The sequence below is a fragment of the Sphingobium sp. EM0848 genome (assembly GCF_013375555.1).
Classification (GTDB): Bacteria; Pseudomonadota; Alphaproteobacteria; order Sphingomonadales; family Sphingomonadaceae; genus Sphingobium.
This window is the reverse complement of record NZ_JABXWB010000005.1, coordinates 1735568-1791270: the sequence shown is the minus strand read 5'-3', so window position 1 is coordinate 1791270 and position 55703 is coordinate 1735568. Positions and strand designations below refer to the sequence as shown.

Sequence of the window (55703 nt, the reverse complement as noted above, 5' to 3'; positions counted from 1 at the left end):
TATTCGTCACATGGATCAGCTCGATCTGAACATCGTCCTGATAGGATAGCCCGACATCCATTGTCACTTGCGTTGGTGCGCTGCGATACTGGCCTTCCAAGGTGACGCTGCGAAACAGGGGCCAGGGGCCAACGCCGGAATGGGCGATCCATCGGCCGATGCTGGCGTCCAGATCCTCCACTAGAAAACCGATTTGATCGATCGCACCGAATTTGGCCAGTCGTATGTTTGCCCCACAAGTGAAGGGAAGGGCGGATTGATCCGCCCTTCCCGTTTCCTTTATTCCGCAGCCTCAAGCGCAGTCACGTCGTTCGCTGCTGCAGTCGGTACGAGATATTCGCCCGGACGCGCGCCAGTATAGGTGCTCCCGTCAAATGTCTTGACGCCGTTCACCAAAGTCAGCCGCATAGGCGCGGGCGGCCGGGTGAAGCGCCAGGTGGTGCCGCCATCGCCATCGGGGACGTCGAAGCGCTTTTCCATGTTGCGATAGGCAACTTCCTCCAGGTCGAACACCGCAATGTCCGCCCGGCGGCCGACCTTGATCTCTCCGGTGTCATGCAGGCCGAAGAAGTTGGCGAGCTTCCCGGTCTTGACATGGATCGCCTGTTCCAGCGTCAAGCGCCCTTCCTTCACATATTGTGTGAAGAGCAGGATGTTCTCGCCACCGCCGCACAGCATTTGCAAATGCGCCCCGGCGTCGGAGATATTGCCGACGGTCTTGGGATCGAGCATCAAGTCAACGGTCAGTTCCTCATCCTTGGGGAAGGGGGCCATGTGCACGGTCGATTTGGTGCCGTTCTCCAATATCCACTGCGCCATCGCATCCGAGCGATGCAGGCCGCGCGCGTCCGCAAATTCCTTCAGCGTACCGCCAATTGGCCCCACGCCATTTTCGCTGTCGAGCAGGAAAAGGTCCTGTGGATTGTTCATCGGTGAATGCGGCCAGGCCTTGTTGTCCCAGCTTTCCCGCGCCCGTGCCCGCCAGTCCGGATCGGCCAACAGTCGCGCCTTTTCTTCATGCGTTTCGGCCAGCACCACTTCATGCCAGACATAATCATTGGACTGGGCGAAGATCAGCGACTTGACGAGGCTCAATGTGCTGGTCGGCGATACATGGGCATAGCCCGGCCAGATGTCGACGCCTTCCGCCTTCAACCGCGCCATCGTCTCCTGCAGCTTCGGCAGAATATCCTTCTGGAAGTGCAGCGTCGGGATGCCGCCCGCGACCTGGATGCGAATGGGGCGCCCCTTCAGCAGACGGCCCAGCCGATCCAGGCTTTCCGGTCCGGTCTTGCGCATGAAGGTGTCGATGATGACCTGATAGGTGGTGCCCGGATAGCGCTCCATCACCGCGAACAGCGCTTCGAACTCGGCATCGTCGGCCAGCAGGGTCGGGATAGCGCGGTCGTCGCCGTCATGGTCGTGCAGATTGTCCGACATGCCCAGCGCGCCCGCCGCCAGCGCATCGTCCAGCAGTTCAGCCATGCGCGCGATTTCCGGCGCGGTGGCGGCGCGATCCCATGCCTCCACGCCCATGGCGGCGAGCCGCAGCGCGATATGGCCGACAAAGGCGGAATAATTGGCGGGCAGGCTGATGTTGCGGGCCATGCTCGCCTTATACTCCGACCATTTTTCCCAGTCCCAGGGAACATTCTGAAGGAAGGGTTTCAGCGGAATATCCTCGAAGAAGGAGAAGATCTTGATCATCTCCAACTGCGCTGCCTTTTCCTTCGACAGCGGCGCTGCGGAAAAGCCGCAATTGCCCAGGATCACCGTGGTCGCGCCATTGCCGGGCAGGGGGTCCAGATCCGGCTGCCACCACATGGTCGCGTCATAATGGGTATGACTCTCGATGAAGCCGGGCGTCACATAGCAGCCGGCGGCGTCTACCACTTCCTCGCCGGGGGCGGGGGTCAGGCTTGCGCCAATCTCCGCGATGCGGCCACCTGCGATGCGCACGTCGGCGGCATAGCTCTTGGCGCCCGTACCGTCGATCACCGTGCCGCCACGGATCAGCATATCGGTCATGTTTCTCTCCTCTTGGGGTTACTGTTCCCTCGATGCTCGAAGTCTGCATCTGTCCCGCAGGAATCCCGGCGGTCGTGCTTGGAGGAAGGCTACTCTTCGGGCGCAGGAGGAGCGATGGCGAACTTCGGGATGGGATCGATAGATGATCCTTTATTTCCGCCTTGAATGATCCCGATGGCGCGGTTCTACGGCCTCCGCAGGAGCAGCGGCGCAAAGAAAAAGCGCGCGCCATCCCTAAAGATGGCGCGCGCCGGAAAAAGGATATGTCAGAGCGAGTTTACAGCTTCAGACGGAAATCCACGCCATAGGTCGCAGGCTCGCCATAGGTATTCCCGGCATAGCCGATCGCACCGAAGTCGATCCCGTAGAGCCGATATTTCTTGTCGAAAATATTCTTGCCCCACAGCGCCAGTTCCGCCTTGGCACCGTTGAGGTCGATATTGGTCAGCGAGATGCGCCCGTTGACCAGCGAGCGCGGTCCGCTGGCGATCTCGTCATTATAGGGCGTTCCCACGGTGGTCGGGTGGAAATAGATCTTGCCGCGATAGTCATAATCGGCACGAGCTGACAAATGTCCGATCGACAGGTCCGCAATGTCCCACTGTGCATAGGCACTGATCGTGGTGGTCGCACCAATCATGAAGCGGGCGCTGTCCTTCACATCGACATATTGTTCGGTGACGGGATCAAGGATCAGGAACTGCTTATATTTGCGGTTGGTATAGCCGACATTGCCGCCCAGCGTGATCGCGTCCACCGGCTTTGCCGTGACTTCCGCCTCAACTCCCCAATAGCGCGCCTTGCCTGCATTGACGGTGATGCTGGATGCGCCGGCGGTGCCGGCCTGGAACTGCTGCAATTGCACGTCCGAATGGCTGGCGTAGAAGCCCGTCAGGTTGACACGCAGGCGCCTGTCGAGCCAGTCCGACTTGATCCCTGCCTCATAGGAGGTCAGCGATTCCGGGTTGAAACCGGAATTGCTCGAACGGGCGTTGAAGCCGCCGGCCTTGTATCCCGATGCGGTACGGGCATAGACCAGCATAGAGGGGGTCGCCTGCCAGTTGAGGCTGAAGGCATAGTTGACCCGCTGGAAGCTGGCGCTCAGGTCACGCACGAAGGGCGAGCGCTGGACCAAATGCTTGTCGTCATGGGTGTAGCGGATGCCACCCGTGGCGCTCAGCGTGTCGGTCAGCTTGTAAGTACCCTGTACGAAGCCTGCCAACGACTTGTTGTAATGGTCATAATCGAGCAGCGTCGACAGGGGGACACCGAAACTGTTCAGCGTGACCTGCGGCGTCAACGGGATGGGTGCAGGGGAAGGCAGGATCAATAGGAAGTTCTGTTCATTATATTCCCGCGAATGCTCGCGGAAATAATATCCACCTACAACATATTCAAATCGGTCACCGACATTGCCAAGAATGTTGATTTCTTCCGAAAATTGATTCTGGCGGCGACGGTTCGTGGTCGAGAACAGATCGATCGGCGTCACACCCAGCGGATTGAAGGTATAGGGAGGTGCCAGCACTGCCGGGCTAACGGTGAAGCCGACCAGACCTGAGTTCCCGTCCAGATCATCGCCTGTATTGCGGTTGGTCCAGCGCCGCAATCCGGTCAGCGAGCGCAGCGTCACGCCGCCCAGGTCCAGTTCCGCCGTGAGGGTGTGGCCGATCACGCGGTCGGTCATCTTGCCCTGGTTGAGCGCGATGCTGTCCAGCCGGTTGGCCGAATAGACCGGCGCGCTGCCGCCCAGAGCCGGCGATGCCTGGAGATAGTCCAGAACATCGGGACGGACGACCGTCAGCTGGAAGGCGGGAGCATAGCTTTCCCGCTTCGAAAAATCGAAGCCATAGTCGAGCTTCAGCGCACCCGTCTTGAAGCTCACGGCGCCGCGGAAGGCGTCGAGCACATAGGCGCCCGGATCGCGCGTGTCCGGCGCATTTACGTCATCGACATAGCCGTTGCGCTGCTTGTGGAGATAGGTGAAGCGGGCTTTCAGGCCGCTGTCCGCGATATTGCCGGTGTCGAGCGAGGTTTTCAGGCTGTAATAGCCGTAATTACCGGCCGATCCGTCGACGCTGGCGTGGAAGTCATCGGCCGGCTTGGCAGTGATCAGGTTGACCGCGCCGCCGATGGTGTTGCGGCCATAGAGCGTGCCCTGCGGCCCGCGCAGCACTTCGATCCGCTCCAGGTCCAGAATGTCGAAGGCGCTGCCCGCCGCACGGCCCAGGATGATGCCATCGACATAGAGGCCGACCGGGCTGTCGGAGGTGAGAACCGGGTCGATATCGCCGATCCCGCGGATGAACAGCTGCATGTTGGTGGAGGATGCGGGCGAGGTGGTGACCGACACGCTTGGCGCCACGGCGGTCAAGTCGGCCGCGGATGAAATGCCCTTGCTGCGGATCATTTCTTCATTCAGCGCGGTGACGGCGATCGGCGTGGATTGCAGGTTTTCAGCACGCTTCTGCGCCGTGACGACGATGTCGGCGAGGCCGCCCTGATTGCCGGTATCGGTGGCCGCGTCCTGCGCCAGCGCGGATTGCGCGGAAAAGATCAGGGCGACCCCGCCCAGCAGATGATAACGCATGCTTTTCAAGTCCAGATCCTTCTTGTTCCCTGATGCGGCATGTCCATTTGCCGCATTATTTATGGGCAGTACTTTCGGGCATATTCCGAGCACTGACCCGGATGCCGTAGTAAAAGACGAAATAGAGTGATCGATCTGATGAAATCAGATTCTTAAGCTGCCCTAAGCCATCGCGCTGCCAAATTGCGCCGCGATTTCCTTCACTGCGGCAGCAATGTCATTGCGGCGATAACCCAGCAGGGCCGTTTCGGCGGCATCGGGTTCATAACGAATCCAGTTGCCGCGCCCCTGCGGGATCGCCACGTCAGGGAGCAGCGGTTGTTCCGCGTCGCGCTCCTCCAATTGCACGTCCCGACCCGCTGCGTTGAAGAACAGCTGGAAATAATCCCGGAACGAAAGATTTTCATCACCCACCAGATAGGCCTTGCCCGGTGCGCCCCGCAACAGCGCGCCGTCCAGCGCTTCCGACAGCGATTGATAGGACATGAAATTGGTGCCGCCCGCCGGTGCATAGGCTTCGATGGGGATCAACCCCTCGGCCCATTGCATATAGGGCTGGAAGATCGCGCTGGGCAGGCCCGGCACGGTGCCTACCATGAAGGGGGCATTGACGCTGATTACGTCGAAACCGGGGCGTCCCTGCGCCCGCGCACCTTCGCACGCGGCGAGGCGCGAACGGATATAGGCATTGCCCGCCAACAGTTCCGGCGCGGCCTGCGGGTAGAAACTGCCCAACTGGATCGCGCGCTTCACCCCCGCCTCACGACAGGCGGCGAAGAGGGCGGGCACAGCCTCATGATTGGCCTTCAGGAGAAAGGCATTGAAATCGCTGTTCTGCGGCACATGGCGCGGATCATTGCCCGCCGCGAAAATCACCCAATCGAAACCCTTCAGGCGGTCAGCGGTAAAATCGCCAGCGACATAATCGCCCTGCACAAATGGCATCTTCGCCATGGGCGTCGCCGGATTGGGTGCGTTACGGCCCGCAATGCTGACTTCATGGCCCTGGGCCGCCATATGGATCGCCGCATGGCCGCCCAAAGCGCCCGTGCCGCCGATGACCAGCAGTTTCATGCCTCAATTTCCTTTCCTAGACGGACGGCGGCGATGCGGTCTTTGCCATGCATCGCCTCGACCATCGGGGTGAGATCGGGGCTCCGGCGCAAATGATTGCCGCCGTCGACCGACAGGCATTCCCCCGTCATCCAGCGGCTGCCGGGTCCAGCGAGAAAACGCACGACTTCGGCGATGTCCTCCGGCTCGCCCAGTCGCCCGAGCGGATATTCGGACAGGAACTGGTCGGTCGATCCCGGCGTCGCGAAGAGTGCGCCCGTGCTCTCAGCGCGGGTGAGGCCGGGCCGCACCGCGTTGATGCGAATACCCGCGCTGCCCAGTTCGTCCGCTGCTGCGCGCACAAGCGCCTCCACCGCACCCTTGGCGATGTGATAGGCGCCGAGATAAGGGAAGGTCAGCGGCGCGGAACTGGACGAGGTGCAGATGATCGACCCGCCCGGTTGCATCAGCGGAACGCCATGCCGGACCACGAAAAAGGCGGTCATCAGGTTGATTTCGACCGTCCGCCGCAATGCGTCGGCATCCAGCATCATCAACGGCGTGAAATCCCCGCTGCCCACTGTCGCGAACAGGATATCCAGCCGTCCGGCCCAGTCATGCGCCTGAATGAGCGCCTGTTTCACCGCAGCTTCATCGGCGCAATCGCCGGTGATGGTGAGAACTTCCGCCTCCGGGACCGCCGCCAATATCGCCGCCCGCGTTGCGGTCAGCCCTTCCTCCCGCCGCGCCATCAGCGCCAGCCGCGCACCGTCCCTGGCCATAGCGATGGCCGACGCCGTGGCAATCGCCCCGGTGGCGCCGGTGATGAAGACGGTTTGTTCTGTCAGCACGCTCATGCCACTACACCCACCTTGACGGGCCGCGTTTCGGTCCAGTCCACAATCAGCCGCCGCCGCGTGAACCGCCATAAGCCCTCTTCGCGCCGCCATTCATCCTGATAGCGGATCGCCCAGACGAGGATCGCGTCTTCACCTTTGAGCAGATGGTCGGCAGTGCAATAGGTTTCGCCCGTCGCCCGGTCTCCGTCGATGGTAACGGTTTGCTGGTGGACGCGATGCAGGGTGCCGCGAAACATAGTGCCCAGTGCGTCCAGCGAAGGCAGGCAATTTTCCCGTCCTTCGCTGGTGAAGCCGGGGCCTTCTATCACGCAATCCTCGGCCAGCACCTGTTGCCACAGCGCCTTGTCGCGCCGGTCGGCGCCGGTCGCGTAAATCTCTGCCGTCTGCCGTAACAGGCTTTGGTCGATCAGCGATTGCAAGGCATCAGGCATCGTCGGTCCTTCCAGAAATCAGAAATTTCAGACCAGTTCGGCGATTGGGGGGAAGGCCGACAGCAGCGCGGCGTCCACTGCCTGCACCTGGCCGTTGATCCCCGCCGAGCGGCGGCCGAGCAGGAACAGCGCGACCTCCGCGATCTGCTGCGCGGTGAGAGCCCCGCGATAGGCCGGATCGGCCAGACTTTCCGGGTCGTCAATCGTCTCGATCCCGCCATTGCCGGTCATCGCGGTCAGCACCATGCCGGGGCAGATGGCATTGATCCGGTTGCCCCGCGCCGCAAAGGCTGCAGCTGAGGAACGGACCAGGCCCACCAGCCCATGTTTCGACACGGAATAGGCTGCCGCCTCGGCAAAGCCGATCACGCCTGCCAGCGATGCCGTCACCACGCAGGCGCCGCCAGGCCGCAACCGCGCCCGTGCCTGCTGCACCCCCATGAAGGTGCCGCGCAGATTGACTCCGATCAGCCGGTCGAAGATGTCGAGCGTCACCTCCTCCAGCGGGACATAGGGCTGGAGAGTGCCCGCGTTCAGAAAAGCTGCGTCGATGCCGCCGAACCGGCTTTCGGCCAGGTCGAACATCGCGCGATTATCCTCTTCCCGCGCGATGTCGGCCCGGATCGCGACGGCATGGCCGCCGCGCCCCGAAATCAGTTCGACCGTGCGTTCCGCCCCGGCGAGGTCGATGTCGGCGACAACGACCTCCGCGCCCTCCATCGCCAGTCGCTGGCAAGCGGCGCGGCCGATGCCCGATCCGCCGCCCGTCACCAGCGCGACCTTGCCGGAAAACAGGCTGCTCATTCCGCCGCCGCCAGCTTCGCGCGGAAATGAGGAATGACCTTGGTGCCGATATTGCGGATCGTCTCCATGATCGCGGCATGTGGAACCGTGCCCATCTGGAAGAGGAACAGCACTTCGTCGGCGCCCGCTTCCTGCAAACGCGTCACATAGCGGATGCAGTCATCGGCATTGCCATAGGCATCCTGTGCGACCGAATAGTTGCTGACATGCTCGTCACCGACAGGGATGTGCTCTTCCGACAGATAGGCGACGATCTGCTCCTTGCCCTTCTCCAGCGCTGCTTCCTGTTCCTCGGCGCTGAGATAGTCGATGCTCGGCTTGGGGCCACCCTGATACCAGTGGGCGATCGCCTCGGCAAAGAAGCGCTGGCCGCGCAGGCCGATCCGACGGGCTTCCTCGCGGTCCTCCAGCACGCAGGCGGCGCAGAAGGCGGCGAGATGTTCGGTGGGCACAAGACCAACCTGATCCTCAGCCTTCCGGTTGCGGAAATTCTCGCGGTAGATGGCATTCTTGCGTGCGATTTCCTCCGGCCCGGAAAAGCCCAGCACCAGCGCGCCAATGCCGCGCCTGCCCGCCAGTTCCAGCGTTGCCTCGCGGGTGCAGGCATAATAAAGCGGCGGATGCGGATTCTGCAGCGGCTTGGGATGGATCGGGCGGCGCGGGATCTGGATATATTTCCCGTCATGCTCGATCTCGTCCTGCGTCATGATCTTGGGGATCAGATACATGGATTCATCGATCATCGGCTGCAGCTCGGCCAGATCATAGCCGAAAGTGCCTGCTTCCTGCTGGGTCCCGCCCTTGCCCATGCCGAAATGGACGCGCCCGCCCGAAAGGATGTCGAGCGTCGCGATGCGCTCGGCCACCTTCACCGGATGGTTCATCGCGGGCGGCAGGCAGACAACGCCATGGCCAATGCCGATGCGCTTCGTCCGGCCTGCCAGATAGGCCAGCATGGTCTCCGGCGCCGACATATGGGCATATTGGGTCAGCGCGGTATGTTCGACGCACCACACATTGTCGAAGCCAACTTCCTCGGCCAGCACCACCTGCTCGACAATCTCATTGAAGCAGCGGACTTCGGATTCCGGTGACGGATCGGCCATCTGCGCTTCATAGATGATGGAAAATTTCATCGTCTCTCCTCGCACTTTTGTCGTTGACGCCGACCTTAGCCGAGGCCCCGCGGGCCTCATCGTCCATTTGGACTAGGTGCGTGAACTAAGTACGAAAAAAAGGCATTGTAAAGGAGAGATTTTGACGGTTTGCGTATTTATATGAATATTTATGTTCGCGATTATCCTCCGAGGCTGACCCCATTGCCGCTGATCATCGGCGTGACGGTCCACTGGCCGTCCGGGGTCCGCATCCACCCCGCCGCAGCCAGCGCGCCGCCGTCAACATGGATGGTGGTGCCCGTCACCCAGGAGGCGAGCGGGCTGGCGAGATAAAGCGCGGCTCCGGCGCAATCATCCGGCCTGCCGAAACGGCCGAGCGGAATCCACTTGTCCATATGCGCCCGGTTCTGCGGGGGGATCATATAGTCCAGCGGCACCTGCGGCGTGTCGGTGGTTTCCGGCGCGACGGCATTGATGCGGATACCGGAGGGCGCCAGTTCCAGCGCCAGGCTCTGGGTGAGCCCCGTGACCGCCGCCTTCGCCGCGCCGTAGACCACGCAATTGGGAATGCCGCGAAACGCCTCGATTGATGTGATGCTGACGATGCTTGATCCCGGCGCGGCGGCCCGCAGGAGAGGCAGCATTGCGCGCGTCACGCGCATGACCTGGCCGAAATTGATTTCGACGATGGCGTCCGTTTCTTCCTCGCTCAGATCCTCAAACGGCTTGGTATGGACGAAGTGGCCGACATTGTTGACCAGCACGTCCAGCTTGCCGTCCCATGCGCGGATCTTCTCCGCCAGCGCGCGGACTTCTGCGGGCTGCGTCACGTCGCAGCGGACGACGAGCGCCTGCGGATGGGCTTCTGCAAAGGCAGTGCATTGCGCTGCGTCGATCTCGGCAATGGCGACGCGGGCGCCTGCTTCGGCAAAGGCCTTGGCGCAGGCCAGGCCAATGCCTGACCCGCCGCCAGTGACAAGCACGCTCTTATTGGTGAAATTCATGCGTCACTCTCCCATGATCGGTTGGTTTCCAACCTGATCCGTCAACGGCCCATCACCCTATCGCTGTGAGGAAATATTCCCTCCATCCACGACGATCTCAGCAGCGGTAATGTAACTCGCCTCCTCCGACAGCAGGAAACGGACCACGCGGCCGATCTCTTCAGGCTCGCCGATCCGTTCCAGCAGGATGCGCTGCTCGAAATGCCCCTTGGGCAGGGCATCGATGGCAGGCGTCATCATCGGCGTCACGATCTGTCCGGGCGAGATCGCGTTGATGCGAATGCCGTCCCGGCCCAGCCGGTCCGCCAGCGAACGCACCAACGACAGCACGCCGCCCTTCGCCGCTGTGTATATGGGGTTGATCGCATTGCCCAGCGTCGCATTGATCGACGCGGTCGCCACCATGGCGGAGCCGGGCTGACGCTTCATATCCTCCAGAAAAGCCTGCAACAGGAGGACGATGGGGCGCAGATGGACGTTCATCCCGTCGTCCCAGCTCTGCAGCGTGATGCCGTCCAGCGAGGCGGTGTCGACGATCCCCGCGCAATGAACGAGGCCACCGATGGAGGGCAAGGCTGCCCGCGTCCGCTCGGCGGCCTGGGTGATCGCCTGCGGATCACGCACATCGACGCCCATGCCGATGCAGAGCGTACCCGTTTCCGCCTGCACCGCCTTGGCGGCATCGGCAGCCCGATCCTCATGCAGATCCCAGATCGCGACGGGCCGCCCGACGCTGGCGAGTGCCCGCGCGGAGGCCAGGCCAATGCCCGATGCGCCTCCAGTGATGACGGCGCCTGTGCCGGGCAGGGCGAGGCGCGGTTTCAGATCCTGACTCAAAGCTTGCTCTCCTATGCTTGTTCTTTTCGGGCGCTCAATCCAGATCGCGCAGTGCGGTACGAAGCACCTTGCCTCCCGCATTGCGCGGCAGGGCATCAATGAAGGCGATCCGGCGGGGCACCTTGTAATTGGCCATATTCTCGCGTGCCCAGCCGATGATGGCGCGTTCGTCCGCCTGCTGGCCGGGGCGCAGCACGACATAGGCCTTTCCGATTTCGCCCATGCGCTCGTCGGGCACGCCGATCACCGCCGCCATTTCAATCGCGGGATGCGCGGCGAGCAGCTTCTCGATCTCGGCGGGATAGCAGTTGAACCCGCCTGAAATGTACATGTCCTTCTTGCGGTCGGTGATCGCCAGATAGCCGCGCGTATCAAGCGTGCCGATATCGCCGGTATGCAGCCAGCCTTCCGCGTCGATGGCCTCTGCCGTGGCCTTGGGATCGTCGAGATAGCCCTTCATCACGGAATGGCCCCGCACCCAGAATTCGCCCGCCTGTCCAACCGGCACATCGCGGCCTTCCTCGTCGACGCAGCGTACTTCCAGGCCCGGCATGGGCAGGCCGCAGCTATGCGCGACCGTTTCCGCATCGTCGCCCTGGCAGGTCATGCTGATCACGCCGCATTCGGTCATGCCATAGCCGTTGACGATGTTCGACATGCCGAGTTCCTGCCGCATCCGCTCGACCAGCGCCGGGGCAACCGGCGCTGCGCCCGTCACCGCAACACGCAGGGACGAGAAGTCGCGCGGTTTGTCCCCCGCCAATTCCTGCAACAGCGTCAGATAGATGGTCGGCGGCCCGGGGATGAAGTTGATGCGGTTCTGTTCGATCTGCCGCACCATTTCGGCGCCGTCGAACATAGCCATCGGCACGATGGTCGCGCCGCGCGTGAAGCATGTCACCCAGCCCGCCTTGTAACCGAAGGTGTGGAAGAAGGGATTGACGATCAGATAATTGTCGCCCTCATGCAGATCGACGCGCACCGACCAGTCGCCGAAAGTCTGCACCACTTGGGCGTGCGTGGCCAGCGCGCCTTTGGGCCGACCAGTCGTACCGGATGTGAAGATGATGTCGCTGATGTCGTCACCGGACAGGCGTGCATAGGCTTCATCGACCGCCGGATCATCGCTCCCCTTGCCCTGCGCCAGGAATGTGTCGAACCCGGTATCGGTGCGGATGATGCCAAGAAGGTCAGGCAAATCCTCGTCCACCAGAAGCGATGGATAGTCGGTATTCAGAAAATCCTGCGGCGCGAAAAGCAGTTTGGCACGGCCGCGGCGCAAGATGTCGGCGGCTTCCTGTCCCTTGAAACGCGTGTTCAGCGGAATGATCGCTGCGCCCACGATTTGAGCGCCCAGCGCGGCAAGAATCCAGGCGCGGCAATTGGGCGCCCAGATGCCGATGCGATCACCATGGCCGATGCCATGGTTGAGCATGGCGGATGCGCAGGCCCGTGCGTCCGCCCAGATCCGGGCGAAGGTCCAGCGCTTCTCGCCTTCGATCAGACCGACGGCATAAGGCCAGCGTTCCGCCGCCGCCTTTGCCGCCGCAGGGATGGTCTCGGGCCATGTTCCCATAGTTTCGGTCATTGGCCGCGCGGCTCCCGTGGCAGTCCGAGACCGCGCTCGGAAATGATGTTGCGTTGAATCTGGTCGGTGCCGGCATAGATGGTGTCGGACCGGCTCATCAGATACATGGTGGTCAGGCTGTCGAACCGTTCCTCATCAAGGCCGATCTCACCCTCCTGCCCCAGCACGTCCATGGCGAGTTCACCCAGCGCCTTGTGCCATTGCGACCAGTAGAGCTTGTAGGTGTAGGCGGCACCCGACAGGTTTTCGCCCTCGTCCGACAGCATGCGCAGGCCATTATAGCGCATGATCTTGAGGCCCGCATGGGCATGGGCGATCCGCTGGCGGATCAGCGTGTCGCTGGCCTTGCCGTTGGCCTTGGCGGCGGCGACGATCTCGTCCAGCTCATTGCGGAAATGCATCTGCTGGGCGAGGGTGGATACGCCGCGCTCGAAGCCCAGCAGCGCCATCGCCACCTTCCAGCCATCACCTTCCGTACCGATGCGGTCGATGGCCAGCGCCTGCGCGCCGTCGAAGAAGACCTCGGCAAATTCCGCCTCGCCGGTCATCTGGCGGATGGGACGCGGCGTGACACCCGGCTGGTCCATCGGCACCATCAGGAAGGACAGGCCCTTGTTGCCCACGCTGCCTGGCTCGGTGCGGGCGACGACGAAGCACCAGTCGGCCACCATGCCCATCGAGGTCCAGATCTTCTGTCCGTCGATGATATAAGTGTCGCCCTCTAGACGGGCCTTGGTCTTCACATTGGCAAGGTCAGAGCCCGCCCCCGGTTCCGAATAGCCCTGGCACCAGATTGCCCGGCCATGAGCGATGTCGGGCAGGAAGCGTGCCTTCTGCTCCTCCGTGCCCAGCGCCAGCAGCGTCGGACCGAGCAGCTCGACGCCCAGATGACCAAGGCGGGGAGGGGCCTTGGCCCGTGCATATTCCTCCGCGAAGATCACCTGCTGCGCAATGGAGGCGCCCCGGCCGCCCCATTGCTCCGGCCAGCCGACGACGCTCCACCGCGCCTCGCCCAGCGCGGCTTCCCAGGCACGGCGTTCCTCGACATGGTCGGTCTGGTTGGTCTGGCCGCGAACGTTCTTGAAGGGACCGCTGAGCTGGCTGTTCAGCCAGTCGGCGGCCTCTTCGCGAAAGGCCTTGAGTTCAGGGGCGAAGGCAAGCTGCATGGATCAGGCGACCTCGAACAGACCGGCCGCGCCCATGCCGCCCGCGACGCACATCGACACGACGACATATTTGACGCCGCGACGCTTGCCCTCGATCAGCGCGTGGCCGACCAGACGCGAACCCGTCATGCCGAAGGGATGGCCGATGGCAATGCCGCCGCCGTTGACATTCAGCTTTTCTGGGTCGATGCCCAGCTTCTGCTGGCAATAGACGGCTTGGCTGGCGAAGGCTTCGTTGATTTCCCACAGGCCGATATCGTCGATCTTCAGGCCCGCACGGTCGAGCAGCTTGGGGATGGCGAAGACCGGGCCGATGCCCATTTCATCCGCGCCGCAGCCCGCGACCTGGAAACCGCGATAGATGCCCAGCACCGGCAGGCCTTCCTTCTGCGCGGTGGCAAGGTCCATGACGACCTGCGCCGAGGCACCATCGGACAGCTGGCTGGCATTGCCCGCCGTCACATGCTTGCCTTCCTGGACGACCTGTCCGTTCTTGAACACGGGCTTGAGGCCGGCCAGCGCCTCGTAGGTGGTGCCGGCACGGATGCCCTCATCCTTGGCCAGCGTCACCTCTTCCTTGCCGGTCTCATTGCCTTCCTTGTCGAACAGCGCCTTGGTGACGGTGATCGGCACGATTTCGGCATCGAAGCGGCCCGCTTCCTGCGCGGCGGCGGCGCGTTGCTGCGACAGCGCGGCGAAACGGTCCTGCGCCTCGCGGCTGACGCCATAGCGTTCGGCAACGATCTCGGCCGTCTCGATCATCACCATATAGGCATAGGGATCCTGCGCCTTGATGAATTCGGAGCGGTTGCGGAAGGTCGGCGCATGCTTGTTGATGGTAAGCGAGATGCTTTCCATGCCCCCGGCGACGGCGACGTCGATCTCGTCACACATGATCCCCCGCGCGGCGAGCGCGATGGCATTGAGGCCGGAGGAGCATTTGCGGTCGAGCGTGAAACCGGCGGTCGTGATGGGCAGCACCGAACCGTGAACGGTCAAACGGCCCAGATTGTAGCTCTGCGTGTTCCAGTGATTGCCGACGCCCAGATACACATCGTCGACGCGTGCCGGATCAATGCCCGCGCGTTCGATCGCGGCATTGACGACATGAGCGGAAAGGACCGGCGCCTCGGTGTCGTTGAACGCGCCGCGATAGGCCTTACCGACGCCGGTGCGCGCGGTGGAGATGATGGCTGCTTCACGCATGGGGAAATCCTCGCTCAAAAACCTTGCATGTTGGTGGGGCCGAAATAGGCCCGCATTTCGATCACTTCATTCGCTTCGTTGAAGCGGAAGGTGTCGATGACATCGATGCGCTTGGGGCCGTTATAGTTCAGGTGAACGCTGAAGGGGAAAGCCGCATAGTCCGCCGTGATGCGCACCGGGCCTTCCAGGGCCAGTTTGGCGCCGGTCTTCATGGACTCGGCATAGAAGGCACGGATCGCGTCGCGACCCTTATGGGGCGGGCTGCCGACGGGATCCTCGACCGTCGCATCCTCCGCGAAGAGTGCGGCCACCTGATCGGGGCTGCCCGCTTCGAACGCTGCGACATAGGCGTGGACGGCAGCTTCCATCTTTGCAGAATCAGGCATGATCAATCCTCCGGGAAATAGCGGGTTATGGCTTCGACGACGCAGGCAGGCTTGTCTTCGCCCTCGATCTCGACGGTCACGCGGATGATGGCCTGGATCGCAGCGCCATTGGCGACTTCCTCGACCGACAGGATTTCGCCCACGCCGCGAATGCGCGATCCGCAGCGAACGGGATTGAGGAACCGCAGTTTGTTGGCGCCGATATTCAGGCCGCTGACAAAGCGTCGCACGTCGATCATGCTCGGCATGAACAGATTGGTGAGGCTGAGCGTCAGATAACCATGCGCGATGGTCGCGCCGAAAGGTCCGTCCTTGGCGCGTTCCGTGTCCACATGAATCCACTGATGATCGCCGGTCACATTGGCAAAGCCGTCGATCATACCCTGATCGACCGTAAGCCAGTCGCTGGGCCCCAGGACCGTGCCTTCCTTGCCGATCAGTTCGCGCGGGGATTCAAAGATGGTGGCGGTCATCGGATCAGGCCCTCTGGCTGGAGACGGAAACGATCTCGCCCGTCATGTAGGAGGACAGTTCGCTCGCCAGGAACAGCATGACATTGGCGATTTCCCACACTTCGGCGGGGCGCTTGAAGGCTTCCTTCTCGACCAGCAGGTCAAGGGTTTCTTGGCTGGTCACCTTGGCCAGGAAGGGGTGCATGGCGAGGCTGGGCGCGACCGCGTTGATGCGCACGCCATGCTCCGCCGCTTCGATGGCCGAGCAGCGGGTGAACGCCATGACGCCCGCCTTGGCGGCGGCATAATGGGCCTGACCCTTTTGCGCACGCCAGCCAAGGACCGAGGCGTTGTTGACCATCACGCCCGACTTGTTGGCATACATGTGCGGCAGGAAGGCGCGGGTCATGCGGAACAGCGAGGTCAGCGTGACGTCGAGCACCCGGTTCCACTGCTCGTCGGTCATGTCGACCACGTCGACCTCTCCGCCGAGGCCCGCATTGTTGATGAGCACGTCGACGCGGCCCAGCGCGGCCAGCGATGCATCGCGCAGGCCCTGCACAGCCTGTTCGTCAGTGACGTCACACACAAACGTCGCTGGCCGTTCCACACCCGCCTCATCGGCAATCCGGTCAGCAGCTTCGCCAAGGCGGCGTTCGTGGAAATCGCTGATGAGGAGCTTCGCGCCTTCTTCCGCGGCGCGCTTGGCGACGGCAAAGCCGATGCCGGTGCCCGCAGCGGCGGTGACAACGACAGTCTTGCCCTTCAGCAAGCCGCGCGGCGTGGGGTAGGGCGGAACGGGGGAAGTCGGGGTCATGCTGCGTCCTCGAAAATGATGGTGGCCAGTGTCTCGCGATGCTGGTCGGGGGAACCCAGCCAGCTTGCGCTCGCACGGGCGCGCTTGAAATAGAGATGGGCGTGATGTTCCCAGGTGAAGCCGATGCCGCCATGGAGCTGGATCGCATCGCCGGTGACGGAGCGGCAGGCGTCGGAGACATAGCTGCGTGCGACGGCGCAGGCTTCGGCCAGCTCGTCGCCATTTTCGTCAATGGCGGCGGCGGCATAATAGGCAGCGGAACGCGAAGCTTCCACCAGCAGCATCATGTCGGCCAACATATGCTTATAGGCCTGGAAGGAACCGATCAGGCGGCCGAACTGCGCCCGCTGCTGCGCATAGTCGACCGTGGCGTCGAGGCTATATTGCGCAACGCCGGTCTGCTCGGCCGCGAGCAGGCCCGCGCCGATCGTGAGCGTGCGGTCGATGGCGGCCCTGGCGCTGCCGGGTGCGCCCAACAGTTGCTCCGGCGCTACCGCGCAATCGAAGGTCAGTCGCGCAAAACGGCGGGTACGGTCGAGGCTCGGCAGCGGTTCGATGACCAGTCCCGGTGTGCCCGCTTCCAGCACGATGAGGCCGTCATCTGCCGTGGCCACGACGATCAGTTCCGCCATAGGGGCGAAGGTCACGAAACCCGCGGTGCCGGTCAGCCGCCCGTCCAAGAGCGTCGGGCGATCTGCTGTTCCGGCGAAACAGGCACGCGTACCCGACGCCAGCCGGGGGAGGAGCGCTGACTGCTGCCCCTCATTTCCGGCCGCCAGCACGGCCTGCACCGCCAGCACGGCCGTCTCGAAAAAGGGCACGGGCGCCAGCACGCGGCCCATTTCTTCGAGCACCAGCGCCATTTCCACTGCGCCCAGCCCCAGCCCGCCATGGCTTTCCGGCACCATCAGTCCGGCAAAACCCATCTCCGCAAGGCCGCCCCAGAGCGTTTCGTCAAAGCCGGTCGGACCTTCGACCGCGGCCCGTACCGTATCGGCGCTGGCCGCGTCGGTCAGGAAGTCGCGGGCGGCCTCCTGAATAGCGCGCTGGTCGTCGCTGAGCGCGAAGTCCATCAGGCCCCCCCGTAGACCGGCTTGGCGGGCTCGCGGGTTTCGATCAGCTTGCGGACGATTGGGTCCAGCTCGCTCGCCACGAAGCGGGTGCCCTTTTCATGGGCCGGGCTGTCGGTCCAGCCCTGCGACAGGAAGATCGTGCCGCCCTTCAGTTCGAACACCTGGCCGGTCACGCCCTTCGACTGTTCGGACACCAGATAGGCGACCAGCGGCGCCATGTTTTCAGGCGCGAACACATCGAATTCGCCTGCCTTCACATCCATATCGAAGGCGCCGGTGTCGGTCATGCGAGTGCGGGCATTGGGGGCCAGCGCATTGGCGGTGACGCCCAGGCGCGCCAGTTCCGCGGCCTGCACCAGGGTCAGCGATGCGATGCCGCCCTTGGCCGTCGAATAGGCCGACTGGCCGATCGACCCCTGAAGGCCGGCACCGCTGGTCGTGTTGATGATGCGGGCATCGACCGGATTGCCTGCCTTGGCCTGCGCGCGCCAATATTCGGCGGCATGGCGGCTGGTGCAGAAATGACCGCGCAAATGGACGCGGATCACTGCATCCCATTCCTCAGGCGAGCAGGTGAAGAACATGCGGTCGCGCACGAAACCGGCATTGTTGACCACGGCATGCAGCGCGCCGAAGCTGTCGAGCGCCTGTTCAACCATGCGCTTACCCGCATCCCAGTCGGCGACGTCATCGGTGTTGGCGACCGCTTCGCCGCCCAGGCTACGGATTTCGTCGACCACCTGTTCGGCTGCGCCCTTGGTCAGTCCCGCCTCACCATGGGTGCCGACGCCCAGATCGTTGACCACGACCTTGCAGCCTTCCGCCGCCAGACCCAGCGCATAGGCCTTGCCCAAGCCGTTGCCGGCCCCGGTGACGATCGCAACACGTCCTTCGCAGATACCCACTTATACTACTCCTTCATTGCGCTGCGACGGGGATCAGCAGATGCTGGCTTGTGTCCCCCACCAGATCGAGCAGCGAATAATCCCGCTGCGAAAAGCGCCATTGTCCGTTCTCCCGGACAAGGGCGTCATGATAACGGCCTGCGCAGATCGCCTGCAGGGGCAGGTCCGGCGTGGCCTGAAAAACGGTGTAGTAGGACCGGCAGGTCGCGGTTCCGGCTTTCTCATCAATCTCGATGATCGGATTGGTGATGACATGCTTGGTGCGCGGCGTGCCGCAGGGGTAGAGGCGCACATGCGCGCGCCACAGCGCCAGCATTGGGGCGGCACCTTCGACTTCCTCGCCGCCGGTCCTGATCCGAGCCTTGTTGAACAGGGCGGCGACTTTTTCCAGCTCGCCCGCATCCATCAACTCGGCATAAAGGTAGAGCAGATTAGTGATGGCTGTCGCGTCGTTCATGCACGTCCCTCCCGCTGCGCCGCCTGCTGTTCGCGCCTGGCAGCCGTTTCTCCCGTGAGCCGCACCGCCACGGCGTCCGACCGGATGCGTTGCCGGTCCGGTTCGGGCGCGATCAGCGGCTCAGCCTCGACCAGTTCCGTCAGTGCGGCTTTGCCAAGCTTCTGATATTCGCCCTCGCCGTCATTCTTCCACGTCACCTGATGCGGTTCGAAGCTCTTGATGATTTTCGCCGGATTGCCCGCGACCAGACTGCGCGGAGGCGTCTGCATGTCCGACTTCACAAGGCTCAGGGCCGCGACCAGATTTTCCGCCCCGATCACTGCATTATCGAGCACCACCGCGTTCATGCCGACCAGACTGTTCTCACCAATCTCGCAGCCATGGATGATGGACCCGTGCGCGATGGTCGCGCCCCGGCGGATGATCGTGTCGCGCAGCTGGTTGGCATGGACGGTCACGCTGTCCTGTATGGAGCTGTCGCCCTCCACCACGATCCGCCCGAAATCGCCACGCAGGGACGCGCCGGGTGCGATGAAGCAGCCCGGCCCGACGATCACGTCCCCGATCAGCGACGCCAGCGGATGGACGTAGCTGGTCGGGTCGACCACGGGAACGATCCCCTGATAGGCGTAGCAGGGCATCGCCCTTACAGCCGCTCGATGATGGTAACGTTGGCCTGCCCGCCGCCTTCGCACATGGTCTGGAGACCGTAGCGCCCACCGGTCCGCTCCAGCGCGCCCAGCAGCGACGTCATCAGCCGCGCGCCGGTCGCGCCGATGGGATGGCCCAGCGCAATGCCGCCGCCCTGCACATTGACCTTCTCATGCGGGATATCCAGTTCCTTCATCCAGGCGAGCGGGATGCTGGCGAAGGCCTCGTTGCATTCGAACAGGTCGATGTCGCTCACTGACATCCCTGCCTTCTTGAGCGCATATTGTGTCGCCGGGATCGGGCCGGTCAGCATCCACACGGGATTGGCGGCGCGCACGGAAAGGTGGTGGATGCGGGCGCGGGGTTTCAGGCCATGCTCCTTCACGGCGCGCTCGCTGGCGATCAGCAGCGCGGCGGAACCGTCGCAATTCTGGCTCGCGACGCCGGCGGTGATGACACCGCCTTCGCGCACGGGGTTGAGGCCGGCCAGGCCCTCCAGCGTGGTGGTCGGGCGGATCGTCTCGTCCTTCGCCAGCCCTTCAAGGGCCACGACTTCCCGGTCGAACCAGCCATTGTCCCAGGCAGCCTGCGCGCGCTGGTGGCTGGCGAGGCTGAACCGCTCCATCGCCTCGCGGCTGATGCCCCATTTCTCCGCGATCATCTCGGCCGAGCGGATCTGGTTCACTTCCTCGTCGCCATAGCGCGCGTCCCAGCCTTTGGAGCCCTGGAACGGGCTGTCGAAGCCATAGGCTTGCCCCGCGAACATGGCGGCGGAGATCGGAATGGCGTTCATCGCCTGGCTGCCGCCCGCGACGACCAAATCCTGGGTGCCGCTCATCACGCCCTGTGCCGCGAAGTGGACGGCCTGCTGCGAGGAGCCGCACTGGCGGTCGATGGTGACGCCGGGCACTTCCTCGGGCATGCCCGCGACGAGCCAGGCGGTGCGGCCGATATCGCCCGCCTGCGGGCCGATCGTATCGCAGCAGCCCCAGACCACGTCATCGACCTGCGCCGGATCGATGCCGGTGCGCTTCACCAGCTCCCGGATCGGATGCGCGGCGAGATCGGCGGGATGGACGGCTGCAAGGCTGCCCTTCTTGCGGCCGATGGGCGAACGGACGGCGTCGACGATATAGGCTTCAGGCATGGTCATTCTCTCGTGCGAAGGTCTGGTCGGGACCATTGGGCTGGGTGAACAGCCGCTGGGCGATACGGGCGCGGTGGAAGGCGGGCGTGCCCCAGCTCTGGGTCAGCGCCAATGCGCGCTTCAGGAACAGGTGGACGTCGACTTCCCAGCTATAGCCCATCGCGCCATGCACCTGGATGGAGGCGCGGGCGGCCTTGTCGGCGGCTTCCAGCGCGACCAGCTTGGCATGGCTGATGCGGGCGCGGGCCTGAATGTCGCGATGGCCAATTTCGGCGGCGGCGGCCATGACGACCGGCCGGGCGAACTCGATTGCGACCTGCGCGGAGGCGAGGTGGTGCTTCACCGCCTGATAGCTGCCGATGGGCTTGCCGAACTGCTGGCGTTCCTTGGCATAGTCTACGCCCAGGTCGACGGCGCGCTGTGCAAGGCCAAGGCCCTGTGCGGCAGCGAAGAGCGCGGCGCGGTCCAGCGCGAGGTCCCAGTCTGCCTTGCCGAGCGGCGTGGCGTTGGCGGCGTCCCATTCCACCTTGAACAGACGGCGGAAGGGGTCGATCACGGGCTGCGCAACCAGAGTCACCTGATCGGGTGTGGCGAGATAGGCCTCGCCATCTTTCTCCAGCAGGATCGCCGCCGCGCTGTCGGCATTGGCCACGAAGGGATTGACCTGATGGGCAATCGCGACGGTCGCCAGCGGATCGGCCAGCACCGCATGATCGGGCGCAAGGCTCGCCAGCATCGGCGCTGCGACGCCCGCGCTTTCCACCAGCGGTTCGGGCAGGGCGACATAGCCCGCTTCCTGCGCGATCAGGGCGAAGTCACTTTCGGCAAGGCCAAGGCCGCCCGCGCTTTCCGGAAGCAGCACCAGCGTCAGGCCGGTTTCGACGATCGAGGCCCAACGGGCATCTTCACGGGCGACACCCGCTTCCATCATCTTGCGCCAATGGTCGGGCGTGCAGCTATCGGCAAAGAGTGTCCGCGCCGTCTCCGCGAACATCAGCTGTTCGTCGCTGAGGGTGAAATCCATGTCCGCCCTCCTTAGCGCGGCAGGCCGAGCATGCGCTCGGCAATGATGTTGCGCTGGATCTCGTTCGATCCGGCATAAATCGGCCCGGCGAGCGAGAAGATATAATCGTCCAGCCAGTCGTGCGTGCCCGGCGGCGGGATCAGCTCCGCCTCCGATCCCAGGATCGAGAGCGCGGTCTGGTGCAGATCGATATCCATCTCCGACCAGAAAATCTTGTTGGTGCTGGCTTCAGGCCCGATCTTGGCGCCCGCCATCAGCCGCGAGGCGGTCTGGTAGATGGAAAGCGCATAGGCATCCGCGTTCATGTGCGCACGCACCACATCGGCTTCCAGAATCGGATCGGCCGTTTCCTTGTTAGCCCGCCACAGCTGCGCCAGCTTGGCTGCGGCAACCTGATAACGGGCAGGGGAGCGTAGCATGAGGCCACGCTCGAAACCGGCGGTCGCCATGCAGATATGCCAGCCCTGACCTTCGTCACCCAGACGGTTGAAGGCAGGGACGCGCACATTCTCCAGGAAGATTTCCGCAAAGCCGACATGGCCGTTGATCTTCTTGATCGCGTTCACCGTCACGCCCGGCGCATTGAGCGGGAAGAAGATGAGGCTCATCCCCTTGTGCCGTTCCGTCCCCGGCGTGCGGAACAGGCCAAAGGCCCAGTCCGCGAACACGGCGCGCGATGACCAGATCTTGTGGCCGTTCAGTACATAGTCGTCGCCCTCCAGCACGCAGGTTGAGCGTACCCCGGCAAGGTCGGACCCCGCCTGTGGCTCGGACCATGCCTGCGCCCAGATTTCCTCGCCGCTCGCCATGGGGGGCAGGAAGCGCTGCTTCTGCTCATGCGTACCGAACTCGATCAGCGTGGGGCCGAGCAGGAAGATGCCGTTCTGGTTGACGCGGCCGGGTGCCCCGGCGCGATAATATTCCTCCTCGAAGATCAGCCACTGGATCAGGTCAAGGCCGCGTCCACCATATTCCTTGGGCCATGTCACCATGCCCCAATCGCCGGTCTTCAGCGTCTTTTCCCATTCACGATGGGCCTCAAAGCCCTCACGTGTGGCGTCATAATGTTCCAGCGGCGCCTCGGGTACATGGGCTTCCAGCCATGCGCGCACCTCAGCCCGGAACGCCTGCTGCTCGGGAGTGTAAGTCAGGTCCATCAGAATTTCGCTGCCTTGCCGGTTTCCACAAAGGCGTCGCGCGCCTTCTGGCTGTCCTCATGCATGTACATTTCGAGGGTGAAGCCCTGTTCCCAGCGATAGCCGCGATCGACGTCGCGGGCTTCGAGGCCATTGAGCGCTTCCTTGGCGATCACCAGCGCCTTTCGCGACTTGGACGCGACCAGCGCGGCAAAGGCGCGGGCTTCGGTTTCGAGATCGGCACGGGCCACGACCTTCTCGACCGCGCCGAGACGATAGGCTTCCTGCGCGGGGATATTGCCGCCGGTGAAGAAGGCTGCGCGGACCTTGTGCAGTGGCAGCATGCGCGACATGTGGCTCGCCCCGCCCATCGCGCCGCGATCGATTTCCGGCAGCGCGAAGAAGGCATCGTCCGCCGCGATGATCGTGTCGGACGCGCCGCAAATGCCGATGCCGCCGCCGATCACGAATTTGTGGACCGCGACCACGACCGGGATCTCGGCCTCGTGGATCGCCTTGAAGGTCAGGTAATTGCCACGATTGAGGTAAGGGATGCGCTCGGGATGAGCCTGCATCTCCTTGATGTCGACACCACCGCAGAAACCGCGCCCTTCGGCACGGATCAGGATGCAGTGAACGTCCTCGTTGCGCGCCGCCTCGCTGATGATCCTGGGCAGGCTGTTCCAGGTTTCACTGTCAAAGGCGTTGACCGGCGGCACGTCAAAGACGATTTCCGCGACCCGGTCCTGGATAGTGCAAGTAATCGGCATCTTTTATCTCCTCAGACCGCCGGGGCGGTTTCGCGGCCCAGCGTGGCGAGTGCGGCCAGACGCTCATGCGCCTCCTCCACAATGCGGTCGACCAGTTGCTGGCAGCTTGGAATTTCGTTGATGCGCCCGCCGACCACGCCCGTCGCCATCACGCCATATTCGATATCGCCGTCGACCACCGCCTTCTGGATCAGCATCGGCATGGTCGCGGCCATCATCGCCTGTTTGAGCGGCATTGCGCCATGGGCCGTCATGCCGCGGGCCGACTGGATGAGGCCCAGCCAGCTTGCGCCGGTCTGCTTCTTCATCGCCATGCTGGCCTCGATGGCGCGCAACCACATGCCGAGCTTGCCGGACTTTTCGATCCGGTCCATCAGCTTCGTGGCGATCATCCGCTGCGGAATCCCGTCCAGCTTGGTGGTGACGATGATGCGATCCGTGCTGGCCTTCAGATATTCCGCCTTGGCACTGTCGGGCACCGGGCTTTCCTTGGTCAGCAGGAAACGTGTGCCCATGGCGATACCCACCGCACCATAGGCCAGCGCCGCCGCAAGGCCTCGTCCGTCGGCAAAGCCTCCGCTGGCGATCACCGGCACCTTCACCGCGTCCAGCACCTGCGGCAGCAGCACAGTGGTCGGCACCGATCCGGTATGGCCGCCGCCTTCACCGCCCTGCACGTTGACCATGTCGACGCCGAGTTCGACCATTTTCTGCGCATGCTTGACCGCGCCCACGGTCGGCACGCAGAGAATGCCCGCATCCTTGAAGCGCGCGATCATCTTGGCGTTCGGCCCGCGGCCAAAGCTGACGGCGCGCACCTGATCCTTGTTGGCAAGGATCAGCTCGACAATCTGGTCGGCGCCGGGCTGGAACATGTGGAAGTTGACGCCGAAGGGCCGGTCGGTCCCGCGCCGCACCGTCAAGATCTTCTCCCGCGCCTCATCAGGCGTCATCACAGCCGCGCCGAGGAAGCCAAAGGCTCCGGCATTGCTGGAACCGATGACGAGCGAGGGTTCGGCCACCCATCCCATGGCGGTCTGGATGATCGGCCAGCGGCAGCCCAGCCGCTCGGTCATGATCGTGTGCAGCGGGTCGCCCATCAGCCTTCGCCTGCCTCTTTCTTGTTTGCGGCCGCCATCGCCTTGGCATCGAGGCCCGCGATGCTGTTGCCCTGCGTCAGGTCATTCTGGGCATGGGCGAAATGGTGCATGTGATAGACCGCCTCCATCGCATTGCGTTTGCCCATCAGTTCCTCGACATGGTTGACCGCCTGCTTGGTCAGCCAGTTGCCAAGGCGCGGTTGCGCGACCAGCTTGGCCGCCATCGCCGCGACAGTCTCGCGTAGTGTCTCGCGCGACACGACCTTGTTCACCATTCCGAACTGCTCGGCGCGCTGGGCGCTCATGCGCTCGCCCAGCAGCAGGAACTCCTTGGCGATGCGTGGTGGGAGCTCATAGGCGTGGGCGAAATATTCGACGCCCGGAATGCCCATGCGGTTGACCGGGTCCTGAAAGAACGCATCGTCAGACGCGACGATGAGGTCGCACACCCATGCGAGCATCAGCCCGCCTGCGACGCAGGCGCCTTGCACCATGGCGATGGTTGGCTTGGCGACATCGCGCCAGCGCCGGCACATGCCGACATATTGCTCTTTCTCACGCGTGTAGAGCAGTTCCGCCGCCGGCTTGTTGACATGGGTCGGCACCATCAGCCGGTTCTCGAACTGCTTGTGCAGATCGCGTCCCGGCGTGCCGATGTCATGGCCGGCGGAGAAATGCTTGCCGTTCCCGCCCAGTACGATGCAGCGGACGTCATCGTCGTTCGTCGCCCGGATGAAGGCGTCATCCAGCGCATAGGTCATCTGCCCGTTCTGGGCATTGTTGAAGCCCGGCCGGTTCAGCATGATCCATGCGACATTGTCGATCACCTCATAGGTGACCGGCTGGTCGGTTTCGTAGACGATGTCGACCTTCTGCGGTTCGACCAGGCGATCGGCTTCGTTCATCATGCCCTCCTTGCAGGCGGATTGTCCTTGATGACGGATGCACGGATATTGTGCGGGTCGAGGCTGGCGATGATGTCCAGCGCCTCTGCGCCCGGCAGCGGGGTCTCGACAATGTCGCCCTTCTCCAGCGGGAAGCCGGTCGCTTCCTGCACTTCCTCGAAGGTGACGCCCGGATGCAGGGACACGACGCGGATCGCATTGTCCTTGCCGCCGAAATCCATAACGCACAGGTTGGTGACGATCACGCGCAGGTCGACGCCCGAATAATTGCCGCCCGGAACCCGCTTGGCCGGATTATAGCCCACGCCCGACACCATGTCGACCTCACCCGCCACAAAGGTCCGCGCCGTATGCGCCGGGAAGAAGAAGCTGTTGGTGTGATAGATGGTGTTGCCCGGAAAGCCGCGCACGCCCAGCATCTGCGTTTTGGGCTTGTCGTAGGTGCCGCCCAGATAGCTGAGGTTGATCTGGCCGAAGCGGTCGAGCTGGGTCGGCGTCACCATGGCATGGCGGCGACCGGTCCACACCGCGCTGTCGAAAAAGCGCGAGAAGGGCAGGTAGCCCGCTGCCTTGCGGTCGTCATAGCCGCGCGGTCCCAACGGCACCGGCTGCTCGACCAGATAGGCTTCGCCATCGGTCATCATCAGTTCCGGGCTGTGGGTCAGCTTGGCGAGGCTCGCGGCCAGGCGCGGCACAGGGCCGACGCCGGTGGCAATGATTTCGCCATTGTTGCGGAAAGCCTCCGAACAGGCGAAGATGCAGAGTTCTGCGAGAGATAGTTCAGTCATCAGAATATCGGGAGCGGAAGAGCCGCCACCGCCTCCTTTCCGCCAATGCTTTCCAGATAGGCTTCCTCGGTCGCGCCGACGAAACGGTCGGCCACGGCCGCCCAGTCGCCCGGTTCCCGTGCCGCGTCGGCATAGGCCTTGAACGCCTTCATGTCCCAGCCATAGGCTGGCGGCATGGAGCTGGGATGCGCGCCGCAGGGCATGTTGACGACGCCGCTCACAAAGCAGCGTTCGAACACGTTGTGCTGCGCCTCGTCCGGATAATGGTCTTCCATCCGGTCGACCAGTTCCTCGGTGGATACATAGGTCCTGGCAGCGGCCTTCGCGAACCATTCGTCATAATAGGTGTCGGCGCCGAACAGATGGACATTGCCGCGCCAGTCGCTGCGGTTGACGTGGATCAGTGCCGCGTCCAGCTTCAGTGCGGGCATGGCGACCAGCGTTTCCGCGTCCGCATAGGGCGACTGCACGGTCTTGAGACCACCCAGTTCGGCAAGATCAGTGCCAAGGCCCACGCGGGTTGGCAGGAAGGGCAGGCCGAAGGCAGCGGCCTTCAGACCCCACTGGAACATGCCTTCGTCCAGTTCGAGCACCTCGATCTGGCCGCTTTCGCGTGCCTTGCGGAACCAGGGTTCCAGCGGAATGGCGTCGAGAGAGACGAAAGCGAAGATGAGCTTCTTCACCTTGCCCGCCGCGCAGAGCATGCCCACATCGGCGCCGCCATAGGCGACGACGGTCAGGTCCTTGAGGTCCGAACGCAGGATTTCCCGCACCAGTGCCATCGGCTTGCGGCGCGGGCCCCAGCCTCCGATACCGATCGTCATGCCGTCCGCCAAGGACGCAACCACGTCCCGCGCCGACATCCGCTTGTCCAAAGTCGCTGTCGTCATATTACTCACTTTCATGAGCCCATTTGTGGCCCCAATCGCTTACCGACAGACTGGTCGTCGGCACCCAGCTGGCGGGGTCGATCACCAACCCGTTCCAGCCATATTCAATGTCGAAACCGCTCGGTGTCTGCATGTAGAAGGACGTCATCTTGTCGTTGACATGACGTCCCAGCGTCGCGGAAAGCGGCACTTTCCCCTTGCTCTTGAGCACGCGGTCATAGGCACGGCCGACATCTTCCAGACTACCCACTTCCAGCATCATGTGCACCGCGCCATTGGGGCTTTCGGGCAACTGGCCGAGGGCAAGGCTGTGATGCCGTCCGTTGCAGTGGAGGAAGGCGAAACCGACACCGGGATCGTCCGGGCCGCCTCCCATCAGGTAGAAACGGCCAAGGTCGGTGTCGCCGAACCCCATGACATCCTTGTAGAAGGCGTGGGCCTCTTCGAAATTGGGTGCTGTCAGCACGACATGGCCCAAGCCCATGTCGCCATTGTCTCCGGTGACGAAGCGGCTGACGCCCGCGGGCGAAATGAAAGGGGCGTAGTCGACAAAGCGGCCGTAGAAGACCTCCATCGGATTGCCCGCCGGGTCCGACGAGCGCGCCAGTTCATAGACCTGCCGCGCGCGGGCCTCCATGACGCCAGCGCGTTCCACCGGACGGCCTGCCGATTCGAGTTTCGCAATGACTGATTCGAAGGAGTCGCGATCCGCGCATTCCCAGCCCGGTGCGACGAACGCATTGCGTTCACCCTTCTGCACCCACAGGCGATAGGGGCGATCGTCCATGCGGAACAGCGCCACATCCTCCCGTGCTGAAGGGGCAGCCATCAGCCCCGCGATATTGCAGGCAAAATCCTGCCACGACGCCAGATCCTGCGTCTCCACGATTACATAGCCTAGCGAAATCACTGCCATTTCTGCCGCCTCGCCCTCTCGTCCTTTGTTCTCGGCATAAGCCTTGAAATCCGATGTCGCTGCCAGAAGCTTCTCATCTTACGCAATTCCTATCGATACCATGCATCCCATTCCATGAATATGATGCTTCGATATGCTTTGCGTAACGCGCTTATGGCAATTCGTTCCAGATCGGCCTATAAGCATCGAGCAAAATGCGCAAGCCCTCTTTGCCTTGACAGTTTGCGTAATAACAAATTATATCGGCTACGCATATAGCGAATTTTACATGAGTCGTCCGAATTGGAGAAGATAATGACCGGGGCAATAGCAAGACCGTCCGGCGAGGCGGATGCAGGGGTGCCGTCAGCTGAAAGCCTGATCGCAAAGGCGAAGGCCATGATTCCCATCCTGCGCGAACGGGCGCGGGCCTGCACCCTGGGTCATGACGTGCCCAAGGAAAGCGTGGAGGAAATGAAGGAGGCGGGTTTCTTCCGCATTCTGCAGCCTAAGCGCTACGGCGGCTATGAAATGCATCCCAATGTCTTCTTCGAAGTACAGAAGGCTTTGGCGGAAGGCTGCATGTCCACCGGCTGGATCTACGGCGTGCTGGGCTGTCATCCCTATGAGCTGGCGCTGTTCCATGACGAGGCGCAGAAGGAAGTCTGGGGCGATAATCCCGACATGCTGGTGTCGTCCACCTATCAGCCGGTCGGCAAGGTGGAGAAGGTTGAGGGCGGATTCTACCTGTCCGGGCGCTGGGGCTTCTCCTCCGGATCGACCCATTGCGGCTGGGTATTGCTGGGTGCGATCAACTTCGACACCGATGGCGGTCCGCCCGACATGCGCACCTTCCTGCTTCCCCGCTCCGACTATCAGGTGATCGAAGGGACGTGGGACGTTTTCGGCCTTCAGGGCACCGGCAGCTTCGACATCCTCGTCGAGCGCGTGTTCGTCCCCGAACATCGCACCCATCGCGCCGCTGATGGTTTTGCCTGCAAGAATCCGGGGCAGGAAGCCAATACCGGCCCACTCTATCGCATGCCCTGGGCGCAGCTGTTCACCCGCTCGGTGTCGTCCGCAGCCTTCGGCGGCGCGCGGAACGCGATCAACGCCGCGATCGAGATCATGCAGAGCCGCGTGTCGACCAATACCGGCAAGGCGTCGAAGGCAGACCCGAACCTGCACGCCGCCATTGCCCGCGCGATCGCGGAAACCAGCGAAATGGACCTCACGCATCGCACGACCTTCAACGAACTGATGGATTATGCGGAGCGCAATGAAGCGATCCCGATGGAACGGCGCGCGCTCTTCGCCTATCAGTCGGCCAGCGTTGTGCGCCGTCTGGCGGATCTTGTCGACGATATGGTGAAGCTGCTGGGCGGCCGGGCGGTCTATATGTCCAGCCCGATCCTCCAACCCTGGCTCGACCTGCACGCCGCCCGCGCGCACGTCGCCAACGACCCCGCCAATCGCACCAGCGATGTGGTCGGGACGATGCTCGGCGAGTCGCCGGCCTTCACCTTCATCTGAGGAGACACGGGATGGCGAACGATATCATCAGCAAGACCTATCGCGTTTCGGGTGACCATGACATCGTGGTTGCGGAAGCCGGCTCCGGCCCCGCCGTGGTGTTCATCCACGGCAGCGGTCCGGGCGCGTCGGGCCAGTCCAATTTCCGGCAGAATGTGCAGGCTTTCGTGGACGGCGGTTTCCGCGTCATCCTGCCCGACCTGATCGGCTATGGCGCTTCATCGAAGCCGGAAGGGATCGATTATACGCTCGATCTGTTCACCAACACCCTCTACGAAGCGCTGGTCGCTCATGGCATCGAAAAGGCGACCCTGATCGGTAATTCGCTGGGCGGCGGCATCGCGATCCAGATGGCGATGGATCATCCGGAGTTCGTCGACCGGCTGATCCTGATGGCGCCGGGCTGCATCCATGAGCGGGAGGAATATTTCAAGATGCCGGGCATCGCCGGCATGGTCAGTTCCTTTGGCGGTCCGGACTTCAACGAAGAGGAACAGCGCCGCCTCATCACCAATCTGGTATATGATCCGGTCCATGTCACCGATGCGCTGGTCAAGGAACGCTTCGCCGTTGCCCGGACCCAGCCCAAGGACGTCATTGTACGGATGCGCACGCCCAATCTGGCGCCGCGCCTTGGCGAACTCAAAATGCCGATCCAGCTTTTCTGGGGCTATAATGAGCGCTTCATGCCGCTGGAGGGCATCAATCTCTTCTTCGAAGCCTGCCCGGACGTGCGCTGTGTGACCTTCAATAAGGTCGGCCATTGGGTGCAGGTGGAGCGAGCCGATGAGTTCAACCGCTACTCGCTTGAATTCCTCCATGGCTAGCGCAGCTGTCATGACGGCTTCCCAAGAGGATGTTACCATGGGTTTTCGCGGGGCCATGCGTCGTCTGGCGTCTGGCGTCGCGATCATCACGGCAAAGGGGGATGAGGGCCCGGTCGGCATGGCGGCAACCTCTATCACCTCGCTGACGGTGGAGCCGCCTGCGGTGCTGGTGTGCATCAACCAGTCGGCAGGCATTCACCCCAGCCTCTCGCCAGGTTGCCCGATCAGCGTTAACATCCTTTCGCGTCACCAACGGGACGTGTCGGCCGCCTTCGGCGGTGCTGTGCCGCGGGACAAGCGTTTCGAGGTGGGGCAGTGGGTGCCCGACCGGCACGACCTGCCGATGCTGGACGAGGCGCAGGCCAATCTGGCCTGCACCATCTTCAGCATGACACCCTTCGGGACGCACAGTATCGTCATCGCGCGCGTGGAGGCGGTACGCCTCAGCGACGCGGTGGATCCTCTCATCTATCAGGATGGAGCCTATTTGTGAGCGACATCGCCGACCAAAGCCTGAACGATACACTGGCCGATGAACTCTATCGCGCGCTGCGTGACGGGCGCACGGTTTCGCCGCTGATGGGCCGTTATCCGCAGCTCACCATCGATGACGCCTATGCCATTTCGCTGGGCGCGCTGGAGAAGCGCAAGGCCGATGGCGAACGCGTCGTCGGCAAGAAGATCGGCGTCACCTCGAAGGCGGTGCAGGACATGCTGGGCGTGCATCAACCCGACTTCGGCTTCCTGACCGACCGGATGTTCGTGGAAGGCGATATCGATGTCGCGGGCAATGGCCTGATCCAGCCCCGCGCCGAGGCTGAAATCGGCTTCATCCTGAAGGACAGCCTGAAGGGGCCGGGCGTTACGGCGAGCCAAGTGATCGCTGCGACGGAGGCCATCGTCCCCTGTTTCGAAATCGTCGACAGCCGCATTCAGGACTGGAAGATCGGCATTGTCGATACCGTCGCGGACAACGCCTCCTGCGGCGTCTACGTGCTGGGCGAGGCCCGCGCCGATCCACGTGAGCACGACCTCCCCAATCTCCACGTTACCGTGACCAAAAATGGTGAGCCGCTGTCCGAAGGCTATGGTCACGCGGTTCAGGGTTCCCCGGCGGAGGCGGTGGCGTGGCTCGCCAATACGCTGGGCGCCTATGGCGTGACGCTGGAGGCAGGTGACGTAATCCTGTCGGGCAGTCTTGTGCCGCTGGAGCCTGCCAAGGCGGGCGATGTGTTTGAAATGCAGCTGCATGGCGTTGGTGCCTGCACCGCGCGCTTCGTTTGAGGAGTTATGAGATGACTGGCAAGGTCAAGGCAGCGATCATCGGGTCGGGCAATATCGGCACCGACCTGATGATCAAAATGATCAAATATCCGCAGAATATGGAACTGGTGGCGGTCGTCGGCATCGACGAAGCCTCCGAGGGCCTGGCCATGGCCCGCGAGCGTGGCGTTGCGACGACCCATGAAGGCATTGAAGGCCTGAAGAAGATGGACGTCTATCCTGAGATCGGGATCGTCTTCGACGCGACCTCGGCCTATGCGCACAAGGTCCATGACGCCGCGCTGCGCGCCGACGGCAAGCAGGTGGTGGACCTCACCCCTGCCGCCATCGGTCCTTACACCATCCCGACCGTCAATGGCGAAGCCAATCTCGATGCCGGAAACGTCAACATGGTGACCTGCGGCGGTCAGGCGACGATCCCGATGGTTGCTGCGGTGAGCCAGGTCGCGACCGTCCATTATGCCGAGATCGTGGCGTCGGTGTCCTCGCGTTCCGCAGGCCCCGGCACCCGTGCCAATATCGATGAGTTCACCCGTACAACCGCTGGCGCTATCGAAAAGGTTGGCGGCGCGGCGCAGGGCAAGGCGATCATCATCCTGAACCCCGCCGAACCGCCGATGATCATGCGTGATACGGTTTTCACCCTCTCCGAGGGTGCCGACGAGGAAACCATTCGCGCCTCGGTCGAGGCGATGGTGAAGAAGGTTCAGGCCTATGTGCCCGGCTATCGCCTGAAGCAGGAAGTGCAGTTCGAGCGCTTTGGTGATAATAACAAGCTGAAGATCCCCGGCCGTGGTGAGTTCACCGGCGTCAAGACGATGATCCTGCTCGAGGTCGAAGGGGCGGGCGATTACCTCCCCAGCTATTCGGGCAATCTCGATATCATGACCGCCGCCGCCAAGGCGACCGGCGAGCTGCTGGCGCAGCGCATTGCAGAAGGAAAGAAGGTGGCGGCCACCGGCTCGCTTGCCGAGACGGAGAATTAAGAGATGAGCAGCACCAAGTTCAACGTCGAGGCAGGCGACAAGCTCTACATCCAGGACGTCACCCTGCGCGATGGCATGCACGCCATCCGCCACATGTATGGCATCGACCATGTGAAGGCGATCGCCAAGGCGCTGGACGATGCCGGCGTGGACGCGATCGAAGTGGCCCATGGCGACGGTCTCAACGGCGCCAGCTTCAACTATGGGTTCGGCGCGCATACCGACTGGGAATGGCTGGAAGCGGTTGCCTCGGTGCTGACCAGGTCGGTCCTCACCACCCTCATCCTGCCCGGCGTGGGCACGGTCGAGGAACTGAGGCGCGCCTATGATATCGGCGTGCGATCGGTTCGCGTCGCGACCCACTGCACCGAGGCTGACGTCTCCAAGCAGCATATCGGCATCGCCCGTGACCTTGGCATGGACGTGTCCGGCTTCCTGATGATGAGCCACATGATCGACGCCGAAAAGCTCGCCGAGCAGGCCGTGCTGATGGAAAGCTACGGCGCCCAATGCGTGTACGTCACCGACAGCGGCGGCGCGCTCGACATGGACGGGGTGAAGGCGCGGCTCGAGGCCTATGACCGCGTGCTGAAGCCCGAAACCCAGCGCGGCATCCACGCCCACCACAATCTCTCGCTGGGCGTCGCCAACTCGATCGTTGCGGCGCAGCAGGGTGCTGTGCGCATCGATGCTTCGCTGACTGGCATGGGCGCGGGTGCGGGCAATGCGCCGCTTGAAGTGTTCATCGCCGCCGCTGACCGCAAGGGCTGGAACCATGGCTGCGACGTCAACGCGCTGATGGACGCCGCCGAAGATCTGGTTCGTCCGTTGCAGGACCGCCCGGTCCGCGTCGACCGCGAAACCCTCGCTCTGGGCTATGCGGGCGTCTATTCCAGCTTCCTGCGCCACGCGGAAAAGGCGGCGGAGACTTACGGCCTCGATACCCGCACCATCCTGGTCGAACTCGGCCGCCGCAAGATGGTCGGCGGTCAGGAGGACATGATCGTCGACGTTGCCCTTGATATGCTCAAGGAGCGTGAGGCCACCGCCTGACCACACCGCTCCAGTCATGCAATTATCGCTTGACCATATCAGCGTCACGGACACCACCCCGTCGCGGCTAGCGGATATCGCTGCCGCGACGGGCTGTACCGGCATATGTCCGTTTCTTCATTCGATGGCGGTGCTGCCCGCTATGCCCGACTATGATCTCGTCACGGACGCTGCCGAACGTCGCGCGACCAAGGCGGCTCTGGCGGCGGGCGGATTGACGGTTGATCTCGTCTATCCCTTCACCATGGCGAGCCGCACCGTCGTTGCGGATTTCGAGCCCGCGCTGGAGGTTGCCGCCGAACTCGGCGCGCCATTCGCCAACGTCCTTTGCTATGATCGCGACCCGGCGCGCCGGGGCGAGAAACTGGCCGAACTGGCCGATCTCGCTGCCCGCTACCAAATTGCCCTCGCGATAGAATTTTACCCGCCCTCGCAGATCCGTACCCTTGGCGATGCGCTTGCTGCCATTGAAGCGCTGGGCCGTGAGGATGCAGGCGTCACTCTCGACCTGCTGCATATCATGCGCGGAGGGGAAGCGGCCAGCACCATGCTCCATCTTGCCGATCCCCGCATCCGTTTCGCTCAACTTAGCGATGGTCCCCTGGAAATGGCGCCAGGCCGGATCGAATGGGAAGCGGGCCTGCAACGCCAGTTGCCTGGGGAGGGGAGTTTCGACATTCCTGCCTTCTTATCGGCTCTTCGCCCCGGCTTGCCGGTTAGTGTGGAGGCGCCGCAGGAAGCGGCGATGGCAGCGGGTGTCTCGCCATTGGAACGGGCCTGCCGCGCCGTGGCGGCAACTCGCGCTGTGATGACTAAGGAAAATGGGAGAGTTTAAGCCAATGCGTGACCTGATCGATCCATCGTTGCTGCCGGGCCTGGATTTCATGCCGGCGCTGGAGCTGACCGACGAGAGCCTGCCTGCGATCCGGGCGGGCATGGAACAGATGACGGAAATGGTGCCGGAGCCCGAAAATAGCGGTGTTGTATGGCGTGAGGAACGTCTCGTCGCGCCGGGCGGGCATGAGGTAGGGGTCCGGGTCTATACCCCCACTGGCGCGGCTGGTCTGCTGCCCGCGATCCTGCATATCCATGGCGGTGGCTATGTGTTGGGATCGGTGCGGACCAATCATCTGTCGAACATCGAACTCGCAGCCTCTGTGACGGCGGTCATCGTTTCGGTCGACTATCGCCTCGCTCCCGAAACTCCCGCGCCGGGTTCAGTCGAGGATTGCTATGCGGCCTTGTGCTGGCTGCATGAAATGGCGGCGCAGCTTGGCGTTGATCCTGCCCGCATCGCCGTGCGCGGCGAAAGCGCGGGCGGTGGTCTTGCCGCTGCGCTCACGCTCCTTGCCCGTGACCAGGGCGGCCCGGCCATCGCGCACCAGAACCTCATTTATCCGATGCTGGACGACCGGACGTGCATCACGCGCCTGCCCGAGCATCTGGGTGCCTTTGTCTGGACGCCGCAGGCCAATGCCTTTGGCTGGCGCTCGCTGCTGGGGAAGGAGCCTGGCTCGGCAGATGTGTCGCCTTATGCCGCCCCCGCCCGGGCGGATGATCTGGCCGGTTTGCCGCCTGCCTTCATCGCTGTTGGCGCGCTCGATCTGTTTCTGGTGGAGGATATGGATTACACCCGCCGCTTGATCGAAGCGGGTGTCGCGACGGAAATGCATATCTATCCCGGCGCCTATCACGGCTTCGATGTCCTGCCCGATGCCGCTCCGGTCCGGCAGATGAAGCGCGATGCCGTGGGCGCCCTGCGCAAGGTGCTGCATCCCGGCGAGAAAGCCTGATCGATCGCATTTCAGTATAGAGGCTTTGGAGCGGGCCCCTCCCGCTCCATTGTCGTTCCGGGAAATAGAGCGATTTCCAAGCAATCGAAATCGATTACCGGTTAAGAAATCACGGTAAAACAATAAACTAGAGCGGCCGATCTGATCCAATCAGATCGAAAACCGCTCTAGCCGATGTCCTGGCGCTGAGATCTGTTGCGGTCATTCGCCTGGGGTAGATGCCAGCCGCGGCGAATGGCCATCATGCGAAGGGTGAAGCATGCCAGACCGCCCCCGCATGCGGTGATGACCACCGGAAAATGCAGCAGATGGCCGATCACGACGATTGCCGCGCCCACCAGCGCAGCCACGGCATATAGATCTGAACGCAGCACGCCAGGAATCTCTGCAAGAAAAACATCGCGGGCCACGCCGCCGCCGATGCCGGTCAGCATCCCCAGCAATGCGGCCATGACCGGGCTGAGTCCAAAAGCCAGCGCCTTTTCCGTTCCGGCGACGGCAAACAGGGCCAACCCCATCGCATCCAGCATCCGCACCGGATTGCGCAGCTTTTCGATCAGCGACGACCAGAAGAAGCAAATCAGGCCAGCCGCAAGCGACACCGCCAGATAGCGCCAATCCTGCAGGGCGGCCGGCGGCACCGCGCCGATCACCACGTCGCGGGTGATGCCCCCGAAGGTGGAGGCGGCGAAGGACAGCACCAGAATGCCGAAGATGTCGAGCTGCCGCCTGACCCCCGCCATCGCCCCACTCAGCGCAAAGGCGAAGGTTCCGGCGAGATCGAGAATGAGGACGAGCGTGCGCAGCAGTTCATCGGTTGCCTGCCCCGCCATCATGAGCGTTTACCCCTTTCGAAGCCTTTCATGAAACGGCGTTCCACGCCATCGCTGCCGTCGCCATGGCCTCCACCCCGGTCTTCAGCGTCGGATGCAGGACCGGCGCGAAATGCGGACTGTGATTGACGGGCAATTCATTCAACCGCCCCTCCGCCGTGGCCTTGGCATGCAGTTCGGGATCGGTTCCGCCAACGAACCAGAACACCGAGGGGACGTTCCATTCGGTTCCGTAGCATCCGAAATCCTCACTGGCGCAGGCCGGGCCGCTATGATGGACCCGCTCGCCCGAGAAATGGGTGCGGAACGCGGCGGCGACGCGGTCGCTTGCATCCTTGTCATTGACGTTGAGCGGATAACGGTCGAGCGGTGTGATTTCCGGCGGGCGAGTCGCACCCGATGCTGCAGCCTCTGCATTGACGATCCGTTCGATCGCGGAGAGCACGCGTTGACGCACGCCTTCATCGAAAGTTCGCACGTTCAGCTTGATGAGGGCTTCGTCGGGAATGATGTTCTCCTTCGTTCCTGCCTGTAATACACCAACGGAAACCACAGCGGCTTCGGTCGCCGCCACTTCACGCGCGACGATGGTTTGCAGGCGCAGCACGGTCGAGGCTGCCATGACAACCGGATCGATGCTGGCTTGCGGCATCGATCCGTGCGCCCCGCGTCCAAACAGACGAATCTGCAAGCTGTCCGCCGCCGATGTGATCGGCCCTGCCGTGCCGGAAACCGTACCGGCGGCGCCGACCATGACATGCTGGCCCAACACGACATCCGGTTTGGGGAAGCGCGCGAGCAAGCCGTCGTCGATCATGGCCCGCGCGCCCTGCGCCGTTTCCTCGCCCGGCTGGAACAGGACGATCAGGGTGCCCCGCCAGACGTCGCGGTTGCGGGCGAACAGGCTGCTCGTGCCCATCAACCAGGCCACATGCATGTCATGACCGCAGGCATGCGCGACCGGGACCAGCTTTCCGGAGGCTTCGGTCGCCGTGACCTTGCTGGCGTAATCCAGTCCCGTATCCTCGGCCACCGGCAAGGCGTCCATGTCCGCACGCAACAGAATGGTCGGCCCCTCGCCATTGCGCAGCAGGCCGACGACGCCTGTTTTCCCGACCCCCGCCGTCACCTCATAGCCATTTTCTATCAGATGCCTTTCGGCAATGCTGGCGGTGCGGACCTCCTCCATCGATAACTCGGGGTGGGCATGAATGTCCTTATACGTCTCCTCCAGCATCGGCAGCAGATCGGAAAGACCGGCAAGAAGGCGACCCAAAGGATCGGTCGGTGCATCGCTCATGTCAGTCCCTTCCAATCATCAGGCGCGATTGGGCAGTACGGAGAGAAGCCGTGCGATAAAGTCCTGAAATTCTTCCATATAGTGGCGCAGGAAATCCTCGGTCGAGGCGACCGTGATTTCGCCATTGTCGCTGATCAGGCCGGGTGTGTAGTGGATATAGGCCTCTGGCGCGTTCATCTGCGGCGAATTGCAGAAGCTGAGCACGCTGCGCAAGCTTTGCTGGGCGACGGCGGTACCGATGGCACCGGGCGATGTGCCGATCACGGCGGACGGCTTATGGGTGAGGCTGTTGGTGCCATAGGGACGGCTGGCCCAGTCTATGGCGTTTTTGAGGCCACCGGGAATCGATCGATTATATTCGGGCGTGACGAACAGCAGCGCGTCGACCGCCTTGATCGAATCCTTGAAGGCCCGCGCGACCGGCGGAAAATCGGCATCATAATCATAGCTGTAGAGCGGCAATTCCGAAAAGGAGATCTCAACGAAGCTGAGATTTTCGGGGGCAAGCCGGATGAGCGCATGGGCGAGCTTGCGATTGATCGATTCGCGTGCGAGGCTTCCGATCAGATAGCCAACCTTGTACTGTTTCATGAGGTAAACCTCCAGGATAAGCGGCGGCGCGTGCCCTTCGTTGGAATTTCGTCACCGCGTCCCTTGTAAACCCAAGCCGCCCGCCTTGCATCCTCTGTTTCGGCGGGGGCCGATGCCTGCCGAGCTGTCAAAGCGTCGACACGATCTAACGGTCCGTGCCGACACTCGCTTCTACTTCGATCTCGGAGGCGGCCTGCAAGAGCATGGACAGTAACGCGTCGCCCGTAATGCGCCTCTTCCCCGTGCCGGCTTGTGAAACGGATATTGCCGCCACGACCTGCTGCATCGAATTGCGAATAGGGACGGCCATGCAGAGCAGGTCATCGGCGATTTCGCCATCATCGATGGCAAATCCCTGCGCTTTTACCTTGAATAGCTCGGTGGCCAGAGCTGCGGGTTCGGTAATCGTTCTATCCGTCAGGGGAACAAAGGGGCCACCAGCCAGATAATCCTCCCTATCCTTATCCGTAAGATAGGCAAGCAAAACCTTACCCATGCCCGAGCAATAGGCCTCCAATTGCATACCGACCTTGGTGAACAGTGCATTGGCGCCTTGTCCGGTCTTGATACGATAGGTGACCATTTCATTTTCAAGCGTGCCCAATTGAACGGTACTGTGCACCCGTGTCGCCAGACGGTGCAGGATTGGCGCCGCGACATTGGCGATCAACTGCTTTTCGTCGAGCCGCTGCACAAGTTTCATCAGACGCGACCCGGCAACATGGCGCCCCTTGCCCAGCGGGCGCAGATAATCTTCCGCCACCAGCGTCGCAATCTGACGATGCGCTGTCGCCACGGGGATGCCGAGCCTGCGCGCCATCTCCGCGACATTGCTGACCCCGCCATCGTCCACCACGGTTTCCAGCATGGCGAGAGTGCGTTTGAATGAACTGAGTTGCGGCGTACCTTCTCTCATATTGTGAGAAGATAGCAGGTCGCCTGTCTGGTGCCAAGCGGCAACCTTTCCTAAAAACAGGCGAAGGAAAAGAGGAGTGGAATCGATGCAATCCCCCAATCATGAAGACCTCGCCCGCCGATTGCGGGATGCCTATGTCGGCGGCGCGGTGCCGCCGATGCGCGACGGGCTTGAGCCGGACGACGCCGACAGCGCCTATGCGATCCAGACGATCAACACGCGGTTTTGGGAGGCGCAGGGGCGTCGCATCGTCGGGCGCAAGGCGGGGTTAACGGCCAAGGCGGTCCAACAGCAACTGGGCGTGGACCAGCCGGACTTCGGCGTGTTGTTCGACGACATGCACATTGCCGATGGCGGCACGCTCGACCCCGGACGCGCCTTGCAGCCCAAGGCCGAAGCGGAAATCGCCTTCATTCTTGGCGCGGATCTGCCCGATCCCGACACTACCCCCGCCATGGTTGCGAAGGCGATCGCCAGCGTGCACGCGTCCATCGAAATCGTCGACAGCCGCATCGCGGACTGGAAGATCACCTTCGTCGACACGGTCGCGGACAATGGCTCCTCGGCCTTCTTCGTCCTCGCGCGGGAGGGAAAGCCACTCGAAGGGCTGGACCTTTATAGCTGCGGCATGGTGATGGAAATAAACGGCTCACCCGCATCCATGGGGGCGGGGGCCGCCGTGCTGGGCAATCCGCTGAACGCTGCTGCATGGCTGGCCCAGACGCTCGCGCGGCGTGGCGAACCGCTTAAGGCAGGCGATATTCTGCTGGCCGGCGCGCTGGGACCGATGGTGGCGCTCCACCCCGGCGATCATGTCCGGGCCGTCATCAGCGGCATCGGCGAAACCAGTTTCACTTACGGAAAGGCTTGAAAACCATGGCCAAGACAAAGGCGGCGATCATCGGTTCGGGCAATATCGGCACCGACCTGATGATCAAGATCATGCGCCTGTCGGACACGCTGGAAATGGGCGCGTTCGTCGGCATCGACCCGGAATCCGATGGCCTGAAGCGCGCCGCGCGGCTGGGGGTTCCGATCACGGCGGACGGAATTGACGGCCTCGTCGCCATGCCGGAATTTGCCGACATCAAGATCGTGTTCGACGCGACCTCGGCCGGGGCGCACAAGCGGCACAATGAGGTGCTTCAGGCCCATGGCAAGAAGGTGATCGACCTCACCCCCGCTGCCATCGGTCCCTATACCATCCCCCCGGTCAATGGCCTTGCCAATCTGGATGCTGCCAATGTCAACATGGTGACCTGCGGCGGGCAGGCGACCATTCCGATCGTCCATGCCGTCAACCGCGTGGCCAAGGTCCATTATGGCGAGATCGTCGCGTCCATCTCGTCCAAGAGCGCGGGGCCGGGCACCCGCGCCAATATTGACGAGTTCACCGAAACGACCAGTCAGGCGATCGTCGATGTCGGTGGCGCGACGCGGGGCAAGGCGATCATCATCCTCAACCCCGCCGAGCCGCCCCTCATCATGCGCGACACGGTCTATTGCCTCGCGGAAGATGGCGATCAGGACGCCATCCGCCAGAGCGTCGCGGACATGGTGGCTGAGGTCCAGACCTATGTCCCCGGCTATCGTCTGAAGCAGGAAGTACAGTTCGAACATATCGGCTCCAACAAGCCGCTGCACATTCCCGAAATGGGCGGCGACTTCACTGGCCTCAAGGTCACGGTCTTCCTCGAAGTGGAAGGCGCGGCCCATTATCTGCCTGCCTATGCGGGCAATCTCGACATCATGACCTCGGCCGCGCTGCGCACCGCCGAGCGTATCGCGGAAAGGATGGCAGCATGACCTTCGATCCCAAGGAGACCAAACTCTATATTCAGGACGTCACCCTGCGCGACGGCATGCACGCCATCCGTCATCAATATGGCCTCGACCATGTGAAGGCGATCGCGAAGGCGCTCGACCGGGCCAAGGTCGACGCGATCGAGGTCGCGCATGGCGACGGCCTGCAAGGGTCGAGCTTCAACTATGGTTTCGGCGCGCATACCGATTGGGACTGGATCGCCGCGGTGGCGGAGGTGCTGGAACATAGTGTCCTTACCACCCTGCTGCTGCCGGGGATCGGGACCGTGCATGACCTGAAGCGCGCCTATGACCTCGGCGTCCGGTCGGTGCGCATCGCTACCCATTGCACCGAAGCCGATGTGTCGAAACAGCATATCGAGGCGGCGCGCAATCTGGGCATGGATGTCTCGGGCTTCCTGATGATGAGCCATATGACCGACCCGGAATCGCTCGCCGGACAGGCCAAGCTGATGGAAGATTATGGCGCGCACTGCGTCTATGTTACCGACAGCGGCGGTGCGATGAACATGAAGGATTATGCGGCGCGGCTACAGGCCTATGACCGCGTGCTGAAGCCAGAGACGCAGCGCGGTGTCCATGCCCATCACAATCTGTCGTTGGGCGTAGCCAACTCGATGATCGCGGTGGAAAATGGCGCGCTGCGCGTGGATGCCAGCGTTGCGGGTATGGGCGCGGGCGCGGGCAATGCGCCGCTGGAGGTGTTCATCGCCGCCGCCGACCGCTGCGGCTGGAAACATGGCTGCGATCTTTATGCGCTGATGGATGCGGCAGAGGATCTCGTCCGTCCTTTGCAGGACCGCCCGGTTCGTGTCGACCGCGAGACGCTGACGCTGGGCTATGCGGGGGTCTATTCCTCCTTCCTGCGCCATGCGGAAAAGGCTTCGGCCGATTATGGCGTCGATACCCGCTCCATCCTCACCGAAGTCGGACGCCGCAAGATGGTCGGCGGGCAGGAGGATATGATCGTCGATATCGCGCTGGATATACGCCGCTAACAAAAGGATGGGCATGGCAATCTGGATTACCATGCCCACTTCGTGATCTCCGGGGTTTCGAGAGTAGCAATCCATCCAGAGACCCCTGATGCTGCGGCCATTCTGCCGGGCGCTCGTCCAGCATTGCCCCGGATGGTGAGGCCCTGATCGCGACACGCCCCGTTTATGGCGGCAGGATCGGCCTTGAACTGCGCCTGACGCGCGGTGTCGCGATCGGGACTATAGCGGTTTTCGATCTGATTGGATCAGATCAACTGCTCTAGTTTATTGTTTTGCCGCGATTTCTTAACCAGAAATCGATTTCGATTGCTTGGAAATCGCTCTATGAACGAGCCGATCAGCGGTGCGGAGACCTTGATCGCCGCACCCATCAGACCGGACGTGCAACGGGTGCCGCTCGCGGCGCGCAAGGCCGCGCTGAAAGACGCGCGCATCGTTATCAGCGGGGGCAGGGGACTCGATAGCAATGGTTTTGCCATGCTGGACGAAATCGCGGACAAGGTCGACGGCGCATTGGGCGCGAGCCTGCCAGCGGTCGATCCGGGGTTGGCGCCGGTTTCCCGCCAGATCGGGCAATCCGGCCATTTCGTGACGCCGAAAATATATCTGGCTGCTGGCCCATGCAGGCGATCTGCTCCCCGAATTGCTCAGGTCGATTGAGAATGTGACCGCATAAGCCGATGAGCGCGGCTTGAGTGCGGCTCTGGTTTTGCATAGATATGGCTATTCGGCTGATTAAGTTGTGCGGATTTGCCTATGCTGAATTCCGATGAACTGCGTCTGTTCCTGGCGGTGATGCGGGAAGGGAACATGCTGGCCGCCGCGCGGCGGGTGGGGGTGGACCATAGCACGGTCGCGCGCCGCATCGGGCATATGGAAGCGACTTTGGGCGCGCGCCTGTTCGACCGTTCGCCGCGCGGGGTGACGCCGACGCCCGCAGCCTTTGCCCTGGTGCCCCACGCCGAGAGGGTAGAGAGCGAATTGCTGGCGGCGATGAACAGCCTCGCCGGGCGTGACCGGGAAGTGGAAGGGACGGTCCGGCTGGCGACGCCGGAAGCCTTTGCCGCCTATCTGGTGGCTCCCCATATTGCGGACTTCCGCGCCCGCCATCCCCGGTTGACTCTGGAACTGGCATCGGAAAGCAGGGCCAGCAGCCTGTCGAAGCGTGAGGCCGACATGGCCGTGATGCTGAAGCCTCCGCCCAAGGGCCGACTGGTGACGCGAAAGCTGGTCGACTATCGGCTGGGCCTCTATGCGTCCCGCGATTATCTGGAGCGGCACGGTGAACCTGCCGCGCGGGCAGACCTCAACCGCCATGCCTTCGTGTCCTATATTGAGGAACTGGCGGGCTTTCCGGAGATGATCGCGCTGGACCAGATCCTGCCCGGCGCGCCCATTGCCTTCCGGTCCAGTTCCAGCGCGGCGCAGCATGCGGCGGTGGCGGCGGGATGCGGCATTGGCGTGCTGCATATCTTCTCGGCGGATCGGGATGAGCGGCTGGTTCGCCTGCTTCCCGGACAGGTCGAGGTGTGGCGCAGCTATTGGCTGGTGGTCCACGCCGATCTCCAGCGATTGCCGCGTGTCCGTGCGACCGGGGAGTTTCTGGACGAAGTTGTGCGGGCCATGCGGGATCGGTTCTGAAGCGCTTGGAAAACGGTCATACCGCCTGGCTGAAGCGTCGTTCTGCGATTTGCAGATGGGCATCGAAACAGGCGGCGATGCTGCGGGCATAGGGCAGGGCATCCCGTGTCAATATGATGCGACCTTCGCTTAGCCGGATGAGGCCGAGTTGCTCGAAGCGGCTGAGGTCGGGCATGGGATGGGCCGTACCGACATGTGCTTCTCCCCGGCAGAGCAGCGCGTCGATGATGCGTCCGCGGCGGCGGTCCTCGGGCGTACGGATCGTGCCGCGGGTGGCGGACAATTGCCCGGCGTCGACCCGTTCGCGCCATGGACCGGCCTGTTTCTCATTCTGGACGATAAGATCGGGGAACTGGCTGATCGCGCTGGCGCCGAGGCCCAACAATATGTCCGCCGGATCATCGGTAAAGCCCTGAAAATTGCGACGCAGCCGGCCCTCACGGGTCGCGCGGGCCAGGCCGTCATGGGGCAGGGCGAAATGGTCGAAGCCGATGGAGTCATAGCCCGCGCCGGTCAGCATGGCGTGCCCGTCCGCCGCCATGGCAAAACGGGTGGCGAGGTCGGGCAGGTCGCTGGCGTCAATGCGGCGCTGGCGGGGCAACAGTCGGGGCATATGGGCATAGCCGAACAGCGCGATGCGCGCGGGCCGCATGGCGATGCTGGCGTCCAGCGTGGCGGCAAGGTCCTCGGGCGTCTGGCTCGGCAGGCCGTACATCAGGTCGAACCCCGTCGCGATCCCGGCGGCGGCGAACCGGTCGACGGCGCGCTCCACCATGTCGCGCGGCTGAATGCGGCCAATCCGTGCCTGAACATGCGGGGTGAAGGTCTGGACGCCCAGATTTACGCGGTCGACACCCATGGCGGCCATGGTCGCAATCCATTGCGCATCAATGCGGCGGGGATCGAGTTCGACCGACAATTCGGCATGATGCGCATCGAAACAGAGCAGCAATTGCTGGAGCAACCGGACGAAATCCACCAGCGGCAGGGAATTGGGGCTGCCGCCGCCGAAGGCGATGCGCGCGACCCGGCCCCGGCCATTCAGGCGCCGGGCGACCGTGGCGATTTCCCGTTCCAGCGACTCGACATAGGCGGTGAGGCGCTGCACCCGGTTCGCTGCACCCGTGTTGCAACCGCAATACCAGCAGATGTCGTGGCAATAGGGAATGTGGACATAGAGCGAGAGCGCGCTGCCCTTTTCGACCTTGTCCAGCCGGGCGGCAAGCTCCATCGCGCCGATATTGCCGCCAAACTGCGCGGCGGTGGGATAGCTGGTGTAACGCGGCACGGGCCGGTCGAGCAGATCGGGGTAATATGTCCACATGTGAGGATTGATCGCATGCGGGGCGGCGCCCGGCATTGAGCGGGGTCAAATTACCGATCGCGCGGGAAAATTCTCCTCCCACCCGAAAATCACCACCCTATAGGGAATATTACGGATAGGTCGCATCCTGCCGCCCCGGCATGGATTGCCCATGAACATGCGATTTGATCTGGCGCAAAAGGCACGGCAGGACCCGGATTTCGTCATGGCGCTGGCGCCCTCGGCCAAAGCTTGCAGTGGCCATTATTGCGATCAGTGCGAAGTGCGCGATCAGGCGATCTGCGCGGACCTTGACGAACAGGAGCGCACGGCGCTGAACCGGATCGGGCGGCGGGTATCGCTGCAGGCCGGGCAGACCGTGATGTGGGAGGGCGATAACAGCACGCTCGTCGCCAATGTGATCGAAGGGACGTTGAAGCTTTCCACCTCCACCGGCGACGGGCGGGAACAGATTGTCGGCGTGGTTTATGCGTCGGATTTCATCGGACGGCCCTTTGGCGCCCGGACGCCGCATAGCGTCACGGCGCTGACCGACGCGCGTCTGTGCCTCTATCCAAGGGGGGCGTTTGACGGCTTCGCCCGGGAGCATCCGAAGCTGGGGCATTGCCTGCTCAAGCGGACGCTGGACGATCTCGACCGGACGCGGGCATGGATGCTGCTGCTGGGGCGGAAAAATGCGCGGGAAAAGGTGGCGACACTGCTGATCGACATGCAAAGGCGGCTGCGAACGGACAGGGTCGGGGTGATCGAGCTTCCCCTGTCGCGGCAACAGATCGCCGATGTTCTGGGGCTGACCATCGAGACTGTGTCCCGCCAGATCAGCGAGTTGAAGCGGCTGGGCGTGATCGCGCTGGCCGGGCGGCGGGGCGTGCGGATTTGCGATGCCGCGCGGTTGGAAAGCATGGCGGAAGGGGAGTGAGCCAGAGCTCAGGCCGGTTCCAGCCTTTTGTGGATGATGGCACTCGCCGTCCTGGGATTGACCTCGGCAAAATGATCGAACACCGCTTCGAAATGCGCCATGCCCTGACTGAGCGAGCGCAGCTCCGCTTCCAGCCCATGCAATTCCGCGCCGGGCAGCAGCATCTCGATCATATCCCAGCGTGACCAGCCTTCGCGAGGCGCAATCCCCAGCAACTGGCCCCTTTTGCTCGCCAGATAGGATGTGATGCGGGACGTGGCGGTGCCGGGCGCAGCGATGGAAACCTGCGTAAAGGGTTCCAGCAAATAGGGGGCGGCCCCGGCGAGCGCTTCGGACATGGCAAGCCGCCCGGCCAGCCGGAACGCCAGTTCCGAACTGTCGACGCTGTGGAAACTGCCATCGATCAGCGTGACAGCCACATCCACGACGGGAAAGCCCAGCGGTCCCTTCATCATTGCATCACGGACGCCGAGTTCGACGGCGGGGATCCATTGTTTGGGGATGGCTCCACCTGTGATGCGCTCCGCGAACTGGAAACCCTGATCGCGTTCCAGCGGACGAACCTCCAGCACGGCATCGCCGAATTGGCCATGACCGCCCGATTGTTTCTTGTGCCGACCGCGTTGGGTGACGGGTTTCCTGATGGTCTCCCTGTACGCTACCGGGGGCAGATGGGTCGATATGTCGACGTTATACCGCCGCTTCAGCCGTTCAAGCGCGACGGCTAGATGCTCGTCGGTCACTCCGCGGATCAGCATTTCCTGGCTCAACGCATCCGGCGACCAGTCGAGCCCCGCATCCTCCTCCACCAGTCGGCCGATGGCCGAGGACAGCAGGACTTCATCCTTGTGATCCTTGACCGACAGGGCCAGCGCGCAGTTGGCCGTGATCTTTTCCGCAGAAGCGGGCACCATCGGCTGCTTGCCCGTCATGCTCAGGCAATCGCCTGCCCGCACATTATCCAGCTTGGCGATCCCGACGACGTCCCCCCGCTCGACTGACCGCAATTTGGTGGCGGAGGCGCCCTGCAACGCGAACAGCGCGCCCGCCCGCAGGGAACGGCCTTCGCCATCCACCCAGTCGGCGGAATCCGATGCCGGCCCGCCGAACAGCCGCGTCAGGGCGAGCCGCCCGACCGAACTGCCATTCATGATCTTGAAGATCGGCGCCGTTCCTTCGTCCAGGCCCAGCCGCCGGGCAGTCTCCTCCATCGCTGGCGTGTCGTGGCGCAGCATCTTGAGCAAGCGGCGCGCACCAAAACCGTTGAGCGCCGAACCGAACAGGACGGGCACCGCCTGTCCTGCCGCCATTTCCCGGGTCAGATCGCCGAAAATCAGATCGAGGTCGGGGACCGCGTCGCTCAGCAACTGCTCCAGCAATATGTCGTCATGATCCGCAAGCTGTTCCAGCATATGGAAACGCGCTGCCGCTTCCACCGCCTGAATATTGGCCGGCATGGGAATGCGTTCGGACGGCTTGCCGGGCCGGTAATGAAAGGCGCGCTCCAGCGCCAGATCGACGAAACCGTCAATATGCTCGCCCGACCGGATAGGAATTTGCCGGGCCACGAGGGCCGCGTTGGCCAGAGGCTGCAAGGCTTCCAGCAATTCCTCGATCGTACCGCGCGCCTGATCGATCTTGTTGACGAACAGGGCATGGGGCATTCCCAGCGCTTCGAGATGCCGCAAGACAGGTTCGACCTGGGGCGCCCGCGTCGGATCGGGGTCGACCACGACCAGCGCCAGATCGGCCATCCCCAGCGCCATCTTGCCATCCGCGGAAAAGCCGGGCGAGCCGGGAATGTCGAGCAGGACGTAATTTTCGTCCATCCAGCCGAACCGCATCAAATTGAGTTCGGTGGAACCGCCCCGCGCCCGCGCCTCCGGACTGGCATCGCCTGTACTGTTGCCCTGCTTGACCGCACCGAGGCGGGGGATGGCCCCCGCCGCGAAGAGCATGGCTTCCGCCAGACTTGTCTTGCCCGTGCCAGCCGGCCCGATGAGTGCGATGACCTTCGAGCTGTTGCCGATTGCCTTCATGTCCCCTCTCCATATCTCGTGCGTCAAAATCACGCGGGAGGTCGTGTGCCGGAGTCGCGAAGATCGGCCCAAGCGGACTGCAAAGCAAGGGGCAGAAAGACGGAAAGGTCGATACGCGTCCCGTATCGTTAAAGGCCGGGGCCTGAAATCAATTCAGCCCCAGCAACTGACGCGTGGTTTCGTTGAGTGCGGGCTTCTCCCGACCGGCCAGAAAGGCGATGCGGCCATCGACCGATTGGGCGGTCACCGGCGGATCGTTATCGACCCAGAACTCCCCGGCCGCGATCTTCGCGATGAAGCGGCGGCATGCCTCATCCGTCTCCATGCCATGGGCCGCCATCATCTGCGCCATGACCGCGCGATGCCGGGCCGCGCCGTCCGGTTCGCCCTTGCCCGCCTCCGCGTCAAAGATGCTCGACTTGACCATCGCCGGAACGACCGAACTGACATGGATCGGCGCGCCCGCCACCTGCATCTCCAGATAGAGACATTCGCTGAACGCCTGGATGGCATGCTTGCTCATGATATAGGCGGTCTGCGTTGGCATCTGCCCGAAGGCGCCGATGGAGGCGAGATTGGCGATCCACGCCTCCTGCCCCGCGCGCAGCATGTGCGGCACGAAGGCGCGCACGCCATGGACAATGCCGTGGATATTGACGTTCAGCGTCGTTTCCCACCGTTCGACCGGGATCTCCCAGGTGAAGCCCAGCGTCTCGATTCCTGCATTGTTGATCAGCAGCCGCACCGCGCCGTGCCGGTCGACTATGTCCTGTGCCAGCGCATCCAGTGCCTCCGGCCGGGAGACATCGACCCGGATCGCCTCGGCCTTGCCGCCTGCCGCTACGATGCCAGCGGCGACTGCATCGGCGCGTGCCTGATCGATGTCCGTTACAATCACCGTCATGCCGATTTCGCCGCAGCGCCGCGCCAGCCCCATGCCGATCCCCGCGCCCGCGCCGGTGATAACGGCGACGCCGCCGGAAAAGACCCGTTCTTCTTCAGTCATGACAGCCCCTCATAGTTCGACGACCGACAGGATGTGACTGTCCTTGCCGGGAAAGACGTAATCGAGTTCGAGCACCAGGGAATCGCCCAGCGGGCCGCTGCTCAGCAGATCCGTTTCGACAAAGACCTGCACCCCGTTTCGGCCATAGGCATGGCGGGTGACGCTGCCGAAAACAGCAGAGGCGTCCAGCCGTGCGTCAACGGCGGCATCACCAGGCTGCGGTCGATTGATGACGATCCTGAGCCGGTCTTTGAATGCCGGATCGCTTTTCTCCAGCGCCATCAGCGCCAGGGTGACGCGTTCCAGTTCCTCCAGCGAATCCAGCAGCATGCCGACGTGGAACATATATTCCGGGTCGCTGTCCAATGCGGCTCGCAGATCCGCTATGGCGGGATGCGCGTGGGGCGTCCCATGGCCCAGAGCCTCCCGCGCCGCCGCGATCAACGCTGCCTGCGTGGACGGCAAGCAGGAAAGATAGACGATGCCGTCGCCCCGCTGCCGATGCCTCTCATCGACCACGAAGCGGTAGAAGTTGCCGTCCGGAAGCGGCAGCATCTGGGTTTCGACGAAGCCGATCGCACCCAGCAACTGGGCGGCCAACGGTCCTGCCTCCCTGTCGGGATAGTGCAGGGCGACATGCCCCATGGTCCGCATCTCAGATCGCCTGAAGCGAGGCTGGGGCGCCCGGCAGATAATGGTGATAATAGCCTGCCGTCCAGCCGCCATCCACGGCCAGTTCGGCCCCGCTGATATAGCTTGCCTCGTCGGAACAGAGGAACAGGCTGGCCGCCGCGATTTCCTGTGGCTCGCCGATACGCTGCAAGGGTACGCGCTCATAGCCGGAGTTGCGGGCGTCGCCCTGCGCTCCAAGCGGATTGCTCATCACCGTATCGACGCCGCCGGGATGCACGCTGTTGACGCGCACGCCATGCGGTCCGAATTCCAGTGCGGCCGATTTGGTGAAGCCCCGCACTGCCCATTTGGAAGCGCTGTAAAGCGAGAGGGCGTTGACCCCGCGCAGGCCGTCGATGGAGGAGATGTTGACGACGGCGCCCCGTCCGGCGGCCTTCATCGCACCGCCGACATGTTTGAGACCCAGCATCGGTCCCTTCACATTGACCGCCAGCACCCTGTCGATATCCGCTGACTGCAATGCCTCTATCGGACCGAAGGCGATGACGCCCGCATTATTGACCAGCGCGTCGATCCGGCCGTGTCGGGTCATTACGCCGTCCACAAGCGCGGCCCAATCGCCTTCCTCCGCCACGTTCAGCCGGATGAACTCCGCCGCCGACCCGATTTCCTTCGCCAGCGCGCGGCCATCCTCCTCCAATATGTCGGCGATCACCACATGTGCCCCATGCTGGGCAAACAGGCGGCTGGTCGCTTCCCCCATGCCGCGTGCGCCGCCCGTGATGACGGCAACCTTACCTGCCAGCCGCAAATCGCTCATACACCCGCTCCTGCCTGTTTGATTTTTCTATTGTGCCGCGTTGATTGATTAAATGCAATGTCATGATGATAATGATCTACGCATTATATCGCAATAATGAGATGAAAATGATATTTTGCAGATGAATAACCTGCTGTTGCGTCCGGCTCGGACGGCGCCCAACTCTGCTCGCAATGTACTACGAAAAATTCACTTTCCGAAGCTGCCATGACTTTGCAAAAGAAGCTCGCATGAGCTTGGGCGAAAAAGATGGCGTGGAAGCGCTTTACGGTCTGCACCAGGCCGAATTGCGGCGTCTGCTGCTCGCGCGTACGGGCGACCCGGCGGAGGCGGAGGATCTGCTCCAGGAATTGTGGCTGCGCGTGCGTCAGCGGCCATCGGGTCCGGTGGCCAATGGCCGGGCCTATCTGTTCCGCATGGCGCAGAATATGGTGGTGGACCGCCTGCGCGAACGGCAGCGGCGCATGGCGCGCGATCGCCGCTGGGCCGATCATGCGACCGATTTCGCCCAGCCCGGTATCGAGCCGATCGACCAGCACGATAATGCCGAACAGCGGATGATCGCGCGGGAGGAGGTTGCGACCCTGACATCCGCCATCGCCAACCTGCCCGATGGCGCGCGTCGCGCTTTTGAACTGCACAAGCTGGAGGGATTGAGCCATGCCGAGGTTGCCACGCGGCTCGGCATCAGCAAGAGCGGCGTTGAAAAACATATGGCGGTCGCCATGAAATATTTGCGCCGTGCCTTGTTGGACTGGGGTAAAGGATGAAGGCTGCCGTCTTGTGAGCTGTGACAGGGAAGAAAGGGACTCGCCATGACGGCGCAGTCGGATATTGACGAAGGTCTGATCGAACAGGCCCTGCATTGGCAAACGACGCTGGAAAGCGACGATGCCGATTGGAACGGTTATATGGTCTGGCTGGAGGCCGACCCCCGGCATCGCGACGCCTTTGATGCCGTCGCGCTGGTGGCTGCTACCGTGGATGAGCATAAGGATGCCGTGCGGGCCCTGTCAGAGGCGCATGTCGCGGCGGAAGCGCGGCGCCCGGGGCGCAGGATGTGGCTGTGGGGCAGCAGTGCCGCAGCCGCGCTGGCGCTGGTCGTCGGCATGCCGATGCTGCGTGCGCCCGAAACGGCAATGACCTACGCGTCGGATGCCGAAGCGAGCCGGTCGGTCTCACTGGCGGGAGGGACCGCCATCACATTGTCGCCCGCGAGCCGGATCGTCGTGCACGGCAAGGATGCAAGGCGCATCGAGATGAACAGTGGCGAGGCCTATTTCGCGGTCAAGCACGACCCCTCGCGCAGCCTGACGGTGGAGGTGGGCCATTATCGCATCACCGATATTGGCACGCACTTTTCCGTGAATATTTCCGATGGCGGCTTCCGTGTCGCGGTGTCGGAAGGGGCGGTTGCCGTCTCCTCTGACAGCACGGAGGGGGAGGTCAAAGTGACGGCAGGGCACCAGTTGATGGCACGGCAGGGCGAGGAGCTGGCCCTGTCCCCGGTCGTGGCGGCGGAAATCGGCAGCTGGCGGCAGGGACGGCTTTCTTACAGCAACGCGCCGCTTTCTCTCGTCGCGGCGGATATTTCTCGTTATTCGGGCAAGCGCATTATCGTCGATCCTGCGCTGGAGGCCGGTCATTTTTCGGGTACGCTTGTCATCGGTGACGGGTCGAGGTTGCTCGCCGATCTGGCGGCGGTCATGGATCTTTCGGTCCATGCCGAGCATGCCGGGAACGGCGATACTCTGCGCCTTGGCAGGGCTGGCGGCCGCTGAGGCTCCGGCAGAAGCGCGCGAGGCCAGCTACTATTTCGACCTGCCTGCCGGACCGCTGGCGGCCAGCATAGCCCGATTCTCTCAGATCACCGGCCTGTCGGTGGGGTATCCCGGCGATCTGCCCATGGTGACGGCACGGCGCGTCACAGGAACCCTTTCGGCGGAAAGCGCGCTGCGCAAACTGCTCGACGGTACGCGGCTGCGTGCGGTGAGGGTCGGGGCGAGGCTTTATCGCCTCGAACGCAAGGCAAAGCATGAGGATGTCGCACCGGTCGTCGCGCCGCTGGCCGCCATTGCCGGGGCCGACATCATCGTCACCGGGCAAAAACGCCAGCAGGCTTTGTCCGCCATCCCGCTGTCAGTGTCGGTGCTGTCCGCCATCGACAGCGGCAAGGCGGCACGGTCACTCAGCAGCCGCGACATGAGCCTGGACATGGAAGGCCTGGCCATGACCAATCTGGGGCCGGGTCGTAACCGGCAGTTTATTCGCGGGGTGGCCGACAGTCCCTTCAATGGCCAGAGTCAGTCCACCGTCGCGGTGCAGGTCGATGAAGCGCGCGTCACCTTCAATGCACCCGATCCCGACCTGCGGTTGATCGATGTCGACCGGGTGGAAATATTGAAAGGCCCGCAGGGACCGCTTTACGGATCGGGCGCGCTGGGCGGCATCTATCATGTCGTGACGCGCCGTCCCGATCCGGCGGATAGCGAGGGCTGGGTCAGGCTGTCGGGTTCGGTGGTGGAGCATGGCCGCCCTGGACACGGGGCGGAGGCCATGCTGAACCTGCCGCTGGTGGAGGACCGGCTGGCGATCCGGCTGGTGGGTTATGATTTCGTCGACGGCGGCTGGATTGACAGCACTGGCGTGGGCAGGGACAGCAATTCGACCCATACAGATGGCCTCCGGCTGGCTGTCCAGTGGCATCCCTCCGACCGCTGGACGATCGATGCCGGTTACTGGATGCAGAATATCGATTCTCGCGACAGCCAATATGTGATGGCGGTCGAGCACGACCTTCGTCGCGACAGCCGCATTGCGGAACCGACCGACAATGATTTCAAGATGGCCCATGCCGCGATCACCGGCGCGCTGGGCGGGTTGGAACTGCTCTCCGCCACCAGCTATGTCGAGCAGCGCTTTTCCTCCACGCTCGACGCCAGCGCGTCGGCAGCATTTTTCGGGCTGACGGGCAATGCCCAGTTCGACGATGCGCGCAGCTATTCCGTGCTGAACCACGAATTCCGCCTGTCGGAGGGCAAGCAAAGCCCCTGGGTGGCGGGCATCTCCATCCTGCGGGCGACGACCCGCGATCAGGGGATCATCACCGGCGACGATGGCACACCCCGTACAGTCGAGGATCTGCACCGCGTCGTCAGCGAATATGCGCTGTTCGGGGAAGGAACCGTGAAGCTGGCGCGGCGTCTGGACGCGACATTGGGGCTCAGGCTGTTCTATTCGCTCGCGAAAGACAAGGCGCAGGCGGACAGGGCGGAGGAGGCGCGGCTGCGCAACAGCGGCAAGCTCATCCTTTCGCCCAGCGTCGCTCTTTCCTATGCCCTGGCGGACGACGGCCTGCTCTTCCTGCGTTATGCCCGGGCGATGCGGCCGGGCGGCCTCGCCCCGGCGGGAATGCGGGCGTCGGGCCATTTTGATGCCGATGAACTGGGCACGTTCGATCTGGGATACAGGAAGAGCTTCCGGGACAATCGCCTGTCCGTTTCGACGAGCGCCTATTATACGCTGTGGGACGAGATCCAGTCCGATTATCTGTTGCGCAACGGGCTGGTTTCTACCCGCAATGCAGGAAGCGGGCGGATCGTCGGGCTGGAAGGGACTATCGACTGGCAGATGGGCGCTGGCTTCGCGCTTTCGCTGGGCGGCACGGTGCAGGATGCAAAGCTGGTGCGGTCGGCAACCGGACAGAAGCTGAGCGATCGCCGCTTGCCGGTCGCGCCGGACATCACGGGGCGGGCCGCGCTATCCCGCCATTACCGGATTGGGAACTGGAACGTACAGAGCGCGATCCAGGCCAATTATATCGGTGATGCACGCCTGTCCTTCGATGATGATCTGGACCGCAGCATGGGCGATTATATGGTGATGTCAGCCAGCAATTCGGTGGAGCGGGGACCATGGTCGCTGGCGGTACGGCTCGACAATCTGTTCGATGTGCGGGGCGACAGCTTTGCCTTCGGCAACCCCTTCTCGATCCGTCAAGCGCCGCAATATACGCCGCTTCAACCCCGGACTGTGACGCTTTCCCTCGCGCGGCGGTGGTGACGATGCTAGACCGGCGGCGCAGGGGACAATTATCGAATCATCAGGACGAAATCATTGTCTCTGCATCTCCTCATCGTTGAAGATGACGACGCTCTGGCCGCGCAACTGGCCGAACAATTGCGCCTGTTCGGCCATGAAACCACCCTGGCCGAAGATGGCCGCCGCGCGATCGAACTGGTCGCAAAAAGCCGTTTCGATCTCATCATCCTCGACCGCATCCTGCCGAAAATGGACGGCATCGCGGTCCTCAAAAGTTTGCGTGAGCATCAGATCCTGACGCCGATCATCATGATGACGGCGCTGGGCCAGTCGCGACAGAAGGTCGAGGGGCTGGAGGGGGGCGCCGACGATTATGTGGTGAAGCCGGTCGACCCAGCCGAACTCAATGCCCGGATCAGCGCACTGATGCGGGCGCGCGGCTGGACGGAGCGGGGTTCGGAGGAAACGCTGCGCGCGGGCGACCTGCTGGTCAGCCCGACCAAGCATAGCGCCTGGCGCAACGGCAAGGCGCTCAACCTTCAGAAGATCGAATTCAAGTTGCTGACCGAACTGGTGCGCAATGCCGACACCACCGTGACGCGGGCCATGTTGTTGGAAAGGGTGTGGAATTATGATTTCGAACCTGCGACCAATATCGTGGAGGCCTATATCCGCCGGCTGCGGATCAAGCTCACCGAATTTGGCGATGACGATCCGATCAAGACCATTCGCGGCGTCGGCTATATGTTGAGGGGATGATTTGCATTTGCGATCGCTGCGGGCGCTGACGCTCGCCTTCCTGCTGGTTTTTCTCTGCGCGACGCTGGCGACGGCCTTCGGCATCTATTTCGCGACGCTGCGGACGATCGACCATATGGTGGCGCAGCGCATCGAAAGCGCGAGCCTGCAAGTCGCGCCGCAGGGCGAAAAGCCCCGTATATCCCGCATCGGTCAGCGCATCGGCCTGGCGACACAGGATCGCGATACGGGCGACCTCGGCTTCATCCTCTTCGATCATGGGCGGCAGGTGGCGGGCAATGTCCGCGTTTCCCGCGCCCTGCCGTCGGGATTGTCGCGCGTAGACCGGGCCGACCGGATCACAGGGCTCAGTCGCGGCAAGGTGCTTGTCCGCGATCTGGGTGACGGGCTGCGACTGGCGGTGATTGCGGAGACAGAGCCGTTCGACGATTATAACGCGGCGCGGACGCGCATCTATATTGTCGGCTTTGGTTCCATCATCGCCATTGCACTGACGGCAGCG

57 protein-coding genes (2 of these 57 running past the window's edge) are annotated in these 55703 nt (G+C 63.0%); 19 read left to right on the top strand and 38 right to left on the bottom strand.

Going from position 1 to position 55703, the window contains the following annotated elements; genetic code table 11:
* From HUK73_RS26215 to HUK73_RS26075, 29 genes are all read right to left on the bottom strand, one after another.
* A protein-coding gene (locus tag HUK73_RS26215; RefSeq protein WP_369805621.1) for a hypothetical protein crosses the window boundary here: on the bottom strand, positions 1–181 show its 5' portion. It extends 59 nt beyond the left edge of the window; only the first 181 of its 240 coding nucleotides appear in the window; its start codon is at positions 179–181; the stop codon falls past the left edge of the window.
* A gap of 98 nt (positions 182–279) precedes the next feature.
* Entirely contained in the window at positions 280–2028 is a 1749-nt protein-coding gene (locus HUK73_RS26210) for an amidohydrolase family protein (RefSeq protein ID WP_176594642.1), read from the bottom strand.
* Between the two features lie 277 nt (positions 2029–2305).
* Positions 2306–4618 carry a TonB-dependent receptor gene (locus HUK73_RS26205; RefSeq protein WP_176594849.1) on the bottom strand — a complete coding sequence of 771 codons (2313 nt, stop codon included), beginning with the start codon at positions 4616–4618 and terminating at the stop codon, positions 2306–2308.
* A gap of 162 nt (positions 4619–4780) precedes the next feature.
* Complete coding sequence (locus HUK73_RS26200) at positions 4781–5692, bottom strand: NAD(P)-dependent oxidoreductase (protein ID WP_176594641.1); 912 nt, start codon at positions 5690–5692, stop codon at positions 4781–4783.
* Complete coding sequence (locus HUK73_RS26195; RefSeq protein WP_176594640.1) at positions 5689–6528, bottom strand: SDR family NAD(P)-dependent oxidoreductase; 840 nt, start codon at positions 6526–6528, stop codon at positions 5689–5691. Before HUK73_RS26195 ends, HUK73_RS26200 begins: the two co-directional genes overlap by 4 nt.
* Positions 6525–6962, bottom strand: coding sequence for a nuclear transport factor 2 family protein (locus HUK73_RS26190; protein WP_176594639.1), 438 nt, complete (start codon positions 6960–6962; stop codon positions 6525–6527). Before HUK73_RS26190 ends, HUK73_RS26195 begins: the two co-directional genes overlap by 4 nt.
* Positions 6963–6989: 27 nt before the next feature.
* Entirely contained in the window at positions 6990–7766 is a 777-nt protein-coding gene (locus HUK73_RS26185; RefSeq protein ID WP_176594638.1) for an SDR family NAD(P)-dependent oxidoreductase, read from the bottom strand.
* Positions 7763–8902 carry an LLM class flavin-dependent oxidoreductase gene (locus tag HUK73_RS26180; RefSeq protein ID WP_176594637.1) on the bottom strand — a complete coding sequence of 380 codons (1140 nt, stop codon included), beginning with the start codon at positions 8900–8902 and terminating at the stop codon, positions 7763–7765. The genes HUK73_RS26185 and HUK73_RS26180 overlap by 4 nt, the downstream gene beginning before the upstream one ends.
* A gap of 161 nt (positions 8903–9063) precedes the next feature.
* The gene (locus tag HUK73_RS26175; RefSeq protein ID WP_176594636.1) at positions 9064–9888 is read right to left on the bottom strand and encodes an SDR family NAD(P)-dependent oxidoreductase; all 825 of its coding nucleotides are present in this window, start codon (positions 9886–9888) and stop codon (positions 9064–9066) included.
* A gap of 57 nt (positions 9889–9945) precedes the next feature.
* A complete protein-coding gene (locus HUK73_RS26170; RefSeq protein WP_255326560.1) occupies positions 9946–10725 on the bottom strand; it encodes an SDR family NAD(P)-dependent oxidoreductase in 780 nt (259 codons plus the stop codon).
* Positions 10726–10759: 34 nt separating this feature from the next.
* Positions 10760–12313 carry a FadD3 family acyl-CoA ligase gene (locus HUK73_RS26165; protein ID WP_255326559.1) on the bottom strand — a complete coding sequence of 518 codons (1554 nt, stop codon included), beginning with the start codon at positions 12311–12313 and terminating at the stop codon, positions 10760–10762.
* Positions 12310–13479 (bottom strand): acyl-CoA dehydrogenase family protein, encoded by a 1170-nt coding sequence (locus HUK73_RS26160; RefSeq protein ID WP_176594634.1) that lies wholly within the window; start codon positions 13477–13479, stop codon positions 12310–12312. The genes HUK73_RS26165 and HUK73_RS26160 overlap by 4 nt, the downstream gene beginning before the upstream one ends.
* 3 nt (positions 13480–13482) lie before the next feature.
* The gene (locus tag HUK73_RS26155) at positions 13483–14685 is read right to left on the bottom strand and encodes an acetyl-CoA C-acyltransferase (RefSeq protein WP_176594633.1); all 1203 of its coding nucleotides are present in this window, start codon (positions 14683–14685) and stop codon (positions 13483–13485) included.
* Positions 14686–14699: 14 nt separating this feature from the next.
* Entirely contained in the window at positions 14700–15071 is a 372-nt protein-coding gene (locus HUK73_RS26150; RefSeq protein WP_218036731.1) for a steroid Delta-isomerase, read from the bottom strand.
* 2 nt (positions 15072–15073) lie between these two features.
* Complete coding sequence (locus HUK73_RS26145; RefSeq protein ID WP_176594632.1) at positions 15074–15544, bottom strand: MaoC family dehydratase; 471 nt, start codon at positions 15542–15544, stop codon at positions 15074–15076.
* 4 nt (positions 15545–15548) lie between these two features.
* Entirely contained in the window at positions 15549–16340 is a 792-nt protein-coding gene (locus HUK73_RS26140; protein ID WP_176594631.1) for an SDR family oxidoreductase, read from the bottom strand.
* Positions 16337–17413, bottom strand: a complete 1077-nt coding sequence (locus tag HUK73_RS26135) for an acyl-CoA dehydrogenase family protein (RefSeq protein ID WP_176594630.1) — start codon at positions 17411–17413, stop codon at positions 16337–16339. The genes HUK73_RS26140 and HUK73_RS26135 overlap by 4 nt, the downstream gene beginning before the upstream one ends.
* Positions 17413–18318, bottom strand: a complete 906-nt coding sequence (locus HUK73_RS26130) for an SDR family oxidoreductase (RefSeq protein WP_176594629.1) — start codon at positions 18316–18318, stop codon at positions 17413–17415. Before HUK73_RS26130 ends, HUK73_RS26135 begins: the two co-directional genes overlap by 1 nt.
* 13 nt (positions 18319–18331) lie before the next feature.
* A complete protein-coding gene (locus tag HUK73_RS26125; protein ID WP_176594628.1) occupies positions 18332–18775 on the bottom strand; it encodes a nuclear transport factor 2 family protein in 444 nt (147 codons plus the stop codon).
* Positions 18772–19416 (bottom strand): phenylacetic acid degradation protein PaaY, encoded by a 645-nt coding sequence (locus tag HUK73_RS26120; protein WP_176594627.1) that lies wholly within the window; start codon positions 19414–19416, stop codon positions 18772–18774. Before HUK73_RS26120 ends, HUK73_RS26125 begins: the two co-directional genes overlap by 4 nt.
* Before the next feature lie 5 nt (positions 19417–19421).
* Positions 19422–20573, bottom strand: coding sequence for an acetyl-CoA C-acetyltransferase (locus tag HUK73_RS26115; protein ID WP_176594626.1), 1152 nt, complete (start codon positions 20571–20573; stop codon positions 19422–19424).
* Entirely contained in the window at positions 20566–21597 is a 1032-nt protein-coding gene (locus tag HUK73_RS26110) for an acyl-CoA dehydrogenase family protein (RefSeq protein ID WP_176594625.1), read from the bottom strand. Before HUK73_RS26110 ends, HUK73_RS26115 begins: the two co-directional genes overlap by 8 nt.
* A gap of 11 nt (positions 21598–21608) precedes the next feature.
* Positions 21609–22754, bottom strand: coding sequence for an acyl-CoA dehydrogenase (locus HUK73_RS26105; RefSeq protein WP_176594624.1), 1146 nt, complete (start codon positions 22752–22754; stop codon positions 21609–21611).
* Positions 22754–23503 (bottom strand): enoyl-CoA hydratase family protein, encoded by a 750-nt coding sequence (locus HUK73_RS26100; RefSeq protein ID WP_176594623.1) that lies wholly within the window; start codon positions 23501–23503, stop codon positions 22754–22756. Before HUK73_RS26100 ends, HUK73_RS26105 begins: the two co-directional genes overlap by 1 nt.
* An 11-nt stretch (positions 23504–23514) precedes the next feature.
* Complete coding sequence (locus HUK73_RS26095; RefSeq protein WP_176594622.1) at positions 23515–24603, bottom strand: nitronate monooxygenase family protein; 1089 nt, start codon at positions 24601–24603, stop codon at positions 23515–23517.
* On the bottom strand, positions 24603–25511 hold the full coding sequence (locus HUK73_RS26090; protein WP_255326558.1) for an enoyl-CoA hydratase: 909 nt from the start codon (positions 25509–25511) through the stop codon (positions 24603–24605). The genes HUK73_RS26095 and HUK73_RS26090 overlap by 1 nt, the downstream gene beginning before the upstream one ends.
* Positions 25508–26296, bottom strand: a complete 789-nt coding sequence (locus HUK73_RS26085) for a CoA-transferase subunit beta (protein WP_176594621.1) — start codon at positions 26294–26296, stop codon at positions 25508–25510. Before HUK73_RS26085 ends, HUK73_RS26090 begins: the two co-directional genes overlap by 4 nt.
* Positions 26296–27186: a CoA transferase subunit A gene (locus HUK73_RS26080; RefSeq protein WP_176594620.1), complete on the bottom strand. Its 891-nt coding sequence runs from the start codon at positions 27184–27186 to the stop codon at positions 26296–26298. Before HUK73_RS26080 ends, HUK73_RS26085 begins: the two co-directional genes overlap by 1 nt.
* Before the next feature lies 1 nt (position 27187).
* Entirely contained in the window at positions 27188–28102 is a 915-nt protein-coding gene (locus HUK73_RS26075; RefSeq protein ID WP_176594619.1) for a VOC family protein, read from the bottom strand.
* A gap of 294 nt (positions 28103–28396) precedes the next feature.
* On the opposite strand from HUK73_RS26075, the gene HUK73_RS26070 reads away from it, so the two are divergent.
* From HUK73_RS26070 to HUK73_RS26035, 8 genes are all read left to right on the top strand, one after another.
* On the top strand, positions 28397–29614 hold the full coding sequence (locus HUK73_RS26070; RefSeq protein WP_255326557.1) for an acyl-CoA dehydrogenase family protein: 1218 nt from the start codon (positions 28397–28399) through the stop codon (positions 29612–29614).
* 11 nt (positions 29615–29625) lie between these two features.
* A complete protein-coding gene (locus tag HUK73_RS26065) occupies positions 29626–30441 on the top strand; it encodes an alpha/beta fold hydrolase (protein ID WP_176594618.1) in 816 nt (271 codons plus the stop codon).
* A 37-nt stretch (positions 30442–30478) separates the two neighbouring features.
* Entirely contained in the window at positions 30479–30934 is a 456-nt protein-coding gene (locus HUK73_RS26060; protein WP_176594617.1) for a flavin reductase family protein, read from the top strand.
* Positions 30935–31020: 86 nt separating this feature from the next.
* Positions 31021–31725 (top strand): fumarylacetoacetate hydrolase family protein, encoded by a 705-nt coding sequence (locus HUK73_RS26055; protein ID WP_176594844.1) that lies wholly within the window; start codon positions 31021–31023, stop codon positions 31723–31725.
* Positions 31726–31736: 11 nt separating this feature from the next.
* Positions 31737–32711 carry an acetaldehyde dehydrogenase (acetylating) gene (locus HUK73_RS26050; RefSeq protein WP_176594616.1) on the top strand — a complete coding sequence of 325 codons (975 nt, stop codon included), beginning with the start codon at positions 31737–31739 and terminating at the stop codon, positions 32709–32711.
* Positions 32712–32714: 3 nt separating this feature from the next.
* Positions 32715–33764 carry a 4-hydroxy-2-oxovalerate aldolase gene (dmpG, locus tag HUK73_RS26045; RefSeq protein WP_176594615.1) on the top strand — a complete coding sequence of 350 codons (1050 nt, stop codon included), beginning with the start codon at positions 32715–32717 and terminating at the stop codon, positions 33762–33764.
* A 16-nt stretch (positions 33765–33780) separates the two neighbouring features.
* Positions 33781–34599 carry a sugar phosphate isomerase/epimerase gene (locus HUK73_RS26040; protein ID WP_176594614.1) on the top strand — a complete coding sequence of 273 codons (819 nt, stop codon included), beginning with the start codon at positions 33781–33783 and terminating at the stop codon, positions 34597–34599.
* Between the two features lie 4 nt (positions 34600–34603).
* Entirely contained in the window at positions 34604–35557 is a 954-nt protein-coding gene (locus HUK73_RS26035; protein WP_176594613.1) for an alpha/beta hydrolase, read from the top strand.
* A 167-nt stretch (positions 35558–35724) separates the two neighbouring features.
* Here HUK73_RS26035 and HUK73_RS26030 read toward each other — a convergent pair whose 3' ends face one another.
* The 4 genes from HUK73_RS26030 to HUK73_RS26015 form a co-directional block, all read right to left on the bottom strand.
* The gene (locus HUK73_RS26030; RefSeq protein WP_176594612.1) at positions 35725–36393 is read right to left on the bottom strand and encodes a trimeric intracellular cation channel family protein; all 669 of its coding nucleotides are present in this window, start codon (positions 36391–36393) and stop codon (positions 35725–35727) included.
* Between the two features lie 25 nt (positions 36394–36418).
* Positions 36419–37690, bottom strand: a complete 1272-nt coding sequence (locus HUK73_RS26025) for a M20 family metallopeptidase (protein ID WP_176594611.1) — start codon at positions 37688–37690, stop codon at positions 36419–36421.
* Positions 37691–37708: 18 nt separating this feature from the next.
* Positions 37709–38281 (bottom strand): NADPH-dependent FMN reductase, encoded by a 573-nt coding sequence (locus HUK73_RS26020; protein WP_176594610.1) that lies wholly within the window; start codon positions 38279–38281, stop codon positions 37709–37711.
* Positions 38282–38426: 145 nt separating this feature from the next.
* A complete protein-coding gene (locus HUK73_RS26015; RefSeq protein ID WP_255326556.1) occupies positions 38427–39149 on the bottom strand; it encodes an IclR family transcriptional regulator in 723 nt (240 codons plus the stop codon).
* Between the two features lie 133 nt (positions 39150–39282).
* Here HUK73_RS26015 and HUK73_RS26010 point away from each other — a divergent pair, with 133 nt between their 5' ends.
* From HUK73_RS26010 to HUK73_RS25990, 5 genes are all read left to right on the top strand, one after another.
* A complete protein-coding gene (locus tag HUK73_RS26010) occupies positions 39283–40068 on the top strand; it encodes a 2-keto-4-pentenoate hydratase (protein WP_176594609.1) in 786 nt (261 codons plus the stop codon).
* Between the two features lie 5 nt (positions 40069–40073).
* Positions 40074–41003 carry an acetaldehyde dehydrogenase (acetylating) gene (locus HUK73_RS26005; RefSeq protein WP_176594608.1) on the top strand — a complete coding sequence of 310 codons (930 nt, stop codon included), beginning with the start codon at positions 40074–40076 and terminating at the stop codon, positions 41001–41003.
* On the top strand, positions 41000–42019 hold the full coding sequence (dmpG, locus tag HUK73_RS26000) for a 4-hydroxy-2-oxovalerate aldolase (protein ID WP_176594607.1): 1020 nt from the start codon (positions 41000–41002) through the stop codon (positions 42017–42019). The genes HUK73_RS26005 and dmpG (HUK73_RS26000) overlap by 4 nt, the downstream gene beginning before the upstream one ends.
* A gap of 240 nt (positions 42020–42259) precedes the next feature.
* A complete protein-coding gene (locus HUK73_RS25995) occupies positions 42260–42679 on the top strand; it encodes an FAD-binding protein (RefSeq protein WP_176594606.1) in 420 nt (139 codons plus the stop codon).
* A 96-nt stretch (positions 42680–42775) separates the two neighbouring features.
* Positions 42776–43660: a LysR family transcriptional regulator gene (locus tag HUK73_RS25990; RefSeq protein ID WP_176594605.1), complete on the top strand. Its 885-nt coding sequence runs from the start codon at positions 42776–42778 to the stop codon at positions 43658–43660.
* Between the two features lie 16 nt (positions 43661–43676).
* Here the strand turns inward: HUK73_RS25990 and hemN are convergent, their stop codons facing one another.
* Positions 43677–44984, bottom strand: a complete 1308-nt coding sequence (hemN, locus tag HUK73_RS25985; RefSeq protein ID WP_176594604.1) for an oxygen-independent coproporphyrinogen III oxidase — start codon at positions 44982–44984, stop codon at positions 43677–43679.
* 151 nt (positions 44985–45135) lie between these two features.
* Here hemN and HUK73_RS25980 point away from each other — a divergent pair, with 151 nt between their 5' ends.
* Entirely contained in the window at positions 45136–45903 is a 768-nt protein-coding gene (locus HUK73_RS25980; RefSeq protein ID WP_176594603.1) for a Crp/Fnr family transcriptional regulator, read from the top strand.
* A gap of 8 nt (positions 45904–45911) precedes the next feature.
* Here the strand turns inward: HUK73_RS25980 and HUK73_RS25975 are convergent, their stop codons facing one another.
* The 4 genes from HUK73_RS25975 to HUK73_RS25960 form a co-directional block, all read right to left on the bottom strand.
* Entirely contained in the window at positions 45912–47942 is a 2031-nt protein-coding gene (locus tag HUK73_RS25975) for an elongation factor G (RefSeq protein WP_176594602.1), read from the bottom strand.
* A gap of 148 nt (positions 47943–48090) precedes the next feature.
* Entirely contained in the window at positions 48091–48948 is an 858-nt protein-coding gene (locus HUK73_RS25970) for an SDR family NAD(P)-dependent oxidoreductase (RefSeq protein WP_176594601.1), read from the bottom strand.
* Positions 48949–48957: 9 nt separating this feature from the next.
* Positions 48958–49602 (bottom strand): hypothetical protein, encoded by a 645-nt coding sequence (locus HUK73_RS25965; RefSeq protein WP_176594600.1) that lies wholly within the window; start codon positions 49600–49602, stop codon positions 48958–48960.
* A 1-nt stretch (position 49603) separates the two neighbouring features.
* Positions 49604–50401, bottom strand: coding sequence for an SDR family NAD(P)-dependent oxidoreductase (locus HUK73_RS25960; protein WP_176594599.1), 798 nt, complete (start codon positions 50399–50401; stop codon positions 49604–49606).
* 230 nt (positions 50402–50631) lie between these two features.
* Between HUK73_RS25960 and HUK73_RS25955 the strand changes: the two genes are divergently transcribed.
* The 5 genes in view from HUK73_RS25955 to HUK73_RS25935 are tightly spaced (at most 54 nt apart) and all read left to right on the top strand, a layout consistent with a single transcriptional unit that may run on beyond the window.
* Complete coding sequence (locus HUK73_RS25955; protein ID WP_176594598.1) at positions 50632–51171, top strand: RNA polymerase sigma factor; 540 nt, start codon at positions 50632–50634, stop codon at positions 51169–51171.
* Positions 51172–51216: 45 nt separating this feature from the next.
* Positions 51217–52182, top strand: coding sequence for a FecR domain-containing protein (locus tag HUK73_RS25950; RefSeq protein ID WP_176594597.1), 966 nt, complete (start codon positions 51217–51219; stop codon positions 52180–52182).
* Positions 52124–54463 (top strand): TonB-dependent receptor, encoded by a 2340-nt coding sequence (locus tag HUK73_RS25945; protein ID WP_176594596.1) that lies wholly within the window; start codon positions 52124–52126, stop codon positions 54461–54463. The genes HUK73_RS25950 and HUK73_RS25945 overlap by 59 nt, the downstream gene beginning before the upstream one ends.
* Before the next feature lie 54 nt (positions 54464–54517).
* Positions 54518–55201: a response regulator transcription factor gene (locus HUK73_RS25940; protein ID WP_255326555.1), complete on the top strand. Its 684-nt coding sequence runs from the start codon at positions 54518–54520 to the stop codon at positions 55199–55201.
* A 1-nt stretch (position 55202) separates the two neighbouring features.
* A protein-coding gene (locus HUK73_RS25935; protein ID WP_176594595.1) for a HAMP domain-containing sensor histidine kinase crosses the window boundary here: on the top strand, positions 55203–55703 show its 5' portion. It continues 840 nt past the right edge of the window; only the first 501 of its 1341 coding nucleotides appear in the window; the start codon lies at positions 55203–55205; its stop codon lies off the right edge, out of view.

What these genes read in the sequence shown, in the direction of transcription:
- HUK73_RS26195 (WP_176594640.1), bottom strand. Translation starts at nt 6,528, where the DNA reads ATGAGCGTGCTGACAGAACAAACCGTCTTCATCACCGGCGCCACCGGG.
- HUK73_RS26115 (WP_176594626.1), bottom strand. Translation starts at nt 20,573, where the DNA reads ATGCCTGAAGCCTATATCGTCGACGCCGTCCGTTCGCCCATCGGCCGC.
- HUK73_RS25970 (WP_176594601.1), bottom strand. Translation starts at nt 48,948, where the DNA reads ATGACTGAAGAAGAACGGGTCTTTTCCGGCGGCGTCGCCGTTATCACC.
- HUK73_RS26055 (WP_176594844.1), top strand. Translation starts at nt 31,021, where the DNA reads ATGGGCCGTTATCCGCAGCTCACCATCGATGACGCCTATGCCATTTCG.
- HUK73_RS26005 (WP_176594608.1), top strand. Translation starts at nt 40,074, where the DNA reads ATGGCCAAGACAAAGGCGGCGATCATCGGTTCGGGCAATATCGGCACC.
- HUK73_RS25960 (WP_176594599.1), bottom strand. Translation starts at nt 50,401, where the DNA reads ATGAGCGATTTGCGGCTGGCAGGTAAGGTTGCCGTCATCACGGGCGGC.
- HUK73_RS26205 (WP_176594849.1), bottom strand. Translation starts at nt 4,618, where the DNA reads ATGCGTTATCATCTGCTGGGCGGGGTCGCCCTGATCTTTTCCGCGCAA.
- HUK73_RS26020 (WP_176594610.1), bottom strand. Translation starts at nt 38,281, where the DNA reads ATGAAACAGTACAAGGTTGGCTATCTGATCGGAAGCCTCGCACGCGAA.
- HUK73_RS26140 (WP_176594631.1), bottom strand. Translation starts at nt 16,340, where the DNA reads ATGACCCCGACTTCCCCCGTTCCGCCCTACCCCACGCCGCGCGGCTTG.
- HUK73_RS26135 (WP_176594630.1), bottom strand. Translation starts at nt 17,413, where the DNA reads ATGGACTTCGCGCTCAGCGACGACCAGCGCGCTATTCAGGAGGCCGCC.
- HUK73_RS26010 (WP_176594609.1), top strand. Translation starts at nt 39,283, where the DNA reads ATGCAATCCCCCAATCATGAAGACCTCGCCCGCCGATTGCGGGATGCC.
- HUK73_RS25955 (WP_176594598.1), top strand. Translation starts at nt 50,632, where the DNA reads ATGAGCTTGGGCGAAAAAGATGGCGTGGAAGCGCTTTACGGTCTGCAC.
- HUK73_RS26150 (WP_218036731.1), bottom strand. Translation starts at nt 15,071, where the DNA reads ATGCCTGATTCTGCAAAGATGGAAGCTGCCGTCCACGCCTATGTCGCA.
- HUK73_RS26100 (WP_176594623.1), bottom strand. Translation starts at nt 23,503, where the DNA reads ATGCCGATTACTTGCACTATCCAGGACCGGGTCGCGGAAATCGTCTTT.
- HUK73_RS26085 (WP_176594621.1), bottom strand. Translation starts at nt 26,296, where the DNA reads ATGACTGAACTATCTCTCGCAGAACTCTGCATCTTCGCCTGTTCGGAG.
- HUK73_RS26110 (WP_176594625.1), bottom strand. Translation starts at nt 21,597, where the DNA reads ATGGATTTCACCCTCAGCGACGAACAGCTGATGTTCGCGGAGACGGCG.
- HUK73_RS26185 (WP_176594638.1), bottom strand. Translation starts at nt 7,766, where the DNA reads ATGAGCAGCCTGTTTTCCGGCAAGGTCGCGCTGGTGACGGGCGGCGGA.
- HUK73_RS26095 (WP_176594622.1), bottom strand. Translation starts at nt 24,603, where the DNA reads ATGGGCGACCCGCTGCACACGATCATGACCGAGCGGCTGGGCTGCCGC.
- HUK73_RS26190 (WP_176594639.1), bottom strand. Translation starts at nt 6,962, where the DNA reads ATGCCTGATGCCTTGCAATCGCTGATCGACCAAAGCCTGTTACGGCAG.
- HUK73_RS25965 (WP_176594600.1), bottom strand. Translation starts at nt 49,602, where the DNA reads ATGCGGACCATGGGGCATGTCGCCCTGCACTATCCCGACAGGGAGGCA.
- HUK73_RS26080 (WP_176594620.1), bottom strand. Translation starts at nt 27,186, where the DNA reads ATGACGACAGCGACTTTGGACAAGCGGATGTCGGCGCGGGACGTGGTT.
- HUK73_RS26035 (WP_176594613.1), top strand. Translation starts at nt 34,604, where the DNA reads ATGCGTGACCTGATCGATCCATCGTTGCTGCCGGGCCTGGATTTCATG.
- HUK73_RS26175 (WP_176594636.1), bottom strand. Translation starts at nt 9,888, where the DNA reads ATGAATTTCACCAATAAGAGCGTGCTTGTCACTGGCGGCGGGTCAGGC.
- HUK73_RS26165 (WP_255326559.1), bottom strand. Translation starts at nt 12,313, where the DNA reads ATGACCGAAACTATGGGAACATGGCCCGAGACCATCCCTGCGGCGGCA.
- HUK73_RS25980 (WP_176594603.1), top strand. Translation starts at nt 45,136, where the DNA reads ATGAACATGCGATTTGATCTGGCGCAAAAGGCACGGCAGGACCCGGAT.
- HUK73_RS26180 (WP_176594637.1), bottom strand. Translation starts at nt 8,902, where the DNA reads ATGAAATTTTCCATCATCTATGAAGCGCAGATGGCCGATCCGTCACCG.
- HUK73_RS26040 (WP_176594614.1), top strand. Translation starts at nt 33,781, where the DNA reads ATGCAATTATCGCTTGACCATATCAGCGTCACGGACACCACCCCGTCG.
- HUK73_RS26075 (WP_176594619.1), bottom strand. Translation starts at nt 28,102, where the DNA reads ATGGCAGTGATTTCGCTAGGCTATGTAATCGTGGAGACGCAGGATCTG.
- HUK73_RS26025 (WP_176594611.1), bottom strand. Translation starts at nt 37,690, where the DNA reads ATGAGCGATGCACCGACCGATCCTTTGGGTCGCCTTCTTGCCGGTCTT.
- HUK73_RS26060 (WP_176594617.1), top strand. Translation starts at nt 30,479, where the DNA reads ATGGGTTTTCGCGGGGCCATGCGTCGTCTGGCGTCTGGCGTCGCGATC.
- HUK73_RS26105 (WP_176594624.1), bottom strand. Translation starts at nt 22,754, where the DNA reads ATGGACCTGACTTACACTCCCGAGCAGCAGGCGTTCCGGGCTGAGGTG.
- HUK73_RS26145 (WP_176594632.1), bottom strand. Translation starts at nt 15,544, where the DNA reads ATGACCGCCACCATCTTTGAATCCCCGCGCGAACTGATCGGCAAGGAA.
- HUK73_RS26050 (WP_176594616.1), top strand. Translation starts at nt 31,737, where the DNA reads ATGACTGGCAAGGTCAAGGCAGCGATCATCGGGTCGGGCAATATCGGC.
- HUK73_RS26160 (WP_176594634.1), bottom strand. Translation starts at nt 13,479, where the DNA reads ATGCAGCTTGCCTTCGCCCCTGAACTCAAGGCCTTTCGCGAAGAGGCC.
- dmpG (WP_176594615.1), top strand. Translation starts at nt 32,715, where the DNA reads ATGAGCAGCACCAAGTTCAACGTCGAGGCAGGCGACAAGCTCTACATC.
- HUK73_RS26200 (WP_176594641.1), bottom strand. Translation starts at nt 5,692, where the DNA reads ATGAAACTGCTGGTCATCGGCGGCACGGGCGCTTTGGGCGGCCATGCG.
- HUK73_RS25975 (WP_176594602.1), bottom strand. Translation starts at nt 47,942, where the DNA reads ATGAAGGCAATCGGCAACAGCTCGAAGGTCATCGCACTCATCGGGCCG.
- HUK73_RS26210 (WP_176594642.1), bottom strand. Translation starts at nt 2,028, where the DNA reads ATGACCGATATGCTGATCCGTGGCGGCACGGTGATCGACGGTACGGGC.
- HUK73_RS25950 (WP_176594597.1), top strand. Translation starts at nt 51,217, where the DNA reads ATGACGGCGCAGTCGGATATTGACGAAGGTCTGATCGAACAGGCCCTG.
- HUK73_RS26065 (WP_176594618.1), top strand. Translation starts at nt 29,626, where the DNA reads ATGGCGAACGATATCATCAGCAAGACCTATCGCGTTTCGGGTGACCAT.
- hemN (WP_176594604.1), bottom strand. Translation starts at nt 44,984, where the DNA reads ATGTGGACATATTACCCCGATCTGCTCGACCGGCCCGTGCCGCGTTAC.
- HUK73_RS26125 (WP_176594628.1), bottom strand. Translation starts at nt 18,775, where the DNA reads ATGAACGACGCGACAGCCATCACTAATCTGCTCTACCTTTATGCCGAG.
- HUK73_RS26015 (WP_255326556.1), bottom strand. Translation starts at nt 39,149, where the DNA reads ATGCTGGAAACCGTGGTGGACGATGGCGGGGTCAGCAATGTCGCGGAG.
- HUK73_RS26030 (WP_176594612.1), bottom strand. Translation starts at nt 36,393, where the DNA reads ATGATGGCGGGGCAGGCAACCGATGAACTGCTGCGCACGCTCGTCCTC.
- HUK73_RS26090 (WP_255326558.1), bottom strand. Translation starts at nt 25,511, where the DNA reads ATGATGAACGAAGCCGATCGCCTGGTCGAACCGCAGAAGGTCGACATC.
- dmpG (WP_176594607.1), top strand. Translation starts at nt 41,000, where the DNA reads ATGACCTTCGATCCCAAGGAGACCAAACTCTATATTCAGGACGTCACC.
- HUK73_RS26155 (WP_176594633.1), bottom strand. Translation starts at nt 14,685, where the DNA reads ATGCGTGAAGCAGCCATCATCTCCACCGCGCGCACCGGCGTCGGTAAG.
- HUK73_RS25990 (WP_176594605.1), top strand. Translation starts at nt 42,776, where the DNA reads ATGCTGAATTCCGATGAACTGCGTCTGTTCCTGGCGGTGATGCGGGAA.
- HUK73_RS25945 (WP_176594596.1), top strand. Translation starts at nt 52,124, where the DNA reads ATGCCGAGCATGCCGGGAACGGCGATACTCTGCGCCTTGGCAGGGCTG.
- HUK73_RS26120 (WP_176594627.1), bottom strand. Translation starts at nt 19,416, where the DNA reads ATGCCCTGCTACGCCTATCAGGGGATCGTTCCCGTGGTCGACCCGACC.
- HUK73_RS26070 (WP_255326557.1), top strand. Translation starts at nt 28,397, where the DNA reads ATGACCGGGGCAATAGCAAGACCGTCCGGCGAGGCGGATGCAGGGGTG.